41 protein-coding genes are annotated in these 55,566 nt (G+C 62.6%); 11 read left to right on the top strand and 30 right to left on the bottom strand.

Going from position 1 to position 55,566, the window contains the following annotated elements:
- Nucleotides 1-622: 622 nt before the first annotated feature.
- Together hemB and aroE are read left to right on the top strand one after the other, a co-directional pair.
- Nucleotides 623-1,612: a porphobilinogen synthase gene (hemB, locus tag DZK26_RS13910; RefSeq protein ID WP_116897719.1), complete on the top strand. Its 990-nt coding sequence runs from the start codon at nucleotides 623-625 to the stop codon at nucleotides 1,610-1,612.
- A gap of 148 nt (nucleotides 1,613-1,760) precedes the next feature.
- On the top strand, nucleotides 1,761-2,621 hold the full coding sequence (gene aroE, locus DZK26_RS13905; protein WP_116897720.1) for a shikimate dehydrogenase: 861 nt from the start codon (nucleotides 1,761-1,763) through the stop codon (nucleotides 2,619-2,621).
- Between the two features lie 14 nt (nucleotides 2,622-2,635).
- Here the strand turns inward: aroE and DZK26_RS13900 are convergent, their stop codons facing one another.
- The 6 genes from DZK26_RS13900 to DZK26_RS13875 all read right to left on the bottom strand — a co-directional run bounded on the left by DZK26_RS13900 (nucleotide 2,636) and on the right by DZK26_RS13875 (nucleotide 7,956).
- A complete protein-coding gene (locus DZK26_RS13900) occupies nucleotides 2,636-3,451 on the bottom strand; it encodes a symmetrical bis(5'-nucleosyl)-tetraphosphatase (protein WP_116897721.1) in 816 nt (271 codons plus the stop codon).
- Nucleotides 3,451-4,374: a cation diffusion facilitator family transporter gene (locus DZK26_RS13895; protein WP_116897722.1), complete on the bottom strand. Its 924-nt coding sequence runs from the start codon at nucleotides 4,372-4,374 to the stop codon at nucleotides 3,451-3,453. The genes DZK26_RS13900 and DZK26_RS13895 overlap by 1 nt, the downstream gene beginning before the upstream one ends.
- Nucleotides 4,375-4,428: 54 nt before the next feature.
- The gene (folA, locus tag DZK26_RS13890) at nucleotides 4,429-4,917 is read right to left on the bottom strand and encodes a type 3 dihydrofolate reductase (RefSeq protein ID WP_258870840.1); all 489 of its coding nucleotides are present in this window, start codon (nucleotides 4,915-4,917) and stop codon (nucleotides 4,429-4,431) included.
- A 37-nt stretch (nucleotides 4,918-4,954) separates the two neighbouring features.
- Entirely contained in the window at nucleotides 4,955-5,788 is an 834-nt protein-coding gene (locus DZK26_RS13885; RefSeq protein ID WP_116897723.1) for a thymidylate synthase, read from the bottom strand.
- Complete coding sequence (gene lgt, locus DZK26_RS13880; RefSeq protein WP_116897724.1) at nucleotides 5,785-6,639, bottom strand: prolipoprotein diacylglyceryl transferase; 855 nt, start codon at nucleotides 6,637-6,639, stop codon at nucleotides 5,785-5,787. Before lgt ends, DZK26_RS13885 begins: the two co-directional genes overlap by 4 nt.
- Nucleotides 6,640-6,711: 72 nt before the next feature.
- Nucleotides 6,712-7,956: a peroxiredoxin gene (locus DZK26_RS13875; protein WP_116897725.1), complete on the bottom strand. Its 1,245-nt coding sequence runs from the start codon at nucleotides 7,954-7,956 to the stop codon at nucleotides 6,712-6,714.
- A 277-nt stretch (nucleotides 7,957-8,233) separates the two neighbouring features.
- Here DZK26_RS13875 and DZK26_RS13870 point away from each other — a divergent pair, with 277 nt between their 5' ends.
- From DZK26_RS13870 to DZK26_RS13860, 3 genes are all read left to right on the top strand, one after another.
- Entirely contained in the window at nucleotides 8,234-10,282 is a 2,049-nt protein-coding gene (locus tag DZK26_RS13870) for a thioredoxin domain-containing protein (RefSeq protein WP_116897726.1), read from the top strand.
- Between the two features lie 37 nt (nucleotides 10,283-10,319).
- Nucleotides 10,320-12,155, top strand: a complete 1,836-nt coding sequence (locus DZK26_RS13865) for an SLC13 family permease (protein WP_116897727.1) — start codon at nucleotides 10,320-10,322, stop codon at nucleotides 12,153-12,155.
- A 115-nt stretch (nucleotides 12,156-12,270) separates the two neighbouring features.
- Nucleotides 12,271-13,038: a cobalamin-binding protein gene (locus tag DZK26_RS13860; protein WP_181935629.1), complete on the top strand. Its 768-nt coding sequence runs from the start codon at nucleotides 12,271-12,273 to the stop codon at nucleotides 13,036-13,038.
- A gap of 135 nt (nucleotides 13,039-13,173) precedes the next feature.
- Here the strand turns inward: DZK26_RS13860 and DZK26_RS13855 are convergent, their stop codons facing one another.
- The 6 genes from DZK26_RS13855 to DZK26_RS13825 form a co-directional block, all read right to left on the bottom strand.
- A complete protein-coding gene (locus DZK26_RS13855) occupies nucleotides 13,174-13,848 on the bottom strand; it encodes an ATP-binding protein (RefSeq protein WP_116897729.1) in 675 nt (224 codons plus the stop codon).
- Between the two features lie 67 nt (nucleotides 13,849-13,915).
- Nucleotides 13,916-16,381 (bottom strand): RND family transporter, encoded by a 2,466-nt coding sequence (locus DZK26_RS13850; RefSeq protein ID WP_258870837.1) that lies wholly within the window; start codon nucleotides 16,379-16,381, stop codon nucleotides 13,916-13,918.
- Nucleotides 16,374-17,459 carry a hypothetical protein gene (locus tag DZK26_RS13845; protein WP_147306620.1) on the bottom strand — a complete coding sequence of 362 codons (1,086 nt, stop codon included), beginning with the start codon at nucleotides 17,457-17,459 and terminating at the stop codon, nucleotides 16,374-16,376. The genes DZK26_RS13850 and DZK26_RS13845 overlap by 8 nt, the downstream gene beginning before the upstream one ends.
- A 71-nt stretch (nucleotides 17,460-17,530) precedes the next feature.
- Nucleotides 17,531-19,537, bottom strand: a complete 2,007-nt coding sequence (locus DZK26_RS13840; protein ID WP_220337073.1) for a DUF1329 domain-containing protein — start codon at nucleotides 19,535-19,537, stop codon at nucleotides 17,531-17,533.
- A 13-nt stretch (nucleotides 19,538-19,550) separates the two neighbouring features.
- Nucleotides 19,551-21,434 carry a DUF1302 domain-containing protein gene (locus DZK26_RS13830; protein ID WP_116897733.1) on the bottom strand — a complete coding sequence of 628 codons (1,884 nt, stop codon included), beginning with the start codon at nucleotides 21,432-21,434 and terminating at the stop codon, nucleotides 19,551-19,553.
- A gap of 16 nt (nucleotides 21,435-21,450) precedes the next feature.
- The gene (locus DZK26_RS13825; protein ID WP_116897734.1) at nucleotides 21,451-23,607 is read right to left on the bottom strand and encodes a lipase; all 2,157 of its coding nucleotides are present in this window, start codon (nucleotides 23,605-23,607) and stop codon (nucleotides 21,451-21,453) included.
- Between the two features lie 93 nt (nucleotides 23,608-23,700).
- On the opposite strand from DZK26_RS13825, the gene DZK26_RS13820 reads away from it, so the two are divergent.
- The gene (locus DZK26_RS13820) at nucleotides 23,701-24,987 is read left to right on the top strand and encodes an Nramp family divalent metal transporter (protein ID WP_258870838.1); all 1,287 of its coding nucleotides are present in this window, start codon (nucleotides 23,701-23,703) and stop codon (nucleotides 24,985-24,987) included.
- A 3-nt stretch (nucleotides 24,988-24,990) separates the two neighbouring features.
- Here DZK26_RS13820 and DZK26_RS13815 read toward each other — a convergent pair whose 3' ends face one another.
- Entirely contained in the window at nucleotides 24,991-25,179 is a 189-nt protein-coding gene (locus DZK26_RS13815) for a hypothetical protein (RefSeq protein ID WP_116897735.1), read from the bottom strand.
- A 43-nt stretch (nucleotides 25,180-25,222) separates the two neighbouring features.
- Here DZK26_RS13815 and DZK26_RS13810 point away from each other — a divergent pair, with 43 nt between their 5' ends.
- Nucleotides 25,223-26,494, top strand: coding sequence for an OmpA family protein (locus DZK26_RS13810; RefSeq protein ID WP_181918328.1), 1,272 nt, complete (start codon nucleotides 25,223-25,225; stop codon nucleotides 26,492-26,494).
- Nucleotides 26,495-26,535: 41 nt separating this feature from the next.
- Here the strand turns inward: DZK26_RS13810 and lpdA are convergent, their stop codons facing one another.
- From lpdA to DZK26_RS13780, 6 genes are all read right to left on the bottom strand, one after another.
- Nucleotides 26,536-28,386 carry a dihydrolipoyl dehydrogenase gene (gene lpdA, locus DZK26_RS13805; protein WP_116897737.1) on the bottom strand — a complete coding sequence of 617 codons (1,851 nt, stop codon included), beginning with the start codon at nucleotides 28,384-28,386 and terminating at the stop codon, nucleotides 26,536-26,538.
- A gap of 182 nt (nucleotides 28,387-28,568) precedes the next feature.
- Nucleotides 28,569-29,078 carry a TIGR02281 family clan AA aspartic protease gene (locus DZK26_RS13800; RefSeq protein ID WP_220337075.1) on the bottom strand — a complete coding sequence of 170 codons (510 nt, stop codon included), beginning with the start codon at nucleotides 29,076-29,078 and terminating at the stop codon, nucleotides 28,569-28,571.
- A complete protein-coding gene (locus DZK26_RS13795; protein WP_116897739.1) occupies nucleotides 29,075-30,469 on the bottom strand; it encodes a dihydrolipoyllysine-residue acetyltransferase in 1,395 nt (464 codons plus the stop codon). The genes DZK26_RS13800 and DZK26_RS13795 overlap by 4 nt, the downstream gene beginning before the upstream one ends.
- 154 nt (nucleotides 30,470-30,623) lie before the next feature.
- The gene (aceE, locus tag DZK26_RS13790) at nucleotides 30,624-33,299 is read right to left on the bottom strand and encodes a pyruvate dehydrogenase (acetyl-transferring), homodimeric type (protein ID WP_116897740.1); all 2,676 of its coding nucleotides are present in this window, start codon (nucleotides 33,297-33,299) and stop codon (nucleotides 30,624-30,626) included.
- A 119-nt stretch (nucleotides 33,300-33,418) separates the two neighbouring features.
- Nucleotides 33,419-34,675, bottom strand: a complete 1,257-nt coding sequence (locus DZK26_RS13785; protein WP_116897741.1) for a dipeptidase — start codon at nucleotides 34,673-34,675, stop codon at nucleotides 33,419-33,421.
- A gap of 60 nt (nucleotides 34,676-34,735) precedes the next feature.
- Nucleotides 34,736-35,959: a P1 family peptidase gene (locus tag DZK26_RS13780; protein ID WP_220337077.1), complete on the bottom strand. Its 1,224-nt coding sequence runs from the start codon at nucleotides 35,957-35,959 to the stop codon at nucleotides 34,736-34,738.
- Between the two features lie 188 nt (nucleotides 35,960-36,147).
- Between DZK26_RS13780 and DZK26_RS13775 the strand changes: the two genes are divergently transcribed.
- Nucleotides 36,148-36,822 (top strand): cytochrome c, encoded by a 675-nt coding sequence (locus tag DZK26_RS13775; RefSeq protein ID WP_116897743.1) that lies wholly within the window; start codon nucleotides 36,148-36,150, stop codon nucleotides 36,820-36,822.
- A 9-nt stretch (nucleotides 36,823-36,831) separates the two neighbouring features.
- Here DZK26_RS13775 and DZK26_RS13770 read toward each other — a convergent pair whose 3' ends face one another.
- The 7 genes from DZK26_RS13770 to DZK26_RS13740 form a co-directional block, all read right to left on the bottom strand.
- Complete coding sequence (locus DZK26_RS13770; RefSeq protein ID WP_116897744.1) at nucleotides 36,832-38,040, bottom strand: hypothetical protein; 1,209 nt, start codon at nucleotides 38,038-38,040, stop codon at nucleotides 36,832-36,834.
- On the bottom strand, nucleotides 38,040-38,885 hold the full coding sequence (locus tag DZK26_RS13765; protein ID WP_116897745.1) for a hypothetical protein: 846 nt from the start codon (nucleotides 38,883-38,885) through the stop codon (nucleotides 38,040-38,042). Before DZK26_RS13765 ends, DZK26_RS13770 begins: the two co-directional genes overlap by 1 nt.
- A 156-nt stretch (nucleotides 38,886-39,041) precedes the next feature.
- Nucleotides 39,042-40,157: a histone deacetylase gene (locus tag DZK26_RS13760; protein ID WP_220337078.1), complete on the bottom strand. Its 1,116-nt coding sequence runs from the start codon at nucleotides 40,155-40,157 to the stop codon at nucleotides 39,042-39,044.
- Nucleotides 40,157-42,157 (bottom strand): hypothetical protein, encoded by a 2,001-nt coding sequence (locus tag DZK26_RS13755; RefSeq protein WP_147306621.1) that lies wholly within the window; start codon nucleotides 42,155-42,157, stop codon nucleotides 40,157-40,159. Before DZK26_RS13755 ends, DZK26_RS13760 begins: the two co-directional genes overlap by 1 nt.
- A gap of 147 nt (nucleotides 42,158-42,304) precedes the next feature.
- Complete coding sequence (locus DZK26_RS13750) at nucleotides 42,305-43,591, bottom strand: acetyl-CoA carboxylase biotin carboxylase subunit family protein (RefSeq protein ID WP_258870839.1); 1,287 nt, start codon at nucleotides 43,589-43,591, stop codon at nucleotides 42,305-42,307.
- Between the two features lie 171 nt (nucleotides 43,592-43,762).
- Complete coding sequence (locus DZK26_RS13745) at nucleotides 43,763-46,879, bottom strand: efflux RND transporter permease subunit (RefSeq protein WP_116897747.1); 3,117 nt, start codon at nucleotides 46,877-46,879, stop codon at nucleotides 43,763-43,765.
- Nucleotides 46,876-48,102: an efflux RND transporter periplasmic adaptor subunit gene (locus DZK26_RS13740; RefSeq protein WP_220337080.1), complete on the bottom strand. Its 1,227-nt coding sequence runs from the start codon at nucleotides 48,100-48,102 to the stop codon at nucleotides 46,876-46,878. The genes DZK26_RS13745 and DZK26_RS13740 overlap by 4 nt, the downstream gene beginning before the upstream one ends.
- Nucleotides 48,103-48,345: 243 nt before the next feature.
- On the opposite strand from DZK26_RS13740, the gene DZK26_RS13735 reads away from it, so the two are divergent.
- Nucleotides 48,346-49,059, top strand: coding sequence for a Crp/Fnr family transcriptional regulator (locus DZK26_RS13735; RefSeq protein ID WP_116897748.1), 714 nt, complete (start codon nucleotides 48,346-48,348; stop codon nucleotides 49,057-49,059).
- A 135-nt stretch (nucleotides 49,060-49,194) separates the two neighbouring features.
- A complete protein-coding gene (locus DZK26_RS13730) occupies nucleotides 49,195-49,908 on the top strand; it encodes a Crp/Fnr family transcriptional regulator (protein WP_116897749.1) in 714 nt (237 codons plus the stop codon).
- A 35-nt stretch (nucleotides 49,909-49,943) separates the two neighbouring features.
- Here the strand turns inward: DZK26_RS13730 and DZK26_RS13725 are convergent, their stop codons facing one another.
- From DZK26_RS13725 to DZK26_RS13715, 3 genes are all read right to left on the bottom strand, one after another.
- Nucleotides 49,944-50,570, bottom strand: a complete 627-nt coding sequence (locus DZK26_RS13725; protein WP_116897750.1) for a hypothetical protein — start codon at nucleotides 50,568-50,570, stop codon at nucleotides 49,944-49,946.
- 243 nt (nucleotides 50,571-50,813) lie between these two features.
- The gene (locus DZK26_RS13720; RefSeq protein WP_181918329.1) at nucleotides 50,814-52,193 is read right to left on the bottom strand and encodes an ice-binding family protein; all 1,380 of its coding nucleotides are present in this window, start codon (nucleotides 52,191-52,193) and stop codon (nucleotides 50,814-50,816) included.
- Between the two features lie 1,077 nt (nucleotides 52,194-53,270).
- Complete coding sequence (locus DZK26_RS13715) at nucleotides 53,271-53,420, bottom strand: lmo0937 family membrane protein (RefSeq protein ID WP_116897752.1); 150 nt, start codon at nucleotides 53,418-53,420, stop codon at nucleotides 53,271-53,273.
- 560 nt (nucleotides 53,421-53,980) lie between these two features.
- On the opposite strand from DZK26_RS13715, the gene DZK26_RS14365 reads away from it, so the two are divergent.
- On the top strand, nucleotides 53,981-54,511 hold the full coding sequence (locus DZK26_RS14365; protein WP_181918330.1) for a YSC84-related protein: 531 nt from the start codon (nucleotides 53,981-53,983) through the stop codon (nucleotides 54,509-54,511).
- Nucleotides 54,512-54,614: 103 nt separating this feature from the next.
- Here the strand turns inward: DZK26_RS14365 and DZK26_RS14360 are convergent.
- Nucleotides 54,615-55,566 (bottom strand): hypothetical protein (locus tag DZK26_RS14360; RefSeq protein ID WP_220337083.1); only part of this gene is annotated, 952 nt, incomplete at its 5' end.

The following is a 55,566-nucleotide window of genomic DNA, read 5'->3' as shown; positions in this document are numbered from 1 at the left end:
CAGGCTGATGGCGGGTAACTTTTCTCTCGCGCGAGAAAAGTCACCAAAAGCGCGCTTAAAAGAAGGCGACTGACCTGGCGGCCATCCCGCCACGGAGTGGCTTCAGTATTTTGACTCGGGCTTCGTTTGAAATCTCTGAGACGCAGGCGGGCTTTCGACGTCCGTTTGGACAGGCCCGCACCCAGCGTCTCGACTTTGAGGACGAGCGTTCGAAGGCCCTGCCACGAATCTCGATCCAGAACTCATTCACCTGAAGCGATCTGCAATGGCGTGGCTGAAGCCGGGGTGATCGAGGTCGGGCCGTCAGAATGCAGATTACGCCCCAGCGACGCTGAGGACGCCCTGTGTCTAGACGGAGCTAGAGCGAAGACGGGGGCAAAATACTGAAGCCCGCACACCAGCTTGGTCCTGCGGCGTATCCGCAATCTTTTCAGCGCGCTTTTGGCTACTTTTTTCGCGCGAGAAAAAAGTAGCTCGCCGAAAGAGCTTGCGAAGCAAGCCGGGCGAAACCGCCTTTGACTTGTCGAGGATCGCACCGCGTCTGTTGCCACCAAACCTTCAAGTGGGTAGCACCGACGCCAGCGTCTTATAATGACCCGATTACAAATCGCAAGATAAAGCAATGACTTTTCCCTCAACCCGTATGCGCCGCACGCGCGCCAGCCGATTCGCCCGTGAGCTGGCTCGCGAGACACGGCTTTCGCCGTGCGACCTGATCCTGCCTGCCTTCGTACTCGAGGACGAAAACGGCCGCGAGGCGGTGGAATCGATGCCCGGTATCGAGCGTGTCGGGCACAACGGCCTGTTCGAACTGGCCGAACGCTGCCTGGAACTCGGCATACCGGCCATGGCCCTGTTTCCCGTGGTGCCGGCCGAACGCAAGAGCGAGGATGCCGCCGAGGCCTGGCGCGAGGACGCCCTGGTGCCCCAGACCGTACGCGCCCTGAAGGCGCGTTTTCCCGAGCTGGGTGTGATCACGGACGTCGCCCTCGACCCCTACACCAGCCACGGCCTGGACGGCATCGTCGACGAAGACGGCTACGTCCTGAACGACCGCACGGTCGATGCCCTGGTCCGGCAGGCGACGAGTCACGCTGTCGCCGGCGCCGACGTGGTTGCGCCCTCGGACATGATGGACGGCCGCATCGGTGCCATCCGTGAGCAGCTCGAATCCAACGGCCACGTCAATACGCTGATCCTCAGCTACGCGGCCAAGTACGCCTCGAGCTACTACGGCCCCTTCCGCGACGCCGTCGGTTCGGCGACCAACCTGGGCAAGGCCGGCAAGGAAAGCTTCCAGATGGACCCGGGCAACAGCGACGAAGCGCTCCGGGAAGTCGAACTCGATCTCGACGAAGGCGCCGACTGGGTCATGATCAAGCCCGCCCTGCCGTACCTGGACATCATCCGGCGCGTCCACGAGACTTTTGGCGTACCGACCTTCGCTTATCACGTCTCCGGCGAATACGCCATGCTCAAGGCCGCGGCCGGGAAGGGCTGGCTGGATAACGACAAGGTGCTGCTCGAAACCCTGCTGTCCATCCGCCGCGCGGGCGCCAGCGGCATCCTCACCTACGCCGCCCTCGAAGCCGCGGAGTTGTTGAAGGACTGAAAAGAAAAGATAAAGAATAATTGTCCACAGATGAACACAGATAAACACAGATTTTGAAAACAAGAACTTTTGCAGTCGAGATAAAGGCACTCGCACAAGGAGTTGAGCAGGCTCTTCTCGTTTTTATTTCTTTTATCCGTGTTCATCTGTGTTCATCTGTGGACATATTTCTTTTTTCCCAGTCCCGGTGAACGCGCAGAGTTACAAGCTTGCTGTATTCGGGCAACCGGTGGCGCACAGTCTGTCGCCGCGGATTCATCGCCTGTTCGGCGAGCAGTTGGGCATCGACGTCGATTACAGCGCCATCGAGGCCGACATTGACGAGCTGGCCGAAAAGCTTGCGGCATTTCGCGCCGACGGCGGGACCGGCGCCAACCTGACCGTTCCGCTCAAGCAAGCCGGTCTGAGACTGTGTACGCGCGTCGACCGGCCAGCCCGGCAGGCGCATGCCGTCAACACGCTTCACCTGGAAGACGACGGCTGGCACGGCTACAACACCGATGGCGCCGGGCTGCTGCTGGATCTCGATCGCCTGGGCATCGATCCGGCGGGACGCCGCATCCTGATCGTCGGGGCCGGGGGGGCGGTCGCCGGCATTCTCGGACCGCTCCTCGATCGTCAACCGGCCTGCGTGACCGTGGTCAATCGCACCGCCGAACGCGCCGAGCGCCTGGCCGACAAGTTCGCTCACCTGGGCGATATCCGCGGTGGCGAAATCGATTCTGCTTCAGAAGGATCGCCCCACGATTTATTGATCCAGTCCACCAGCGCCGGCCACGAGGGCAAAGCCGTGCCGATCGAGCGCGCCTGCCTGACCGACGATGCGAGCGGCTACGACCTCAATTACGGCACGGCCCACGCGCCATTTGCCGAATGGTGCAGACAACACGGGATGATGACGCACGACGGACTGGGCATGCTGGTCGGACAGGCCGCGCTGGCTTTCAATATCTGGACGGGGAAGCGCCCAGATATCGCCCCTACCCTTGCGGCCCTGTCCAGGGACTAAACCGCAGGTTCTATTCAGCGCCTACCGCAGTCGACGGTTTCGATATACCGCTCTTCGCCCTCGATCACAAGGGCCGTCAGCAAACCGCCCCAGACGCAGCCGCTGTCGAGGCAGATGGCATGGCTGCCCTCGTAGAGCCCCAGCTGCGACCAGTGACCGAAGACCAGCGTCCATGCGCGCCAATCCTCGTGCAGGTGATGAAACCAGGGCGCAAAGCCCGGCGGCGCGCTCTCGAGTCCACCCTTGGCGGCGAAGTCCAGGCGGCCATCGACACTGCAGAAACGCATACGGGTCATCACATTGGTGATGGTGCGCAGGCGCTCGGCTTCCGGCAGGTCGGGTTCCCAGCGATCGGGCTCGTCGCCGTACATGTTGGCGAAGAATTCGTCCGGCGACTCGGCCAGTGCCCGCTCGACCTCCGCGGCGCATTCCCGCGCCTGCACTGGCCCCCAGCGCGGATCGACACCGGCGTGCACCATCGCCAGGCCGGCCGACTCGTCGAACCACATCAGCGGTCGGTGCTGTAACCAGTTCAGCAATTCCCCGGCGCGGTCATCGGCCAGGATTTCATCGAATTCAGCGTTGGGTTTTCCGAGCAACCCGCGTGCATAGGCCAGCAGGTGCAGGTCGTGATTGCCGAGCACGGTCGTCGTGACCTCGCGCAGGGAGTGCACCAACCGCAAGGCGGCCAACGACTCACCGCCGCGATTGACCAGGTCGCCGGCCAGCAAGAGCCGGTCGCAAGCCGGATCGAAGCGCAGTCTCTCCAGAAGCCGCTCCAGCGGCGTACAGCAACCCTGGAGGTCGCCGATGAAGATCCTGCGCTCCATCAGGCCGGGCGGCGCATCCGCGGGGCGCGTAGCGGCGCAACACTGACGACCGCATCGAAGACTTCGGTCGATTCGCTCAGCAGTCGGGTGCGGACCATGGCGGCAACGCGATTGGCTTCATCGAGGGTCAGTTGCGGATCGAGCAGGATGCATACGTCCATGACGATCTGTCCGCCCATCAGCCGCGTTCTCAGGTCGCGGAAATCGTGAACGCCGTCAACCGAAAGAATGATCTTGCCCAGCTGATCCTGTTCGCGCGGCGGCACCCCCGTGTCGACCAGTTCGACCAGGGAATCGAAGGCGAAGCGCCCGCCCATGACGGCAACGGTACCGGCAACCAGAATGGCGGCCACGGCATCGAGCCAGAGCAATCCGCCCATGGCACCGACCACACCGGCGATGACCACGATCGACGACAGCGCATCCGAGCGATGGTGCCAGGCGTTGGCCATGATCAGGTTCGAACGCGACTGCAGGGCCACGCGGCGCGTGTACCAGAACAGGATTTCCTTGATGCCGACCGAGATCGCGGCCGCCCAAAGTGCCAGCCACCCCGGCTGCATCAGCCGTTCGGGCTCGAGCAGACGGAGTACGGCGTCGACGATGAACCCGATGGCCACGGCCAGCAGCAGCACGCCGACGATCGCCGTGGCGACGGTCTCGATGCGGCCGTGGCCGTAGGGATGGTTGTGATCGGCCTCGATGGCGCTCCAGCGGGCGGCCACCAGCACGACCGCGTCGCTGACCATGTCCGACAGCGAATGGATGCCGTCGACGATCAGCGCCTGCGAATGACCGACGATGCCGGCGGCGATCTTGCCGATGGCCAGAAAGAGGTTCCAGACGGCGCCGACGATCGTGACGCGGCGCTTGTCCGGCCAGTACTGGTCCAGGTTGGCGTTGGTGCGAAAAGCGGCAGCCATGGGGGATAAGGTACTAATGCCTTCGCGGGGCAGCTATTGTAACTGCCGAAGGCATCAGGCGCGCGAAGGGCCCCGCTCGAAAGTGGCGAACACGAGATTGTAGGGATTGGCGTCGTCAGCGGGGCGCGAAGCCATCTTCGTCAAGCGCCAATCGCTCGCCGACCATTCCGGGAACACGGTGTCGCCGCTCACTACCGCATCGATCAAGGTCAGTTCGAGGCGGTCGGCGCGATCAAGTGCCTGGCGGTAAACCTGCCCCCCGCCGATGACCATCACCCGCTCGGCACCGGCAGCTTCAACGGCTTCATCGAGACTGCCGACCAGTTCGACACCGTCGGGCAGCTCGGGCCGAGATCGGCTGATCACGACGTTGGTGCGGCCGGGCAGCGGCCGACCGATCGACTCGAAGGTCTTGCGCCCCATGATGATCGGGCAGCCCATCGTGACCGCCTTGAAGTGCTTGAGATCGGCCGGCAGATGCCAGGGCATACCGCCTTCCTGGCCGATCACGCGGTTTCTCGCCATCGCGGCGACCAGGACCACTTCCGTCAAGGCCTGCGCCTCCGTAAGTCGTTCGTCGTCATACGGCGATCGGCGCCCGGATGGCCGGGTGACACTGATAGCCCTCGAGCCGGAAATCCTCGTAGACGAAGTCCCGCAGCCGCGCTCTACGGTTGACCAGGTGCATGCGCGGGGCCGGATAGGGTTCGCGCGAGAGTTGCTCATCGACCTGCTCGAGGTGATTGAGGTAGATGTGGGCATCGCCGAAGGTGTGAATGAACTCGCCGGGCTCCAGATCCGTGACTTGCGCGACCATCAGTGTCAGCAGCGCATAACTGGCGATATTGAACGGCACGCCCAGGAAGCAGTCGGCCGAGCGCTGGTAGAGCTGGCAGCTCAAGCGCCCGTCGGCGACGTGGAACTGGAACAGGCAGTGGCAGGGCGCCAGCGCCATCCGACCGGCGTGAACGTTGTCCTGCGGCGACAGGGACTCGTCGGGCAGATCGGCGGGATTCCAGGCCGACACGACGTGCCGGCGCGAGTCGGGCCGCTGGCGAATCTGTTCGATAACCTGTTCGAGCTGGTCGATATGCCGGCCGTCCGGCGTGGGCCAGGCGCGCCACTGCGCCCCGTAGATCGGGCCCAGGCTGCCGCTCTCGTCGACCCACTGGTCCCAGATTTTCACCCCGTGTTCGGTGAGATAGGCGATGTTGGTCTCGCCGCGCAGAAACCACAGCAGTTCGTGGATGATCGACTTCAGGTGCAGTTTCTTGGTGGTGACCAGCGGAAAGGAATCCGACAGGTCGAAACGCAGTTGGTGCCCGAACACGCTCAGCGTGCCGGTACCGGTGCGATCGGCCTTGCGCATACCGTTCTCTCGAACGTGGCGCAGCAAATCGAGGTAATTGTTCATGTACGGCTCCTGTAGGCCCAGACCATCAGCACCACGCCGGCGAGAAACATCGGCAGGGAGAGAATCTGTCCCATGGTCATCCAGTCCAGCGCGACGAAGCCGATATGCGCATCAGGCTCGCGGAAGAACTCGGCGATGAAGCGGAAAACGCCATAGCCGGCGAGAAAAGCGCCGCCCACCGCCCCGGTCGGCCGCGGCCGTGCCGAATACAGCCACAGGACCACGAACAACGCCAGCCCCTCGAGCGCGGCCTGGTAGAGCTGGGAGGGATGGCGCGCGAATTCGTCCAGCGCGCCGGTCAGGTACTGCTCGTAGAGCGTCTGGGAAGTCTGCCCCGCGCTCCGGATGGACTGTGGAAAAATCATTGCCCAGGGCACGTCCGAAGTCCGCCCCCACAATTCACCGCCGATGAAATTGCCGATCCGGCCGGCGGCCAGGCCGATGGGCACGAGCGGCGCGGTGAAGTCGCCCAGGCGGATGAATCCGCAGCCCAGGTGGCGGCCGTAGGCCCAGAGCACCACCAACACGCCGACCAGCCCGCCGTGAAAACTCATGCCGCCGTCGCGGATCATGAACAGGAACAGCGGATCGGCCATGAGCTGGTCGAAACCGTAGAAGAGCACGTAGCCGAGCCGGCCGCCGACGATCACGCCGATCACGCCCCAGAACAGGAAGTCCCCGACCTGGTGCGGCTCCATCGGCGCATCCTCGCGCCGGGCCCGGACACGGCCGAGCAGCCAGAACGCCCCGAAGGCCACCAGGTACATCAGGCTGTACCAGTAGATCGCGAAACCGCCGATCTCGAAGGCCACCGGATCGATGCTGTGGAAGTAGAACTCCGACTGATTCATGGTCGGAGATTATCGCAGATGAATGCCGGGAGATTGAGCCGCGGGTTGCTTCTAGTCAGTTGTCAGCTCAATTCAATCACTCGCTGATTCCAGTTTCTCCAGGGCCCGCGGCCAGCAGTCCTCCCAGAATGAGGCTCCGGGACCGCCGCAAAGGAGATCGCCGTCGCGATCGATCAGGTACTTGGTGGGATAGGCGGCAACCCGGTAGGCGCGATGCATCGGACCCTCGAAGGCTTCGGCGACCTGCGGGAAGGAATGATCGAACTCGGTGGTGAACTGATCGATTTCACTTTCTGAGTCGTTCGTGATTCCGACCAGCTGGAGGCCACGCTCACCCCATCTCTGATGAACATCGGCCAGTCTGGGTGCCTCGCGCCGGCACGGACCACACCACTGCGCCCAGAAGTTCAGCAGGACGATATCGCCCCGGTAGTCGGCAAGATCGACCGAATCGCCGTCGACCGCACTCGCCTGGAAGGCCGGCGCCGGGGCGCCGTCGCTCAGGGACGGCCGTTCGGCCTTCGCCTCGTCCTCGCGAATCAGCGTCAGGTCGCGGCCGAAGGGATCGACGTGAAAGGCATAGCTGTGTTCCCCGATATTGACGTACTCGTCGAGCACCCGGAAGCGCTCCGGTGATTCGCGCGACTCGCCGCCGCGCCCGTCAGCATTGAGGTCGAACCAGATCGTCCGGTTGGGGTAATCGTATCGGCCGGAATGGCCATACAGTTCGAAGGGCACCTTCTGCCCGTCAATGCGAATCTCGCCGCGTCGAACCGTGTTGGAATTCCACACCCCGCGCGGTCGATCATCGTCTTCGCCGGCCGCGGAAAAGATCACGAACCGGGACTTGACCGGAAACTCGACGGGCTTGCCGTCCGCCTGCCCCGTATCCTGGGTTTCGAAAGCCACCGAGTAGCGACCGTCGGCCCCTTCGAGCCGCCATCCTTCCTCGTCGGCGAGGCTGCCGTCTCCGTCCACGTCGGCATAGAGCCGATAGCCGGCCTGCGGCGTGCCGAACACGGCAAAGCCGCGATTGAGCTCACCGAACACGAAGTTGATGCCGTAGCCGACCAACGGGGCATCGGTCTGCGGCAGTTCGTCGACGGCCACCGTATCGTCCGCGCCGCCCACAGCCTGCGCAAATTCCGAATACTGCTCTTCTGAAAGCAGATAGGGTGCCCAGTCGGGCTGTGGAATCAATTCCGGCTTTGAAGTCTCGAACACCTGGCGCTCACCGTCTTCGCCAACTGCCGCAATAGACATGGACCCCATCAACGCCGCGCCCAGGATCGTCCCGAATCTCGCTACTGCCTTCATTCCAAGTCTCTTCTTGCCACCAACCCCGCAAAAACCTATCACAGTCTCCCGGAAATCGCGACCTAGCGGGTTTCCCGGCACACTCCCGGCCCCGAACCGACGCCAGGCGTCGTCCCGGACACCGATCCGGGACCTCGCACTTTTGCTCCGGCACCGCCAGACTCACTGCCCCCTGAACGGTGGGAGGCCCCGGATAATCGCGATGCGATTTCCGGGCCGACAATTTTCCTGAACCCTGAACACTGAAACCTGATACCCGAACGCTTACCATGACCCGATGAGCCAGCAAAAACCGGAAAACCGCCTGGGCGACGCCCTCAGCCCCTACCTCCTGCAGCACGCCGGCAATCCCGTGGCCTGGCAGCCCTGGGACCGCGAGGCGCTGGCCATGGCGCGCACGCTGGATCGGCCGATCCTGCTGTCGATCGGCTACAGCGCCTGTCACTGGTGCCATGTAATGGCCCACGAGAGCTTCGAGAATGACGAGATCGCCGAGCGCATGAACGCGTATTTCGTCAACATCAAGGTCGACCGCGAGGAGCGCCCGGACCTCGACCGGATCTACCAGCTTGCCCACCAGCTTCTGACCGGCCGCGGCGGCGGCTGGCCGCTGACGGTGTTTCTCGACCCGGCCAGCCAGGCCCCGTTTTTCGCGGGCACCTATTTCCCGCCCGAGCCGCGCCACGGCATGATCGCTTTCGGCGACCTGCTCGCGCGCATCCACCAGGTCTGGTCGACCCGGCGCGAGGAGCTGCGCGCCCAGCATCTCCAGGTGCAGGAAGCCCTTCAGGCCATCGCCACGCCCACTCCGGCGGGCGAGGCCGACCTGGCTTCGAGCCTGGACTCCCTGACCGCCGAGGCCGGCGCACGCTTCGACCGCGACAACGGCGGTTTCGGCGGCGGACCGAAATTTCCGCAGGCACCGCTGCTCGCCGCCCTGGCCGAGACCGAAGGTGAGCACCCGGCACAGATACTCGGCGACACGCTCACCGCCATGGCGCGCCACGGGCTGCACGATCATCTCGGCGGCGGCTTCTTCCGCTACTGCGTCGACGCGGTCTGGGAGATTCCGCATTTCGAAAAGATGCTCTCCGACAACGCCCTGCTGCTGGGGCTCTACGCCCGTGCGGCCACGCGCTGGAACCGGGCGGACTTCCGTGCCGTGTGCGAGCGACTGGTCGAATGGCTCGAACGGGAAATGTCGCTGGACACCGGCGGCTTTGCCGCCAGCCTGGATGCCGACAGCGAGGAAGGCGAAGGTGCCTTCTATGTCTGGACGCGCAAGGAGGTGGCTGAAAAGCTGTCTTCGGCCGAACACGACCTGTTCTGTGCCCGATTCGGGCTGGACGGACCGCCCAATTTCGAAAGCGAGTACTGGCACCTGGTCGTCGCCCGCTCGCGCGGCGAGCTGGTGGAAGAAAATCTCGACGAAGACGAAATCGACGAGCGTCTCGAATCCGCGCGCCAGCGGCTGCTGGCCGCCCGTCAGGAGCGCCCGACCCCCGGTCTTGACGACAAGATGCTGGCCAGCTGGAACGGCCTGGCGATCGAGAACCTGGCCGTGGCCGGACGCCTGCTCGGGCGCGAAGACTGGCTCGAGCGCGCCGCCGGCGCGCTCGACGCCGTGGCGGTGAACCTGTTCGGCCAGGAACCGCCGCGGGCGGTCTGGCGCGAAGGGCGCAGCGCGCAGACCGCCCTGCTCGACGAACACGCCAATGTGCTACTCGCCTGCCTGGAACTGCTCGGCTGGCGCTTCGAAACGCGCTGGCTCAACCTCGCTCGACGCATCGCCCGCCGGATCGTCGAGCACTTCGCCGACGACGCCAGCGGCGCCCTCCATCTCACGCCCGACGATTACGAGACCCTGCTGACCCGACCGCTGGCTCATGCCGACGACGCCACGCCGGCCGGCGCCGGCCAGGCCGTACTCGGACTGGCGCGGCTCGGTCACCTGGTCGGGGAATCCGACCTGATCGATGCGGCACACCGGGCCGTGGATGCCGCCCGGGGCGACATCGAACGTTCGGCACTCGCTCACGCCACGCTGGTGCACGCCTGGCAAGCGCTGGAACATCCCGGGCCGCAGATTCTGCTCGCCGGCCCCGAAGACCCTGTTGCCGACTGGCAACGCGAGCTTTCCGGAGCGGACGACTGCACCGTCTACCGCCTGCCGGCGGATTTGGAGAGCGAGGATCTGCCCGAACTGCTCCGTCCATTGATCCACAGCGAATGCCCGGTGGCCATGACCTGTATCGGCCAGCGCTGCCTTGCTCCGGTCCATTCACTCGAGGAACTGAGCACGCAGCTGGCGGAATCCCGAGACTGACGCCCTCAACGGCGTTTGTGCGTAAAATCGGCAACCTATGAGTCTCGCGCTGCCCAACTATCACGCGCTCGGCGTCCTGCTGCTGGTGCTTCTGGCACTGGTGCTGTTCTCGCGCGACCGGATTCCGCTCGAGACCAGTTCGCTGGTGGTGCTGGCCATTCTCACCATCGGCTTTCAGGTCTTTCCTTACGTCGCCCCGGACGGGCGTGAGCTCACCCCCACCGATTTCTACGCCGGTTTCGGCCACCAGGCCTTGATCGCGGTTTGTTCGCTGATGATTCTCGGCCACGGCCTGATCCGCTCCGGTGCGCTGGAACCGGTCGGCCGCGGCCTGGCGATTTCCTGGCGCAGGGCGCCCAAGCTTTCGATGCTGGCCACGCTGCTGGTGTGCGCCGTGCTCAGCGCGTTCATCAACAACACGCCGATCGTGGTCATGCTTCTGCCCATCCTCATCGGTGTCGCGCTGCGCACCGGCCAGTCACCATCGGGCATGCTCCTGCCGGTGGGCCTGATCAGCATCGTTGGCGGCATGTCGACGACCATCGGCACCTCGACCAACCTGCTGGTCGTGTCCGTGGCGGCCGACATGGGGGTGGCGCCCTTTCGCATGTTCGACTTCATCGTTCCCGCGGCGATCGCGGGTGCGGTCTCGGTGATCTACCTGTGGTTGATCGCCCCCAGGCTCATCCCCGAGCGACAGGTGCCCATGCAGTCCACGGTCAAGCGCCTCTACACGGCACAGATCCGCCTGGGCAAGTCCAGCGACGCGGTCGGCCGGAAGCTGGCCGAGGCCATCGAACGCTGCAGCGGCAACCTGAAGGTCGAAAAGATCCAGCGCGGCCCCGGCGTGTTCGTCACGCCGCTGCCGGATGTGACACTCAAGGCCGGCGACCGCATCACGACCACGGATACGCGCGACAACCTGCGCGAGTTCGCCCACCTCCTCGGCGGCCGGCTGTTCTCCGGCGACGTCGAGGTCGACGACACTCATCCGCTCGGGCCCGGCGATCAGAAGATTGCCGAGGTGGCCGTCACCCCCCAGTCGCGACTGGTCGGCTCGCGCATCAGTGAAGCCCGGCTGCTCTCGCGCTACGGGCTGCGCCTGCTGGCCCTGCATCGCTACAACCGCGAAGACCAGACCCAGACCCGATCGACCGGCCTGGACAATACCGTGCTGCGTTCCGGCGACGTCCTGCTGGTGCAGTCATCCGACGCGCGGCTGGCCCATGTGAAGGACGGGGGCGATCTGCTCGTACTCGACGGGTCGGTGAACCTGCCCAAGACCTCCAAGGCCCCGATCGCGCTCGCCATCATGGCCGCGGTGGTCGTCGTCGCCGCCTTCGGCATCCTGCCGATCGCCATCAGTGCGTTGTCCGGCGTACTCGCCATGCTGCTCAGCCGCTGCCTGGACTGGAAGGAGGCGATGAACGCGCTGTCCATTCAGGTCGTGATGATCATCGTCGCCTCGTTGGCGCTGGGTGCGGCGCTGATGCGCACGGGCGGTGCCGACTGGCTCGCGCAGATCTTCGTGGCGCTGAGCTTCGGCATTCCTGCATGGGGCATCCTGGGCCTGCTGATGCTGGCCATGGCCGCCCTGACCAACGTCGTTTCCAACAACGCCGCAGCCGTTATCGGGACACCAATCGCCATCAGCCTGGCGCAGCAGATGATGCTTCCGGCCGAGCCCTTCGTGCTGGCCGTGCTGTTCGGCTCGAACCTGAGCTTCGCCACCCCCATGGCCTACCAGACGAATCTCCTGGTGATGAACGCCGGCGGCTACAAGTTCAACGACTTCGTGCGCGTCGGGGCCCCGCTGATGCTGCTGCTGTGGGTGGTGCTCACACTCACCCTGACGTATGCGTACCAGATCTAGGATTCAGGATTCGGGTGTCAGGTTTCGGGCGGGGGCACTCCGGCTGGTGCGGGTGTTTGCCTGGGCGTTGCTATTGGGTAGCGCCGCGGTTTCCGCAGATGAAAAACCCCGGGTAGTGAGCCTGGCGCCACATTTAACAGAGTTGGCCTTTGCCGCCGGAGCAGGCGACACCCTGGTCGGCGTCGTGGCCTACAGCGACTGGCCCGAGGCGGCACGGAAGCTGCCGCGGATCGGCGATGCCTTCCGCTTCGATCTCGAGACGATTCTGGGCCTGGATGCCGACCTGGCACTGGCCTGGCGCGGGGGTACGCCCAAGGCGGTTGCCGATCGGCTGAAGGAACTGGGGATCGAAATCCTCTGGATCGAAACGAGCACGCTATCCGACATCGCCGCGGCCCTGGAGCAGATCGGCACACGGCTGGGTACGCCCGAGCACGGTCGGGAGGCGGCCGAAGCCTATCGACAGGATCTGGCGTCCCTGCGTGCTTCCGGGCCCGATGAAGTCGACGTTACCGTCTTCTACCAGGTCTCGGCGCGTCCGCTTTTTACGCTCGGTGGGCGACACGTCATCACGGAAGTGTTCGAATCCTGCGGTGCGAGGAACGTCTTCGCCGATCTCGACACCGAAGCCACCGCGATTGACCGGGAGGCCGTCATCACCCGTTCCCCGGAACTCATCATTGCCGGCATCAACGAACCGGCCGATGATCCCCTCTCCGTCTGGCGCGACACGCGCATGGTCGAGGACGGACACACTCGCCTCGAAGCCGTTGATCCCGAACGGCTGGTCCGGCCAACGCCCCGCATCGTCGAAGGCATCGAGCACGTGTGCGAACTCGTCCGGGACGTGACCACCGCAAGCCACGGTGACGCCGACGAATAGCGCACGTCGTTTAGAGCATTCGAATTTCGATCATTCGAATTTGTTTGGTACTTGGTGCTTAGAATTTGGAATTTTGAAAGCCGAGCCCATTGCGAAAGGCGTAGGACTTCCAGATCCCACATCGGGCACTAGAAATCAGCGCACCTCCAATTCGACCATCAGGTAGCGCTCGTGCGCCAATACCCGCTCCCCCGGCACGACGTCGATCGGAACGTCGAAACCCGGACCGTCACAGACGAAGGTATGAAATTCGCCGTTTTCCCCGCAGGGGTCGATACCGGCGGGAAGCCTGTTCAGCAAATCGGCGTCGATGTCTTTTCCCAATAGCGATTCGGGCAGCACTTCCGTGTCGATGCAGGTGATCACGATACGCCACTGATCGTCGAGCAACTGCTGCGCCAGTCGATCCGGTGCCGTCTGCCAGATCGGAAAGACCGGCCGCCATCCCATGCGCTGGAAGCTTTGCTCACGCCAGCGGCGGATATCGTCCAGGAAAAGGTCGCCACAGGCGATGTGATCAACGCCCGCTTCGCGATGGGCTGCAAGACCTCGTGCGAGACGCCGTTCATATTCACGGTTGTCGCAGGCCTCGGGCAGCCCGATCACCGTCAGGGGAAGGCCGAGTGACATGGCCTGGGCTTCGAGAAGCGCCTCCGAGGTGCCGTGCATCGCCACCCGACGATTGGTCTCGTTGACGGTGGTGACCAGCGCCTCGACTCGCCAGGCCGGATCACGCCGCAGCGTCTCGAGCATGTAGAGACTGTCCTTGCCGCCGGAGGACAGCACGACAATGGGTATGGCTTCGCTCATTTACTGCGCGGATCAGTGGTCAGAAACCATAGATTACAGTCTACTGACCACTGACCACTGACAACCATTAGGGCGCCTTGCGGCCCTCCCGCCAACCCAGCAGCACGCGGGCCAGCGCAGGCAGCAGCATCATGGCACCGAACATGTTGAAGATAAACATGAAGGCCAGCAACAGCCCCATATCGGCCTGGAACTGCAGTTCCGAGAACAGCCAGGTTCCGACACCCACGGCCAGCGTCACCGCCGTGTAGAACACCGCGCGGCCGGTCAGGCGCAGGGTGCGGTAGTAGGCGTCGTCGAGTCCGACCCCTTCGTCGATGAAACTCTTCATGCGACTGAAGATATAGATGCCGTAGTCCACACCGATACCGACGCCCAGGGCCACCACGGGTAGAGTGTTGACCTTCAGGCCGATCCCCATGAAGGCCATCAGCGAGTAGGCCAGGTAGCTGACCAGCACCAGCGGCAGTACGATGCACAGGGTGCCGAGCACGGTCCGGAAGGTGATCAGGCACAACACCACGATGGCGCTGTAGACGTACAACAGCATGGGTGTCTGAGCCTTGGCGACTTCCTGGTTGGTTGCGGCCATGACGCCGACGTTGCCTGTCGCCAGCCGGAAGAGCAGTGGTGGATGGTCGCCATCCTCGGGCCAGTTGCCGTGGGCAGGCTCGCCGCTGGGCGTGTAATCCAGCGAGTCGATCTGGATCTCTTCCTGCAGCTCATGGGCCCGGTCGACGACACGATCGATCGTTTCGGCCTTGTGGTCTTCTGTAAAGACCATCACCGGCATGGCGCTGCAGTCTCTATTCAGCAGGCCGCTGTCGGTCGGGATGTTCTGCGTGGTCAAAGCCAGCGCGTAACGGTCGCGCGGGAGAATCTGCCAGCGCAGATTGCCCTCGTTCCAGCCGGCATTGACCTGCTTGGCGATATGCGGCAGCGTGATGACGCGCTGGACGCCTTCGACATTGCGCATGTGCCAGGCGAAGCGATCGATGGATTCCATGATGGGATGCGACTCGGTACAGGCGCTGGCTTCCGTCTGGGCAATGATGCTGATCACATCCGTGCCCAGCGAAAAGCGTTCCTGGATGGCGCGCGCATCCCGGTTGTAGCGAGCGTCTTCCCGAAGTTCCGGTACGCCGGCCTCGGAGTCGCCGATCTGCATATCCTGCGACTTCATCCAGCCGCCCACGAACAGGGCGATACCCATCAGGACAGCCACCACGGCCACGCCGCGATGCGTGAACTTCGCCATGAAATCCCAGATGATGCTCGGTTTCTGGCTGTGCTCGTACTGCTTCCGGCGCTTCTTCTCTTCGTTGCGCAGCGTCACATACGACAGCAATATCGGAAGCAGGACCAGATTGGTCAGGATGATGACGGCCACACCGATGCTGGCGGTAATCGCCAGCTCCTGGATGATCTGGATGCTGATCAGCAGGATGGTCAGGAAGCCGATGGTGTCACTGAGAAGGGCGATGGCGCCCGGTGCAAGAAGGCGGGTGAAGACCGCCTTGGAAGCCTCGAGACTGGAAACCGGCTTGGCGTCCTCGAGCGGGACCCCTTCCTGAACCAGTCCAATCGGAGAGTGCCCGCCGAACAACTTCTCCGCATTCCAGCCACTGATCATCTGCACCCCGTGACTGACGCCGATGGCAAAAATCAGGAATGGCGTCAGGATGTTCATTGGGTCGATGCCGAAGCCCAGCAGGCTCAGGAGACCCAGCTGCCACACGACGGCCGTCACCGAACAGATCAGCGGCAGCACCGTCAACCAGACAGAGTGGGAGTATAGAAACAGCAGGAAGGCCGTGATCAGGAAGGCGACACCGAAATACATGACCACGCCGCGGGCACCGTCGGCAACGTCCCCGACAATCTTGGCGAAGCCGATGATGCGTACGACATGATCCTCGTTTTCAAAAGTCGACCGGATGTCCTCCAGTTCGGCCGCGACCTGCTGATAGTCGAGTTTCTCCCCCGTATCGGGGTCTTCCTCGAGCAAGTTGACCCAGACCATGGCACCGGAAAAGTCTTCCGCCACGAGTCGCCCGACCTCGCCGGACTTGATGATGTTGGAACGAACCGTTTCCAGCATCTCCGGTGTGGGCGAGAAATCCGCGGGAATGACGTTGCCCCCGGCAAAGCCGTCTTCCACCACTTCGACAAAACGAACGTTGGGTGTGAAGATCGATCGTCCGGTTGAGCGATCAACGCCGCTGACGTACAGAACATCCTCACTGAGTTCTTCGAAGTTCCGGAAAAACTCCGGATCGAACATCTCACCGTCACGCGCAATCATTGCGACCATCACACGATTGGCGCCGCCGAAATTTTCCTCGTAATCGAGGAAAGTCTGCATGTACTCGTGTTCGAGCGGCAGCTGTTTCTTGAACCCGGCGTCGACGCGGAGCTGGAGGCTGTAATAGACCATCGCCGCAGTGCCCAGCACGAACAGCAGGAGAATCAGTGGCCGGATGCTGAAGACGGCGTTCGCGATGCGGCGGGTCATGGTTGTCGACTCACTCATTTTTCAATCCACCCTCTCCGGCCAGAATCATGCTGCCGTCCTCGGCGAACTCAACAGCCGCGTAATCGCTGCCCAGGCGATCCTGGGACGCATGAAACGTACTTGTATGGGGGTTGAACCTCAATATCGTGGCGCCCGTGCCGACCAGCACCGGGTAGCCGTCCGGATCAACGGCGCCGCCGAGCAGCGTGGATTCAACACCCGAAATAAGTTGCTCCCAACTGTCACCGAAGTCACGGCTTATCTGCACATTGCCGCGCAGACCAAAGGCCATCACGCCGCGCGCGGCCTGAACCAGCCCGAACATCGAGCCCGGATAGGGGAACCGGAAACTTTCCCAGGTTTCACCACCGTCCCGACTGCGAAAGCCGTATCCACCTTCGGAAGCGAGCATCACTCGCTGATCGTCGAGCGCTAGGATTGCGTTCAGGTGGCATTCCATGAATTCATAGCAGCCGCGATCAAAATCCTGGGAGGCATCGTAGTATTCATCGTCCGGATCACTTCCCGCACTATCGTCGGCGGCTTCGTCCGTCGGTTCGGGCTGCTGCCACTCGATCGCTTCTGAAGTCAGAACGTCTTCCATATGCGTAGCCGTCCAGGTTCGACCGGCATCATCGGTACGCATGATCAACCCGTAGGCACCCACGGCCAAGCCATGACTGGCATCGAAAAAGTGCACGTCGAGCAGGGGCTGTTCGGAGATCGGGCCATCCCACAGCGGCTGGAAGTGCTGCAGGGTCCAGGTCCGGCCCAGGTCGCTACTGTAAATGATCGTAGTGTCGTGACCAACCGCCCAGAGCCGACCGCCGGCAAATGCCACGCGCGTCAGCGTGGCACGGACGGGAACCGACTCCGCCTGCTCCCACTCATTGCCGTCATCGGAGAGCAACACATGACCGCGAGCCCCGACGGCCACGAACCGCTCACCCGCCCTTGTAACATCGAGAATCAGTGATTCATCGGCCAGGGGGGCGCGCTCGGCCTCCTGGGGCTGGATCTCACCGGGCTGGTCCTGAGCTTGAAGCAGCACAGGCAGAAACAACAACATCAGCGCTAGATGCTTGGGTTGACTCATGTAACTGAACTCCGAGACGCAAGGGCCGGCCAAGTGGCCGGCCCTGCGAGTGTACCGTTTTCTTTCTCGACTCAGCGTCGTCCCCGAACCCTCAGCGCCTGCGGCGTGTAATTGCTCGGGCTGAGCTCGACGTCGAAGGTCGGGACCGGATCGTCATTATCCAGCCCGTTCGCCACGTAGCGGCCGGACTGCAGGTCCATGTGCGACAGCATGGTGGACCAGTAGGTCGGAAGCTCATAGTAGTTAATGGTATGGGCCTCCGAAACGCGCCAGAGATTGCCCTGCTGGTCATAGTGGTCGGTCAGCGCGATCTGGTAGCTGTCTTCGTCCAGGTAGAAGGTACGACGGGGATGAATATGACGCGTGCCTTCCTTCAGGGTGGCGTCCACAATCCAGACACGATGCAGTTCATAACGCATGTGCTCCGGATTCAGGTGGCCCGGACGAACCAGGTCGTCCGGTGAGAGATCGTTACTGTGAGCCTGGTAAGAGTTGTACGGGATGTACATTTCCTTCTTGCCCACGATTTCCCAGTTATAACGATCCATGGCCCCGTTGAACATGTCGGTCATGTCGTTGGTGCGCAGTCCATCGGAAGCCGTACCGGGGTTGTCGTAGGCCACGTTGGGCGCCCGTCGTACGCGACGCTGCCCTGGGTTGTAGATCCAGGCCTGGCGCGGCTGCTTGACCTGATTGAGCGTCTCGTGCACCAGAAGGATATTGCCCGCAAGGCGCGCCGGCGACTCCACTTCCTGGAAGAAATAGAGCAGGATATTGTCGGTATCCTCGATCGTCATGCCTTCCTTGTAGTACAGACCAAGCAGCTCTTCACGCAACTTGACGAGCTGGTAGGCACCGGAAGAGGTCGGCACGACCTGGTTGTTATACCGCGCGCCGCCGATACCCTTGAACTTGAGCTTGTGGTTCCAGATCAGGTGAAAGGCGTTCTGAGGCAGCGGGAAGGGAAAGCCTTCGTAGACGTCCTCGACGCCCTCGCCGTTGGCTACCAGCCTTCCGGTCGCAGCATTGTCGATCGTCGCATCGTAGATGCGCTCGGGGAAGGAAGCGCTTCGATGCGTTGGATAGACCTTCATGTAGTAGGTATCCGGATAGCGCTCGAACAGCGCCTTCTGGCCCACCGACAAGCGGTCGGCGTATTCCTGGTAGTTCTCGGCCGTGATGGTGAACTGCGGCTCCTCGTCGGCATACGGGTCGGGGTGACGGTCGCCGGGCTGATAACCTTGCGGCCAGTCTTCCTGGGTCAGGCCGCCGTCCCAGGCCGGAATCGTGCCTTCGTCATTGCCGGCCCGAATCGAGCCCATGGGCGTCAGATCCTCGCCAAGGCGCGCGATGTTCTCTTCGGTACGCGGGATGATCACGTCCAGGTCGGCCCGACCCATCATCACTTCGGTGGCATCCACTAATTCATCCGAGTCTACAGCGGCCATCTCGGTTTCCGCCTCGTCGGCCGGTGCCGGTTCGTCCTCTTCGGGCATTGCTTCCGAAGCGGCCTCTTCCTCAGCCGCCATGCGTTCGGCCTCCGCTGCAGCCTCGGCCTCTGCCTCTGCTTCGGCCTGACTACGTGCCTCTTCCTCGGCAGCCATGCCCTCGGCTTGCTCTTCGGCAGCCGCTTCTTCTTCGGCCGCCCTGCGCTCGGCTTCGGCGGCCGCTTCAGCCTCGGCCTGGCGGCGCGCTTCTTCCTCGGCTGCCCTGCGTTCGGCCTCGGCGGCGGCGGCTTCTGCCTCCGCCTGGCGACGTGCTTCCTCTTCGGCCGCCATCCGTTCCGCCTCCGCGGCGGCTTCCGCTTCAGCCTGACGGCGCTCCTCTTCTTCGGCAGCCATACGTTCGGCTTCGGCCTCGGCTTCCGCTTCCTCGGCGGCCTGCCTTTCGGCTTCGGCTTCGGCAGCAGCGGCCTCTTCAGCCTCCTGCTCCGTTTCGAAGCGATCGGACATCGAGGCTTCTTCCGCTTGAGCCGGCTCTTCCTCGGCCACGGGGGCCGTTCCACAACCGACGAGAACAACGCCCGCCAGCATGGCGGCGAAGATCGTCAGTCCGGGTTTGATGATTGTGTCTGTCATTGTGACCTCCGCTCTAGAATGAGTAGCTCAGGGAAGCCGCGACGAAGTCGCGATCACCCAGCAGATTATTGTCTCCGGCACCAAAGAAGTCCGTATACGAGATACCAGCCTGCCAGCGCGACAGGTAGCTGAAGTTCAGGCCAACAGTGATCTGCTTGCGGCCCTCGATGAAGTTACCGCCGGGTCCGGGGGTAACACCATCGACGTCGTGGTTGAACGCCAGTCGCGGCGTCATGTTCCAGGGCGTACCGAACACGTTGTTATAGGTCGGCGCAAACAGCAGTCGATAACCCCAGCTGGTATCAGTTGCATAGCCGTCGGTCGTCGTGACCGGGCTGCGGGAATTGCCGCCGGTCTGCCGCGACGGGCCGCCGAAGGTATCGGTGCCCGGTCCCTCGAATCGCAGTTCGCTTTCACTGGGCAGGTCCCAGATACGGGTCACACCGAACTCGCCGACGACAGCCACCTGGTTGGCATTCAGAAAATTGCCCGGCCCGAACAGCTTGGTCAGGGTGAACTGGGCCTGCGACACCTCACGGCGCTCGTAACCCTGAATGTACTCGCCGGGCTCGAAGTCGCCGAGCTGGCTGATGAAACGATTGTAGGGCTCCGGAATCGCCGCGTTCAGCGGTGAAAGACCCGCGTAAAGCAACTCGACATCATCGATCTGCAGGGGCAGGTTTTCACGGTAGCTGACTTCACCACCCAGCGACCAGCCGCTGACAGTGGTATTGAAGCTCACGCCCCACATGTCGATATCTTCGGGATACTCCACGATCACCGAGCCGGAGGAAGGGGCCGCATTGCTGACCGCACGCCCGGACAGCAGCGGCAATCGGCTGTGATAGCGCAGGTGGTAGAAACCGAACTCGGTGTTCAGTTGCGGCGCGAAGTAGCGGAATGACAGTCCGTACTGACCGTGCTCATCCGGCTCGTTATCGGCCGCCCGCGGGAAAGAAGCGGCACAACCGGCGCCAATGAGCTGCAGCGGCAACTCACGATCGCTCGCGCCGAAATTACCGTTGCGACAGACGGTTTCATACAGGTCCGGATTGTTGACCGGCTGCGGCACCAGGCCGAAATTGAGCATGGCGTAACGGCCGCCAGCCGTGGCGAAATCGTTGGTGGCAAAGAAGGTGCCCGAGGGCTCCGCTTCCGTTTCGTCCCATTCGCCCAGCACAATCGCTTCCACCGAAAGGTTCGGCGTGATATCCAGGCTGCCCCACAGCATGTTCTGCGGCAGGAAGGCGTCCTTCAATTCGGCGCCGGCCGTGCGCAGGGCGGTGACATCCACGGGGTTGATTGCGTTGATGCCGCCGGCGAGGAACGTACTCTCGCCCCAGCTGACCACCTGTCGGCCGAGCCGCAACGACAGAATCTGATCGCCGAGCGGGAAGTCGCCGTAGACGTAGGCGTCAAGCAGGCGTGCGCGCTCGGCCGCCTGGTCCTTGGCGCCCTCGGGCAACTCGTCCATGTCGGTAAGCGTGACATCGTAGAAGTAGTTGCCTCGCACGAAGGCGCCGAAATTGCCGAAGTCGATCGACAGCTCGGACGTGATCCGGGCCTGGTTGAAGATCGGATCCCACTGATCGAAGTTGAGATTACCGTCGTCCGAGTTGGCCGAAAAACGGCCCGGCGTGGCGATCTGCTGTTCCAGCGGGCGCTGGACGACCAGCGGATCGAACTGCGACTTGGCGATCAGGCTGTCATCGCGGTCGGACACTCGCATGCCGACGCCGTAGCTGATGGTGGAATCGAGCGAAATGTCGACCCCGTCGGTACTCAGGTCGATGGCCTGCACCTGCTGGGCTACCAGGGCCAGACCGATGGCGCCGGCCAGGATGCCGGGGCGAAGCCCGAGACCGCGCCGACTCGTGTTTGGTTGTTGGCGTTTCATGTTCGGATTCTCCCTATCAATCGTCGGTCTGGATGAGTGATGGATCGCCGATGACGACTGCCCCGCCACCGGAAGCGATCATGCTGGCTGCCTGACCCTGCATTTCGGCCGTGACCTCGGGGCCGGCACTGGGGTCGAGCAACGAACCGTGTCCGCCCTGAAGCAACCGAACGGCACCGCGAATGCCCATCGGATCCTGTGTCGTCTCCGTAATCGCATCCAGACCCATGATTCGAATCAGCGGTTCAGTGCCGGACAGGGGCGCGCCCTCGACAGCATTGGGAACGACCGAATCGCCGGCGACCTGCTGCAGAAGCACCGAGTTCTGTGCGGTGGTGACCGCACCCCAGTTGATCGGGTCGGCCGAGTCGATGACCGTCTGGGCCGCGCCGAGGAACTGGAAATACTCCGGCGAAAAGGGTTCGATTCCGGCCTGTTCCAGCCCGGCACGGATGACCGGCCCGAAGGTGTCGGATCCGGACAACAGGTTGGCGATGCCGCCACCGGGTACCGACAGTACGCCGTTGCCCACCGTCGGTTCGACGGCCAGGAAGGGCGTACCCGCCATGGAACCGAGCGAGAGGCCGACGAAGTTGATATTGGAACCGTCGAGATCGGAGACACCGTCGCCGTCGATATCCATCTGCGGCACGTTCAGTGCCAGCGTCGAGAGGTCGATCTGTGCCTGGCGCAGGTTGTCGCGCGAGGTCAGCAGGCTCTGCAGATTGATGAACCACGCGCCGGAGCTGTCGATCATGCCGTCGGGACCCGATGCCCCCGTTTCGTTGTCTCGCAGGTCGAGGTCGAAGGTGCGCTCGGTCGACATCGACGCGAAAGGCGTATTCTCGACATAAAGTGGGCTGGTCTGGTCGGTAATGCCATGCAGGGGCATGTCAATCGAGACCACCGCAATGCCCTGCGAGGCCATGGTGTCGGCCAAGGCCAGCATTTGCGAGCGATCACCCGTGATGCCGTGCTGGAAGATCACCACCGGCCAGCCGGAGGCCGGACGAGGCTGTCCCGACGTTTCGTTGGGCACCGTCAGCAGCATGGGAGCCATCGGGCGCGCGTTCTCGACCGGGATCGGATTGGCAACCGTGACGTGGGTCGATTCCGGGTTGAGGCCGAATTGATCGAAAGGCGGCACATAGTTGCCCGGTGCGGCCTGCCAGAATTCGGTCAGTGGCGCCGTCGGGTTCTGCTCTGTCGGAACGCCGAGGAAGTAGGGCAACTCGACCACACCCATGTAAATATCGGCGATGCCCGGCGAGGCGCCCGGGGGCAGGACATCGGCCGTGGTCAGGCAACTTTCCGGCCCGGTGCAGGCCTGGGCCACCTGGGAGCTGGTCGGGCCGATGGCCGAGCGTAGTTTGGAAAGCACCGGCGTGACGGACTGCGTCGTCGCCGTCGATGAAACGACCATGCTCTCACTGGCAACACCCTGCGAACCGGCCGCGGCCACGTGGGTATTGATGATCTGGCGCAGTGGCTCCAGGGCCTGGGCGGTCTGATCGTCAAGTAACGGATCGGTGCTGTTGCCTTCATCGTCGACCAGCGGATCGGGGCGCTTGGCCAGGAAGTAAGCTTGCGCCGGCGTGGCCGGGTTGCCGCTGGTGTCCTGGATACCCTCGGTCAGCACCGCCATGTAGCCGGTCATTTCCTGGAGCGGCTTGAGCGGCACCACAGCGATCGTCTGACCGCTCGGGTCGGAACCGGCGACCGCAGCCACGTAGTCCTCGCCCGGAACCAGTTCACGATTTACGCCGTTCACCGCGGCCGTGCCCTGCTCGAACGTCACCTCGTAGAAGCGCACGCTGCTTCCCGGCACCACACTGTCCGGATCGATCTCGGCCGTGAAGCTGAAAGTCCAGGGTGCGACCGTGCTGAAACCGTCGAGTGCGTTGAGCGCAACCGTCGGATCGCCGAAATCGGTTGGATCCTCAACCGGGATGTTCAGCGTCAGATCGTCGGTCCCCGAGAGCAGCAAACTGTTGGGGAACGGGATATCGCCTCCGGCGGGATCGAATACCGCGGTGATGACGCCATCAACGGGCTCACCATCCGGTTTTTCGGCGGGATCTTGGTCTACGGTGCGGTCTACGCTGGAACTGCCGCCGCAGCCGACCAGCCACAACAGCGCGAATGCGAGCGCCAGAAATCGGCATGCCTTCATCAGAGTTCTCCCCAAAGCAGAGATGTTTTATGTGTTGAGCAATACTGCACAGTATGGCGCAGTATCGACTGGCTCCGCCTGTATGATATGAACATGTTCTTTACTTTTGCAAGCAGCCGCTTCCGGCAACTGCTTTTTGCGCTGGGTCCGGGCTTGCTGATGGCCGGAGCGGCGGTCGGTGTATCCCACCTGGTTCAGTCGACGCGTGCCGGTGCCGAGTACGGCACCAGCCTGTTGCTGCTTGTACTACTCGCCTGCGTATTCAAGTACCCCTTCCTGGAATTCGGACCGCGCTACGCGGCCGCCACGGGTGAGAATCTGCTCGTGGGTTATCGCCGGCTGGGCCGCTGGGCGCTGGGCCTGTTCGTGATCGTCACCCTGGGCACGATGCTGATCATCCAGGCCGGGGTCACCGTGGTGGCAGCCGGGCTGGCCGGGCTCGTTTTCGACCTCGACGCGTCGATCACGCAACTGTCGGCCGGCGTGCTGACCGGCTGCCTTGCGGTTCTGGCCATAGGACGCTATCGGGGTCTGGACCTGCTGATGAAGATCATCATGGCGGCCCTGGCGGTATCAACGCTGGCGGCCGTCGCCCTGGCGTTCGGCTCCGGCCCGGACTGGAGTGCGCTCAATCCGGCAGCCAATCTCGATGCCGTCTGGACGGCAACGGGGTTTGCTTTCGTGCTCGCCCTGCTTGGCTGGATGCCGATCCCGCTGGACGTGGCCGCCTGGCACTCGCTGTGGACGCTCGAACGCGCCGAGCAGACCGGACACCCGCCCAGTGTGCGCGACTCGATCACCGACTTCCAGATCGGCTATGCCGGCGCGACCCTACTCGCCGTGCTGTTCCTGCTGCTCGGCGCCTTGATGCTGCACGGTAGCCAGGAAGCGATGCCCGAATCGAGCGTGGCCTTTTCCGGCCGTCTGGTGGATCTTTATGCACTGACGCTGGGCGAATGGTCGCGGCCGGTCATTGCCGTGGCGGCGCTGACCACCATGTTCTCGACCACCCTGGCGGTCACCGATGCCTACCCGCGGGTGTTGCGCGCACTCATCGAACTCAGCGGCATCGCCACGGACGAAGGCTCGAGCGAGCACAAGCACCGCGCCCGCTACGTCGGCGCCCTGCTGCTGGTCACCATCGGCGCGCTGCTGGTCATCCATTACTTCGGTCAGCGATTCACGACCCTGATCGATTTCGCCACGACGGTATCGTTTCTTGCCGCGCCGGTGATCGCCTGGCTCAACATCAAGCTGCTCACCAGCGAACACGTGCCCACCGAGCACCGCCCGCGCGGCGGCCTGCTCGTTCTGGCCTGGGCGGGCCTGGGATTCCTGGTACTGTTTTGCGTGATCTGGATCGGCTGGCGCCTGACCTGAGGATTAAGGAACCTCTGAACAACTCTGCGCGGGCCCGAAGGACCGCTGCGCCGGTTGCTGTTCGCGATGGCGTTCCATCTCTTCGCGCAGGTCCGGGTGACCCTCGAGATCACCGTAGCGCTTGAGCGCTTCGAACACGGCCAGCGTCCAAAAACCCACGGCCTCGTCAAAACTGTCAGAATGACACAGCATTGTCGTCGATAAGACGGCAAGAAACTCCCAAATGGATGGGCCCATGCACCAGCCAACCCGAATTCTGACTGCATTCCTGTTACTTACCCTATCCGCCGAAGCTGCATCACAGCCGGCGGCCGACGCCGGTCGACACTACCCCGACGGCCACGGTGGGGAAGTCTTCTTCCCGATGGGGGATCGCTCGTTTGCCGACGAGGTGGTGTCCTTCAATGCGGGCGATCCCGACGGCGGCGATGCCTCGGCACGTCCCGAGGCCGTCCTCAATGTTCCCGACTATGCCGATGTCGGTGATCCCGGCTTCCTGACCCTGGGCTGCACCGGGGACCTGGTCGTGGCGATGACGGACAACAATCTGATCGACATCGCCGGCCCCGACCTGTACGTATTCGAAGTCGGGCCGGACACCGAAGCGACAGCCCTGGCGATTTCCAAAGACGGCGAGGACTGGATTCGGGTCGGGCGCATCGCCGGTGGCAAGGCCGAGGTCGATATCGCACCTTATGTCGAGCCCGGCGGCTCCTACCGCTACGTCCGCCTGGTGGACCTCAAGCAGGCCTGCAACAGCCGCACTCCGGGCGCGGACGTCGACGCCATCGGCGCCATCGGTTCAGCCACGAAAATCGCCCTCGACAGCGAAGTACTGTTCGACTCCGGCGAGCACCGCCTCAAGCCCGGTGCCCACGAGGCACTCGAGGAAATCATCGCATCCATCACGAATCCGGCCGGCACGCATATCGAGGTCGCCGGCCATACCGACAGCGTCGGCTCCGAAGACAGCAACCTCGCACTTTCTGAAAACCGTGCCCGATCGGTAGCCGGGTTCCTCATCGAATCCGGCCACTTCGGCGACGACGCCATCACGACGCAGGCCTTCGGTGAGTCCCGCCCGATCGCGAGCAACGACACGGCCGAGGGCCGGGCGCGGAACCGTCGCGTGGAGTTGACCGTGCGTAGCAAGCCCGAAGCAGACAACGAAGAACGCGCGACCGTCGACATTCTGGGCGTGTGGGATGCCGGCGAACATGGTGTGATGGAATTGCGCCGTGTCGACGGCGCCATCGAGGGCGACTACACGCTCGACAACGGTGCCGTGCTGGGCGAGTTCGTCAGCGACACCGTGTTCGAAGGCCACTGGATCGAGGACGACTCGAGACGGGCCTGCGACAGCGAGAAGGACGGCCGCGACCACTGGGGTCACCTCCGCATCGAGTTCGAGACGGCCGAACGCGACCGCTTCGAGGCCTACTGGCGCTACTGCGGGGAAGAAGAGGACCGCGGCGCCTGGCGCGGCCGGCTCGAACGCCTGCTCTGAAGAATGGCCCCGGCGAATCCTCAATTCGCCGGGGCCAAGCGCTATTTCTTTTTCGGCATGTACAGGTCGGTGATCGTGCCCTCGTAGGCCTCGGCAGCCATCATCACCGACTCCGACAGGGTCGGGTGCGGATGGATGGTCAGGCCGATATCGGCCGCGTCGCAGCCCATCTCGATGGCCAGGGTGAGTTCGGCGATCAGGTCGCCGGCATGCAGGCCCACGACACCGGCACCGATCAGCCGGTCGCTTTCCTTTTCGAAGATCAGTTTGGTGAAGCCCTCCGAACGGTCCATACCGAGTGCCCGGCCCGACGCCGCCCAGGGGAACTTGCCGACGCCGTAGTCGATGCCCTTGTCTTTCGCCTGCGCTTCGGTCAGGCCGACCCAGGCGACTTCGGGATCGGTGTAGGCCACCGAAGGAATCACGCGGGCGTCGGCGGCCCGCTTCTCGCCGGCGGCCACTTCGGCGGCCACCTTGCCCTCGTAGGAACCCTTGTGCGCCAGCATGGGCTGGCCGACGATATCGCCGACGGCGAAGATATGGCTCACGTCGGTCCGCATCTGGCCATCAACCTTGATGAACCCCTTGTCATCGACATCCACGCCGGCGGCCTCGGCATTGAGCTGGTCGCCGTTGGGACGCCGCCCGACGCACACCAGCACGCGGTCGAAATCGGCCGAGTCGGGTGCTTTCTTGCCGTCGAACTGCGCGGTGAGCGCCTTGTCGCCGGCTTCGACTTTTTCCACCTTGGTTTCCAGGTGGAAGGTCACGCCCTGCTGCTTCAGATGCTGCTGCAGCGGCTTGACAAGGTCGGCGTCGGCGCCCGGCATGAGCTGGTTCATCATTTCAACCACCGTCACTTCCGAGCCCAGTGCGCGGTAGACACAGGCCATCTCCAGGCCGATGATGCCCCCACCGATGACCAGCAGGCGCTCGGGCACGTCGGCCAGTTCGAGCGCGCCGGTCGAGTCCATGATGCGGTCGTCGTCCCAGGGTACGTTGGGGATCTCGGTCACGCGCGAGCCGGCAGCGATGATGCACTGATTGAAGCTGACGGTGCGTTCCTTGCTTTCGTGCTCGACGACCAGTTCGTGCTCACCACTGAACTGGCCCATGCCCTGGATGATCTCGACCTTGCGCTTCCCGGCCATACCAGCCAGGCCGCCGGTAAGCTTGTCCACTACCGAGTCCTTGAACTCGCGCAGCTTGTCGATATCGATATCGGGCTCGCCGAAAGACACGCCATGATCGGCGAGATGCGCCGCCGAGTCGATCACCTGGCCGACATGCAGCAACGCCTTGGATGGAATGCAGCCGACATTCAGGCACACGCCGCCGATCGAATCGTAGCGCTCGATCAGTGCCACCTTCAGTCCCAGGTCGGCGGCACGGAATGCGGCGGTGTAACCGGCCGGCCCGGAGCCGAGCACGGCCAGGTCGAAATTGTGATCGTGATCGGTCGGATCGACCGAGGTTTCAGGTTTCAGGTTTAAGGTTTCAGGGCGGGCTTCTTCACCTTCGTCGGCGCCACCGGATTCATCGGCATCATCAGAGCCTCCTGAAGACTCCCCTGAACCCTGAACACTGAACCCTGAACCCTTTTCACCTTCATCCCCGGAGCCACCTTCGTCGGAGCCTTCACCAGACTCTTCCGAAACCTCCAGAACCCCGATGACATCGCCTTCCCCGACCTCATCGCCTTCCGAGACCTTCAACTCGACCAACTTGCCGGCCGACGACGCGGGCACTTCCATGGTCGCCTTGTCCGACTCGAGCGTAATCAGTGACTGTTCCTTCTCGACCTCGTCGCCTTCAGCGACCAGCACCTCGATGATCGGTACCTTGTCGAAATCGCCGATGTCGGGGACTTTGATTTCTTTTGTGTTGCTCATGGCAAGCTCTCAGGTGTTCGTCTCGATCGGGTGGTTTCTCCCGACACTTCGTGAATCGTAAATGGTAAATCGTTAATCGAGTAAACCGAATTGAGCGCCGCGCCGTGGTTCTTCTATTTACTATTTACTATTTACTATTTACTTTTTACTCGTCTCGATTTACGAACGCTCTCAGCCTTCTCCTACGTTCCTTGTGCCGCCACGAGGCGCAGTTGTCCATTCGATTGAGTTATATCCAAGTCCCGCAGAAAACTCATGCCCAGCAGGATCGTGTCACTGCGCCCCGGGCTGATGGCGGCGCGGACATCGCGCTGGACGATGTCGCCCAGACGCACTTCGTCGATGCGCGTCATCCAGCCGGTGACCGGGCCGGTCGCCGTCTCCAGGCCGATTGGCGCCATGCGCTCGAGACCCAGTTCGTCGGCCCGGCCCTCGGGCACGGACACCAGCGTGGCACCGGTGTCGACCAGAAAAGTCACCTCGCGGCCATTGATCGCGCCGGTGGCAATGAAATGCCCCTGGCGATCGGACTCCAGCACGACCTCGATGCCGCCATTGACACGCTGGCTCTGCACCTGCTTGTTCGGGTTACGGCGATCCTCGACCAGGCCCGAAAACACGAAGGTCAGCAAAAGCAAAACACCGACCGCGGCGGCCACCATCATGCCAAAGCCGGTGCGTTGCGGGTTCAAAGCAGCAGCCGCCTGAGATCCTCGAGCTGCTTGGCCAGGTAGCGGGTGAAGCGCGCCGCATCCGCGCCGTCGATGACGCGGTGGTCATACGACAATGACAGCGGAAGCATCAATCTGGGCTGGAACTGTTCGCCGTCCCAGACCGGCTTCGTCTCCGAGCGCGAAACGCCCAGGATCGCCAGTTCGGGTGCATTGATGATGGGCGTGAAGGCTGTGCCGCCGATACCGCCCAGGCTCGAGATCGAGAAGCAACCGCCCTTCATCTCGTCGCCCTTGAGCTTGCCGTCGCGCGCACGCGTCGACAAGTCGGTCAGCTCCTGCGCCAGTTCGATCAGGCCCTTCTGGTCGGCATCCCTGATCACCGGGACGACCAGGCCGTTGGGCGTGTCCACGGCCACGCCGATGTGGAAGTACTTCTTCTTGATCAGCTTCTTGCCGTCGTTCGACAGCGAGGCATTGAAGTGCGGGAAGGCCTTCAAGCCCGCAACCACGGCCTTGATCAGGAACACCAGCGGCGTCATCTTCGTACCCGCCTCTTCGGCCTGCTTCTTGGATGCCTTGCGGAAGGCTTCCATCTCGGTGATGTCGGCTTCGTCGAACTGGGTGACATGCGGAATCGACACCCAGTTGCGATGCAGGGCAGGTCCGGAGATCTGCTTGATGCGCGAGAGCTTTTCTTCCTCGATTTCACCGAACTTCGAGAAGTCGACCTGCGGCGGTTCGGCGATGTTCAGCGCCGTTCCCGCTGCAGCGCCACCGCCGGACTCCATCGCCTGCTTGACGCGACCCTTGAGGTCTTCCTCGGTGATACGACCCTTTCGGCCCGAACCTTCAACCCCGGTCAGGTCGACACCGAGTTCACGCGCGAGCTTACGCACCGCCGGCGAGGCGTGCGGCAATTTCGACAGATCCTGGTCCATGGCATCGAAGGGCACCGGGGGCGCAGGAAGATCATTGGCTTCCTTGGAGCTTTCGGTCTCCGGTTTCCGATTTCCGGTTTCCGGCTCGGCTTCTTCAGCATCTTCGGAGTCGTCGGCCTCCTCAACATCGTCAGATTCATCCGAAGACGCCCCTGAATCCTTTTCCTTCTCGTCCCCGGCGTCACCTTCGTCTTCGGATTCGTCACTTTCCGACGCCTCCCCGGCGTCTTCGGAAACCTCGATGACACCGATCACATCCCCTTCCCCGACCTCGTCGCCTTCGGAGACCTTCAGCTCGACCAGCTTACCGGCCGCCGACGCGGGTACTTCCATGGTGGCCTTGTCCGACTCGAGGGTGACGAGCGACTGCTCTTTCTCGATGTCGTCGCCTTCGGACACCAGCACCTCGATGATCGGCACCTTGTCGAAGTCGCCGATGTCGGGGACTTTGATCTCTTTTATATTGCTCATCGCAGGCTCTCTACTTGTCGTCCGGTTCGGGTGGCGGTTACGAGACTTTTAGAAAATAGTAAATAGTGAATAGAAAATAGAAAAACAGGCGTACTCGCCCTTCTTCTATTTACTTTTCACAATTTTCTATTTTCTTCTTACCATTCACGTCCTTTCAAACCGCCGTCGGCAGCGGCTTGTCGGGATCGATATTCAACGCGCTCCTCGCCTTGACCAGCTTGTCGTCGTCGAACTTGTCCTGGCGGTTGAGACCGACCAGCGCGGCCCAGGCGACGTTGTAGCGGTCGACTTCGAAGAAGCGACGCAGGTTCTCACGCGTGTCCGAACGGCCGAAACCGTCGGTGCCCAGCACGATGTAGTCATCCTGCGGCACGAATTCGCGCACCTGGTCGGCGAAGGCACGGACATAATCCGTGGCTGCCACCGCCGGGCCCTTGCGGTCCTTGAGCAGGCCGGTGATCCATGGCGTCCTGGGTGATTCGTCGGGTTTGAGGCGATTACGCCGGCTGACCTCGTAGCCTTCCTTGCGCACCTCGTTGAAGCTGGTCACCGACCAGATATCGGACTCGACGCCATAGTCATCCTTCAGGATATCGGCGGCAGCAATCACTTCGCGCAGGATCGAGCCCGATCCCATCAACTGAACGCGGGGCTTGTCCTTGCCGCCCTCACCCTCACGGAACAGATACATGCCCTTTCGGATACCCTCCTCGGCGCCTTCTGGCATCTCCGGATGCTGGTAGTTCTCGTTGAGTACGGTGATGTAGTAGTAGACATCCTCGCCGTCGGCGTACATTCGCCTGAGACCATCCTGCAGGATCACCGCCAACTCGTAGCCAAACGTCGGGTCGTAAGACACGCAGTTGGGAATCAGTCCGGCCTGCACCTGGCTGTGGCCGTCCTCGTGCTGCAGGCCCTCGCCGTTGAGCGTGGTCCGACCCGAGGTGCCGCCGATGAGAAAGCCGCGAGCGCGCATATCGCCGGCCGCCCAGGCCAGGTCACCGATGCGCTGGAAGCCGAACATCGAGTAAAAGGTGTAGAAGGGAATCATCGGCATGCCGGTCGAGGCGTAGCTGGTCGCCGCGGCGATCCAGGAACTCATCGAGCCGGCCTCGGTGATGCCTTCCTGCAGCACCTGGCCCTTCTGCTCTTCCTTGTAATAAGCAAGCTGGTCGGAGTCGACCGGCTCGTAGAGCTGACCGAACGGCGCGTAGATACCGATCTGGCGGAACAGGCCTTCCATGCCGAAGGTTCGCGCTTCGTCGCAGATGATCGGTACCACGCGGTCCTTGATCTTTTTGTCGCGCAATAGCACCGTCAGGCAACGCACGAAGGCCATGGTCGTGGAAATCTCGCGTTCGCCGGTCGACTCGAGCATCTTGGAGAAGGCGTCGAGCTCGGGTACTTCGAGCGCCTCGTAATCGACCTTACGCTGCGGCAGGAAGCCGCCGAGTTCTTCCCGGCGCTTCTTCATGTATTTCACTTCCTCGGAGTCATCGCCCGGGTGGTAGTAGGGCACCTCGGAAAGCTTGTCGTCCGAGACGGGGACATTGAAACGGTCGCGGAAATACTTAACGCCCTCGTCGTCGAGCTTCTTCTGCTGGTGCGAGATGTTCTGCCCCTCGCCGGACTGGCCCAGGCCGTAGCCCTTGATGGTCTTGGCCAGGATGACCGTGGGCCGGCCCTCGTGATGAGTGGCGGCGTGATAGGCGGCGTGAATCTTGTGCGGATCGTGGCCGCCACGGTTGAGTCGCCAGATGTCCTCGTCGGACATATCGGCGACCATTTCCTTGAGCTCGTCGTAGGCGCCGAAGAAATGCTCGCGCACGTAGGCACCATCATTGGCCTTGTATTTCTGGTAGTCGCCGTCGAGTGCCTCTTCCATGCGCCGGCGGAGCAGGCCCTTGGTGTCTCGCGCCAGCAGCGGGTCCCAGTAGGAACCCCAGATGACCTTGACGACGTTCCAACCGGCACCGCGGAAGAAGCCTTCCAGTTCCTGGATGATCTTGCCGTTGCCCCTGACCGGTCCGTCGAGGCGCTGCAGGTTGCAGTTGACCACGAACACCAGGTTGTCGAGCTTTTCGCGGCCGGCCAGCGAAATCGCCCCGAGCGATTCGGGCTCGTCCATCTCGCCGTCGCCGAGGAAGCTCCAGACCTTGCGCTTGCTGGCATCGGTGATACCGCGGTTGGTCAGGTACTTGAGGAAGCGCGCCTGGTAGATCGACATGATGGGGCCCAGGCCCATCGACACCGTCGGAAACTGCCAGAACTCCGGCATCAGCCAGGGATGCGGATAGGAACTGATGCCCTCGCCGTCGACCTCCTGGCGGAAGCCGTCGAGCTGTTCCTCGGTCATCCGCCCTTCGAGGAAGGCACGCGCATAGATGCCCGGCGAGGAATGGCCCTGGATGTAGACGAGGTCGCCGCCGTCTTCGTGATCGGGGCCCTTGAAGAAATGATTGAAGCCGACGTCATAGAGCGTGGCCGCCGAGGCGAAGCTGGCGATATGGCCGCCCAGTTCGCCGCCGCGGCGCGCAGCGCGCACCACCATGGCCATCGCGTTCCAGCGAATGATCGAACGGATGCGCCGTTCCAGCGACCCGTCACCCGGCATATTCGGCTCACGGTGCGGCGGAATGGTGTTGATGTAGGCCGTCGTCAGGTCGAACGGCAGGTGCGCGCCCGAGCGCCGCGCCAACTCGACGCAGCGCTCCAGGAGGAAGTGGGCCCGCTCCGGGCCGTCACGGTCGACGACCGCGGCCAGCGACTCGAGCCATTCCTGAGTCTCCTGCGAATCGATGTCGTCGGGGTGGGGATACTGTTGCACCATGCCTCGCCTCTCCTGGGCCGAATTCATTATCGAGAACGGCTATTGTAACGAGACTGCGTTAACAAAGCCGGCTTCGAAACAACGCTATCCCATACCCCGGCGTATTGCGGGGCAGACCGTCACTCGTATTGGACTTGAGACGGACCGCGTTCAGAGCGCAGGCGACCGGAAACCGCTTCGGCCTCGCGCAACACCCGCAACATGTTGCCGCCGGCAATCGCGACCAGCTCTTCGTCGCTGTAGCCGCGGCGGATCAACTCGGCGAACAACGCCGGATAGGTGGCGGTGTCCTCAAGCCCCTCCGGCGTGGATGAAATGCCGTCGAAGTCGCCGCCGATTCCGATGTGCTCGACCCCGATGCGATCGCGGATGTAGTCAATGTGGTCGGCCACGTCGGCGATCGTCGCGCGGGGCGCCGGGTTGTTCGCCTCCCAGGCCTCCATGCCGGCCTCGACCGCTTCGGCATCGCCCGGATGCAGCCGTTCCAGTCGCGCCTGTTCGCCTTCCTTGCGCGCGTCCCACTGGCGCACGGTCTCGTTGATGAAACCGGGAACGAAAGTGACCATGACGATACCGCCGTTGTCGGGCAGGCGCTCCAGTGCATCGTCGGGCACATTGCGCGGATGATCGGTCACGCCGCGGGCCGATGAATGCGAAAAGATGACCGGCGCCTCGCTCACGTCGAGTGAATCGTGCATGACCGCCTCGCTGACGTGCGACAGGTCAACCAGCATGCCCAGCCGATTCATCTCGCGCACGACTTCCTTGCCGAATTCGCTCAACCCCTCGTGACGGGCGGCATCGGTGGACGCATCGGCCCAGTCGTGGCTCTGCCAGTGCGTCAGCGTCAGATAGCGGGCACCGAGCCGGTGATACATGCGCAGCACGGCCAGTGAATTGTTCAGCGTATGGCCGCCTTCGAGGCCGAGCAGCGAGGCGATGCGTCCCTGCTCGAAAGCACGCTCGATGTCATCGGCGGTCGTTGCGAACTCGAGCGCATCGTGGCGATCGATCAGGCGATGGGCGACATCGAGCTGCTCGAGCTGGATACGCACCGCCTCGTCGCCGGAGAATTCCGGATCGACATACACGGACCAGAACTGTGCTCCCACGCGCCCGTCGCGCAGACGCGACAGGTCAGTGTGCATCGGCGACTCCAGCGTCGCGGTGTCGCCGGCGAAGTCCAGTTCGCCAACCCGGCGCTCGAAGCGCTCGCGCACCTGCCACGGCACGTCGTTGTGCCCATCGATCAGGGCATGGCGATCGAGCAGCTGCCGCGCTTGCTCGAGTGGGGGTGATTCGGCATCCGGGGATTCGGCGCGGACCGTATTGAAGGCTGCAGTCAACAGCAATACGGCAATCAGTGCTCGTGACATGATGGATCGGTACTCGGGTTAAGGACGATGCAAGAGCTTGCCGTGAGCCCGGTCCATTCGTCAATCCGGCTTGTCGATCACCCCGCCACGTTCCAGCAGCGGGACAACCCGGTCGGTGGGCAGGGCCGGCACGCTGCGGCCCTTGTGCCCGCTCAGGGTCTCGGCGGCGAAAAGCGAATTGAGAATCGCTTCCTCGACGGCCTCGACCACGGCCAGGAACAACGGCGACATGGCCGGGTTAGCCAGCCGTCGCGTTCCGCGAACATCACTTTCCCGGGTTTCGATGCGCACGTCGGGATGCGTCGAGAAGGCGATCACATAGTCGCCGCTGCCGTTGGAGGAGAATCCGCCGGTCCGTGCCACACCCAGCATGGCGCGGCGGGCCAGGCGCTCCAGGTTGCGCGAACCCAACGGCGCATCGGTGGCCACGACGATCATGATCGACCCGTCGGCATCGGGATCATAGCCGGCCGGTTCGTCGCTGGAGGCACCATCGGGGCCGTCGGGCCGTTCGTAGGGCACCTCATCGGCCATGTAGTGCGTGTCGAGCCGTTCGCCGACCGGCACGCCGTCGATGGTCAGGATTCCGCCAAAGTTCGACTGCACCAGCACACCCACCGTGTAGCCGCCGCGACCGGCCGGCAACACCCGCGAGGCCGTACCGATACCGCCCTTGAAGCCGAGCGCCCGCGTGCCCGTACCGGCACCGACATTGCCCTCGCGCACCGGTCCGCTGTCGGCCGCCTCGATGGCCCGATGCACGTGGTCGGGCTCGATCACCCGGGCACGGATATCGTTGAGCCAGCCGTCGTTGGTCTCGCCGGCGACGGCATTGACCGATCGGACATCCTCGTTGCCCGGCAAGTCCAGCACCCAGTCGGCCACGCCGTGGGCAGCCTGGTAGACGGCGAGCGTATTGGTCAGCGCAATCGGTGTCTCCAATTCACCGAGCTCGCTGATCTGGGTGAAGCCCACCGCCTTGCCGAAGCCGTTGCCCACGTGCACCGCTGCCGGGACCCGCTGGCGATAGGGATTGCCGTCGTGGGGCAGGATCACCGTCACGCCGGTACGAATGCCCTTACCCTCGATCAGGGTGAAATGCCCCACCTGCACACCCCCCACGTCGGTGATGGCATTCCATTTACCGGCCGAGAGGACGCCGGGCGACAAGCCCAGGTCGCGGGTACGCCCGGATGGACCCTCGCCCGCCACCAATCCGGAGACGGACATCGACAACAACAGGCAAAGACCGGGGCCAATCAATCCATCAGCAAAATTTCTCACGACGACATCTCCCTGGTGATTGAATGACGATGGTTGTGCATGAGCATCCCCATTCTGGGCGACACGGCTTCGCTTTCCCAGTCGAATGGCGAAGCCTGGTTGACGACTCCCGATCCCGCCGCCGAGGCACCCGGCGGCAGGCTTGCTATGATGAGGGTTCTTGCGCTTTTGATTAAGGGAGACGAGCGATGAAGACAATCGGGCGATTTATCCGTACCGTGCTGATCCTGGTGGTAATCGTCGTGGGAGCGGCGATCGCCTATGCCTACAGCGGACATTACGACATATCCGTCGGCACCGGCCACACGCCATGGACGGCCTGGTACCTGGGAACCTTGCGCGAGCGCGCCATCGAGACCCGCGCGGGCGACATCGACGTCCCGGACCTCGACGATTCGGACATGGCGGAAGCCGGTGCGGTTGCCTATGACGAGAGTTGTTCAGGCTGTCACGGCCGACCGGGACGGTCACCGAGCGACAGCTTCGATCCACGCCCGCCGGCCCTGACCCGTGGCCAACCCGATCCGGCCGAGATGTACTGGGTAGCGCGCAACGGCATCAAGATGTCGGCCATGCCGCGCATCGGCGAGGAGCGCGTCTCCGACGAGCAACTCTGGCAGATTGCGGCCTTCCTGCAGACCGCCTCCAGCCTGACCGAGGGTGAGTACCGCAATCTCGTCGAGCCACCCGAGCCTGAGCCCGAGCAGGAACCGGAAGCCACCGAGGAAGAATCGGAAACCGGGGAACCGTCGACGGATGACGAGCGGGCGGCCGATTCCGGGGACTCGGCGGAAGACGAAGACGGGTCCGACGAAGCCGAAAACGGCAACAACGGTTCCGGCGGCGAAGGCGAGACAGCCTGAGCGTTTCCGCTATTGCGCTTCCCGGCGCCCGTAAAAATCCCGGGTGCGCTCGAACAGCGAATCGAGCCGAAGGATGTAGCGGTCACCACCCGCTGTCTGCAGGTCGAACGGTTGCACATCGCCGGCTGAAAGACTTGCCCAGTATTCGGGGATATTCAGGTCGGAGAGGTCCATGGCCGGATGTCTCGCGTCGACCGGCTGGAACCGTCCCGGCGCTTCGACGATGTAATCGGCCGGCTCCGCGGGTGGGCCGGTCAGCGCTTGCCAGCGCACCGACAGGGGGTGGAACAGCAATCCGCTCATCAAACCGAGCAGCAACGCGATGATGGTCCGCTCCCGAACGGGAGCGGCGCTCGCCAGCAACGCCCCGGCCACCAAGACCAGGCTCGCGAGCAGAACCGACAAGCCGTAGTTCGGCGACCACAGCGCGCGAATCGGTGGCAACACCATGAAGTGCAGTGCGGCGGCCACGCCGATGGCGCCCATCAGTGAAAGCATGAGCACCAGCGACTTGAATTGCATCAGGTCGACCGGCGCATCGTCGTTTTTCGCGTTGGGCCGGTCGGCAGCGGGCTTGCCCATACCCCAGCGCCCGCGAAGACCGAGTGATTCGAATTCGACTTCGATATCGCGCTGCTCCAGGTGCCGAACCAGCGGATGCGTTTCGGCCAACGCATGCAGTTGCTTGCCCGGCCGCATGGCCATCAAATCGGGGCGGTCAAGCGGGTCGTCGACGGGATCCCAGTGCAACAGACCCAGATCGTGGCGACCCTGCGCGCTTTCGAGGGTCAGCGTGGTGTTGATCCAGTTTTGCACATGGTGCGCCTTCGGGCCGGGGTGCCGGACGACCGCCCGCTCGATGGCCGACCACGGCAACTGCCAGTTGTGTCGCAGCCAGGTTCTCGGCCCGTGGTACTTGTGCGGTGAACAGCGTATGCCCTCGGTATCGACCACCAGCCAGGCATCCTTCGCCATGGACACGATGCGTGCGATCAGGACGATCAATGCCAGGCTGGCCACTGACCCCAGCGCGAGCGCCCACGCGGGCTGATTCAGCAGGTCTTCCAGGATTTCGGAGAAAAGATCGCCGGAAACCAACTCGCCAACGAGGAGCAGCACGGCGAACGAACCCAGCACCACCCAGAGACCGCGACGCATGTTGACCGGGCTGAGCCGATAACGGAATCGGGTCGGGAGGACGGAAGTGGAGCTCGACATCACGCGTCCCCCAGGTCCCAGGCATCCAGCCATTCGATGTTCTGCAATTCGAACCCGAATTCATCATCCAGGCGACGGTGAAAGTCGGGCAGGTGCCCGGCGCCGTAGAACAGTGCGACGTTGCTTGCGCCATCATCGAGTTCGTCCCCGAGTACCGTCAGGGCCTTGCGATTGCGCTCGGTAATCAGCACCGATCCGTCCTCGTCGGCAAGTACTTCCATGACGCGAGCCTGATCGATCATCGATTCAGCCATCATGCGCTTGAGTGCCAACTGGCGATCGCTGGCAAAGAGCACCCGAAGCACCTGGGCCTGCTGCTTCGCAGCGTCCTGGGATACCGTCGATGCCGCCCACATCTGCATGAACGTGCCCATCCAGGATTCATTGCGACTGGTCATGCTGTCGCTGAATTCCGTGGCCGTCATGTCCGCATGCACGAAATTGGGCCGGTCGTAGTCGATCTCCTCGAGCTGGAAAGCCAGACCCAGCGCATCCTTCATCCCGCCCTGCAGCAATCCGACCAGGTTCAGCCCCGTACCGGCCGGACGCTCTCCCTTGCCGTCGGGGTCACCCACCATTTCGTAAAGCACGACCTCGTAATCATCGAACCGCCGCTGCAGATCCTTGAAGTAGGATCGATCCGCTACGTGGATGGCGCCGACCAGGTGAAGCGTCCTGCCCTGCTGGTCACGGTAATGCGCCAGCGCAACTTGCAGGGATTGCGGGTCACCTTCAGCATCCTCGGCCAGGCGCATGAAACTGTCGGGAACCTGGGCGTGCACAGTGGCCGCCACGAAGCAGGCGGCCCCCAGCAACAACGCCAGGAATGACTTCAAAAGGTACATTTTCTTGCCTCGACGGATCGGGCCAACACTATAGCGGGCGCGAACATCGAGGCCAAGCTGGACCAGGCCCTTGTCCTCGACGCATGTTCAACGCCACGACCGCCACCTCGGCCGAAATCCTCATCACGCCCACGGCAATGACGATAGGGCCGAACGTCAGTCTTGAAGCAGGTAAGACTGCCCGGCCAGGAAATCCGCCGCTTCGCGCACGGCCGGCAGGCCGATCCGGCTGCGCCGTATCGGTGGCAGTTCGCTGCCGGGTTCACTGAGCGTACGCATGCAGTGTGCCAGCGCCTCGCGCATGGGATCGAGGTGATAGCCCCCCTCGAGCGCCAGGACCAGCCGACCGTGACACAGCTCATCGGCCAATCTCTGCATACGATCGGTCAGATGCGCATATAGCTCCCTGCTGAACCGGCAGGCAAGGTGTTCGCTCGTACCGTCGAAACCCGCCGAGACCAGGATCAAACCGGGCCGGAACCGGCGTGCCGCCGGGACGAGAATGCGATCGATGGCCTCGAGGACCGCCAGGTCGCTGGTTTCCGCCGGTAGCGGTACGTTCAAATTCGTGCCGCGCGCGCGTCCCTGCCCGACATCCTCCAGCGCGCCACTGCCGGGATAGTAGGGTGCGGCACGGTGGAGATCGAAGAAAAGCACATCCGGGTCGGCTGCGAAGATCGAGGCCGTACCGTTGCCGTGGTGAATGTCCCAGTCGACGATCAGCACGCGCTCGACGCCGTGCACGGCCTTCGCATGCTCCGCCGCGACGGCGACGTTGTTGATCAGGCAGAAACCGCGATAATGCGCCGCACTGGCATGGTGGCCTGGGGGGCGCACCAGGGCAAAGGCACTCGCCGCCCGGCCATCGAACACGGCATCGACCCCCGTACAGACCGCACCCGCGGCACGAAACGCCGCATCGACACTGCCCGGCGACACCGCCGTGGAATCGATCGCGAGCATGCGCTTGCGCCCCCTGAGCTTGTCGAGACGCTGCATATGACCGCCGGTGTGAGCCCGACGGACGGTCGGCTCATCGGCTCGCTCAGGCGCCAGCCACAGCAGTCTGCCGTCGTCGAGTTCACGCGCGCGCTCGACCAGCGATGACAGCCGTTCGGGCCGTTCGGGATGGCGCCAGAGCCCGCTGGCGACCAGTTCGCCGAGCCGGGCACGCAGCTGGCGCGCGTGGTAGTCGCGCATCCCCGGTTCCAACCCCGGCGGCTGGTGCTGGAGCATTTCTTCGTGGTAGACCACTGCCAGCGGAGCAGTCATCAGCTCGAAACCACTTCCTGCCAAGCCTTCTCGGCGGCCCAGCTCGTTCGCACCTGGCCTGCGATGGCATCGACCGTGTCTTCGGGCACTGTATCGGGATCACCGAGCTCGCGTTCGTTGAAATGGAACACATAGAGACGGGCACAGAATTGCTCGAATGGCAGCGAGGATTCCCCCGGTACCTCACCATGCCCCCGGGTCGACGTCACGATACCCTGCCCCCAGTCCTGCCGACCCTCGTTGTTGGGGTTGTAGAAGTAGACACGCATCACGCCCTCGGGGCCGAGTGCGACGCGCTGAATGGCGATGGCGTGCAACCCGATGAAGTTACCGAATGGGTCGGTGGCAACAATGCCCGCCGGCTGCGGATAGATCAGGTCGGCGCCGCCGTTGTAGCGGGGATGATACGCCGCGTGAAACTGCCGGATGAAACCGGAGAAATCGTTGACCGCGCCGCTGGCGTAATCGAAGGTAGTGGCGAAACCGCGGTGCACCCACCAGCCGTGGAATTCGGGATTGATCCAGCGGTGCCCGTCTTCACCGCGGCCGACGATGCGCCGCCCCATCTCCCAGTAGATCTTGTCGAGATGCGGCACGAGCACGAGGGAAACGGTATCGAGCTCGGTATGGAAGTCCTCGATCAGCCCTTCACTCAGCTCACTCGAGCGGATCAGGTCGCCCTCGAAGTGCAGGTCGATCTCGTCGTCGCGTGCGGCCCACATCACCAGCTCGAGCAGGAAGCCGGGATCGATCTGGGCCCACAGACTGATTGCGCGTGCAGACTGGCAGGTGGGATTGTTGCCCTGGCTCACGCCCAATGGCAGGCCGAGCACACCGATGACACCGGCTAAAAGCAGGCTGCGGCCGGAAGGTGGATCCTCATGCCCGAATTCCTTGCGCAGGTGCGCCGCAACCTCCGGCAGCGGATCGAGTCGCGTCAAGCGCCACAAGGCCGGCGGGACCGGCGGGAAAAACAGCGTACCGTGATCGAGCAGATTGCTCAGCGCAACGATGCACTGGGCCGTCGCTGGATGGACCCCCTCGACGATCAGGGCCCGCACCAGGGCATTGAACGCATCCAGACTGTCGGCACCGACCGGGTCGAGCCCCATCGCCAACACCAATTGCTCGTCACTGCCGGATTCGGCCAGAAACCTGAGGATCGCGCCGTGGGCGGGGCAAACCAGACCGGTTTCGTTCATCGAGTGCCCGAGGGCGGCCAGCTCTCCGTCCTGCTGCGCCCCGGGCAGTTCCTGAAAAAGCGCCACACTGGCCTCCGGCGAGGTACTGCTCAACTCCGTGGGGCCCCGGCTCGCATCGAGCAGCAGCCGGCCGCGCTCGAGGGCGGCTGTCTCTTCGGACAAGTCCGTTCGCCGAAGCAGGCGTTCGATGTGTTCGAGCAACTGGCGTACGCCGGAAACATCGATCGGGCGCTGCTCGAGAATGTGATCGGCTTCGGTAACCAGCGCCTCGACGAGGTTGGTCCCGCCCAGGCGGTCGAGCTCGAATGAAAGCAGGTTCTGAACAGCCTCGTGATGGCCGCCGCCCGACCGACCGGCCTCGGAATGATCGCCCAGCAACAAGTCGAGGTTCAGCACCAGGCTGCGCTGGAGAAAATGACGCGCCGCCTCGGCACTGACCAGCGGATGCCGGTAGTCACCTTCGGCGATGGCAAGCATGCGCAGACGGCTGAGCGCTTCGACAGACAGCGCATCGGCTGCTCCCGTCAGGGAACCGCGCGACAGTTCCGGCTGCAGGCGTTCGGGGTGGTTCCAGTCGCTGCCCTCGAAAACACCCGCCTCGTCCAGCCGGCCGGCATGGGCATACAGCGTGGCCGCACCACCCGGACGCCTGAGCAGCCGCAGCGTGGCGTTGAAAAGACGCGGAAGTTGGCCGGCTTTGGCAATCGGGGTAACGCGGGCGACGCTTTCAAGCGCATGCTCGAAATTCTCGCCCAACCGGCTCAGGTCCGGGTCATCGTTGTGAGATGGCTCCTGCAAGCGCTGGTACTCCATGCGTAAAAAAGGTGACGAGCGAATCGGGTGAGCACGCGGCTTCGGTGTCGATGAAGCCGCGGCTGACTTTCCCGATCATAGCGGATCGCCTCGCTGTGCACGCGATGTGCACGCGAAGCGTTTCCGGCGTTGTCAGATATAGAAGTCCAGCTCTTCCTGGTGCTTGAGCAGATCGCGCATCTTGTGCGGATCGTCACCGAAGAAGTAGACCAGGCCCCAGTGTGTGCCGAAGGCTTCGCGTTCGGCCACCACCTCTTCCTGCAAGGGATAGAGCTCGTGGCTCTCGAAGTATGGATGTTCGGCCGTCTCTTCCGGGAAAGCCAGTTGGCTGACCACGCGCCGGCGCGGGAAAACGCCGAAACAACCCGCATGGCCCTTGGCGCCCTTGACCGGCTCGGGGAAGAAGGCGTCGACTTCTTCCTTCGTCGACTTGGGATCGAACACCAGTGCCGTTGCCTGGTAGGCGTTGAAGCCGTAGGCGCGCTCGATCAACTCGAACGCCTTGAAACCCGGCGGTCGATAGGCGACTTCACCGAAGTACATGGTGCCGTCGGCGGTGACGAAGTACTCGGGGTGAATCAGCCCGAACTTGATATCGAAGGCCTTGACCAGCTTCTCCACCTCACGCGTGATCGCTTCACGCCAGCTTTCGAGTTCTGGTGTTGCCGGCACGAAAACCGAGTAGCCGAGCGTGACGTACTCGGAAATGTTGAGAAACTTGATCTCGCCATCGTGAATCCAGGCTTCGACGGCAAATTCCCAGCCGTCGAGATGGGATTCCATCAGCAGCGGAAAATCGGTGTCCGGGATTGTATCGATTTCCTGGGGCCTTCGGATTACCCGGTGTCCCAGGCAGCCTGCCTGATCGAAGGCCTTGAGGTGAATCGGATCGTTGGGGTCGCCGTCGAGCTTGAGCAGCGTCTGGTTGACGCGGCGCAGGAAACGGTAGACATCGTCGCGGTCATGCGCTTCCTCGAACACGCCGACCCGGATACCGCCGAGGTGAGCACGGCGCTTCATCAACGCCTTGTCGCGGAACAGGACGGACTGTCCGTGCAGGCGCGGCTGGTCCATCAGCACCGAATTGATCGCGCCGGCCCATTCGACGGTCTCTTCGAATAGCGGGATCGAGACGTCCACGCCTTCCTTCTTGAGTGTCTCGGCGATTTCCAGGGAGCGCTCGTTGAGTCGCTCGAAGTCCCACTGGATGAACGGAATGTCGTGTTCACGGGCGTAGTCGGCCGCCCACGCCGGGGCGACCACGACGTAGCGCCGGTCGAAGCGCGCCATGGCATCGATGGCGTTGAGACTCCAGCCAAGAAGCGCGATGTAGCCCTTGTCGGGGTTCTTGTCTCTCGTTCCAGACCCACCTCCCCGGGCGCCGGTTTCGGATGGTGCGGTCGGATTCTGCTGAACCATGCGGATGTCTCCTTGGAGAAGCGAATGAGCGAATTCTCGGATACTTCAAACCTAACACGGGCACATGAATTTTTTGAAAAATGCAGGGCTTTTGGCGATCAATCGCGAAAAATGCCGACATTTTCCTGCAATGTGCTGCACGCCCGGATTCGGACATGCTTCGCGGGACCGTCAGGCCGATACCGACCGACGGCGTTGCACGCCTTCGTGAATGTCCTCGAGGATCATGTAGAAGCAAGGCACCACCACCAGCATGATCGAGGTGGCAAAGAGGATGCCGAAGCCCAGCGAGATGGCCATGGGAACGAGGTGCACGGCCTGGATGGAAGTCTCGAGAATGATCGGTGCCAAACCGCCAAAGGTGGTCACGGTGGTCAGCACGATGGGACGGAATCGTCGCGTGCCGGCGGCGAGAATGGCGTCATGCGCCGACATCTCGGTGCGCTTGCGGTTGGCGAAATGCACCATGATCAGCGCCCCGTTGACGACCACCCCGGAGACGGCCACGACCCCGAGCATGCTCACCAGTGACAGATCGTAGCCGAGCAGGACATGCCCGATGATGCCGCCGACGATGCCGAAGGGAATCGCCAGCATCACGATCAGCGGCTGGATGTAACTGCTGAAGGCAATGGCCAGCAACGCGTAGACAGCGAACAGCGCCAATCCGAAACCGCCCCACAGCGCCGCAGTGGATTCGCGCAGTTCGGCCTGGCTGCCCTCATAGGTCCAGGTGATGCCCGGAAAGTCCGCCCGTAACTGCGGCAGCACATCCTCGTTGACGGCGGCCAGAACGCGGCTGACCGCACTCTTGGGTTCGACGTCGGTTCCGACATTGATCACCCGGCGGCCGTCGCGTCGGTTGATCGAGGTGAATGCCTTGCCGGGTTCGACACGGGCCACATCCGAGAGCGGCACTTCCACGCCGTCGGGCGTGCGGACCATGAAGTTCTCCAGCGTGCGGATATCCTCGCGCGCTTCCTCGGGCAACTTCACCCGGACCTCGATCTCGTTGGTCCCGCGCAGGTAGCGCATGGCGATGTCGCCGTAGAAAGCGCCGCGCAGCTGGCGGCCGACCTCGACCGGCGTCAGGCCCAGCGCACGCCCCTCGGGTAGAAGGGTGAAATCGAGCTGCGCCTTTCCGCGTTCATAGTTGTCGTTGACGTCGCGGGTGTTGCCGAAGGCTTCCAGACGCTCGACCAGTTCGGCGGCGGCGTGCTCGAGCACGCCGATGTCGGAATGGCTCAGGTCGATGCTGATGTCGTCGCGCCAGCTGCCAGGCCCCCGCTCGGCCTCGAAGGTGATCTGGTCGACACCCTTGATATCGCCGATCTGATTGCGCCAGAGTTCGATCACTTCCTGGGTGGAGATATCACGCTCGGCCGGCGGCAGCATGACGATCTCGACGTCGATGAAATTGCTGCCGCGTACGTTTGTCTTGATGCCCTCGGCCGCCTCGTAGAGATCGTTGTCCTCGAACATCTGGTGCGTGGCGTTGGTGATCTGGGCGGCCATGTCGGCGGCGACATCCCGCGTCGTTCCCACCGGCAGGCGCACCCCGGCCTCGATCTCGTCGGCCGGCTGCTCGGGCATCATGATCATGCCCAGATGGTCACTGAGCGCGTAGCCCCCCGTGACTGCCAGCAGGGTGATGGCGCCGGTCAGCGTAACGTAGCGATGCCGCAGGCACATCTCCAGAAAAGGCTTGTAGCGCGTGTCGATCCAGTACGCGAACCCGCGCGAGAAGCGACGCTGCACGGTATGCAGGGTCTCGCCCACGGTCGCGTGCGAGCGCTCGCGGATATGGGCCAGGTGCGAGGGCAGGATGAACAGTGCCTCGAGCAGCGACAGGGCGAGCACCGTCACGACCACCACCGGCATTGGCCACCAGTACTGGCCCATGATGCCGGGGATGAACATCACCGGCAGGAAGGCGACGATGTTGGTCAGGATGCTGAAGGTGACCGGCCAGGCGATCTCGCGCGCGCCGGTGACGGCCGCGTCCATCATGCCCAGGCCGCGCTCACGGTGCTCGTAGATGTTCTCGCCCACCACGATGGCGTCGTCGACGACAATCCCCAGCGCGACCAGGAAGCCGAACATCGAGATCATGTTGATGCTGATGCCGAAGCCCGGCAGGAAGTTGATGGCCCCGACAAAGGAAATGGTCATACCCATCATGATCCAGAAGGCCAGGCGCGCTTCGAGAAACAGGGCCAGAATGAGGAGGATGATGATGATCGCCAGCGCGCCGTTCTTGAGCAGGAGATTGAGGCGGTCGGAAAACTCCTCGGCGCGGTTGGAATCGATTCGCCAGGTCACGCCCTCGGGGAGCGCGTTTTCCAGATCGTCGAGCACGGTCTGCACCGATTCGGCGACCTCCAGCGGCGACTGGGTGCCGACCCGGAATATCTCGATCTCGATCGAGGGCTGGCGGTTGAACTGCGAGTGAAAACCGGCCTCCTCGAAGCCGTCGCGCACCTCGGCAATATCGCCCAGGCGTAGCGGCGCCCCGGTCTCGGAACTGACCAGGACGATATCGGCCATTTCACGGGCCCATTCACGGCGCTCCTTCATCCGCAGCAGAATCTCGCCGCGGCTGGTGTCGATGGCACCGGCCGGCACGTCGCGGCTGGACTGTTCGATCAGGTCGGCGACCTGCGCGAGCGTCAGGTTGTATTCGCGCAGCACGTCCTGGGAAATCTCGACATGCGTGACATAGGACGGCACGTTGCCGATCTCGACCTGCGTGATGTTCGGCTGCGTGAGCAACTGGTCGCGCACGCGCTCACCGAGCTGGCGCAGCGTCCAGGTATCGACGTCGCCGTAGAGACCGATCTCCATGACGTCGCGCTGCCAGGAACGCAGCCGGACTTCCGGTTCCTCGGCATCGACGGGAAAAGTTCGGATCTGGGCGACGGCCTGATCGATGTCCTGGTAAACCCGCATGCGATTGACCCCGGCGACCAGCTCCAGGCTGATCGAACCCGAGCCCTCGCGGGCCGTCGAGGTGAGTTCCTTGATGCCCTGGACGCCGCGCACCGACTCTTCGACCGGCAGCAGGATGCCCTGCTCGACCTCTTCGGGCGCCGCCCCCGGGTAGGACACACTGACGTCGACGTAGTCCAGCTCGTAGCGCGGCTGGACTTCCTTCTGCATGCTGATCGCCGTCCACACGCCGCCGGCCAGGAGGATGATCATGGCCAGGTTGGCGGCGATCGGGTTGCGGACCATCCAGGCGATCGGCCCCCGGGCGTGGAGACCGTCGCCAGTCGGGGAATCGCTCATGCGTCGATGTCCTCCCCGGAATCGGTGTCGTCGTCCAGCCGCAGGCGCAGGCCCTCCTGGACGGTGGCCAGGCGAGTCGTCACGACACGATCGTCCGCACTCAAGCCTTCATCGATATAGGCGTAGCGCTCGTCCTGGAACACGATCGAGACGGGCTGGATGACCAGGCGGCCGTCGACCATCAGCCAGACGGTGTCGTCGGCACGAATATAGTCGCGGTCGAGCCGCAGCACGTCGCCAATCTCGCGCCCCTCGATGCGGACCTCGACGTACTCGCCCAGCATCAGGCGCGGCAGGTTCTCGTCGCTCTCGCGCGCCAGTGGATCCTCGACCGAAATCAGCACACGAGCCAGGCGCGTGCTGCCCTCGAGTTCACCGATGAGGCGAAACACCTCGCCTTCGCGAACCGCTTCCTGCGGCCAGGCACTGCGGTTCCGAACTACAACGCTCGAACCGGGCCCGTCGCCGTCGGGCACTCGCAGCCACTGCAGGCGAGAGACCGGCACGGTGGCTTCGACCCAGAAGGTATCCAGACCGACCAGCCGCCCGAGTGCCGCGCCTGGGCTGACCTGGGATCCGAGATTGATTTCCCGGCTGAGCACATGAGCATCGAAGGGCGCCTCGACGGTCGTACGCTCCAGGTTCAACTCGGCCTGTTCGACATCGGCGCGGGCCGATTCGACGTTGGCCTCGGCGGAGCGCAATTGAGGTTCGCGCAGCACCAGCGCCCGGCGCTCGGGCGGCAGGTCCCGGTCGAAGGATTCATAGTCGGAGCGCGCCGCCTGCTGCTCGCCGCGCTCGATCTCCAGCTCGGCGATGGCCTGTTCGAGCGCGCTACCGCGCTGTTCGAGGGCAATCCGGTAGTCGGCATCGTCGATACGCACGAGCATTTCACCGGCGTCGACGAAACCGCCCGGCACGAAGGATTCATGCAGTCCGACGATTTCCCCTTCTACGCGGGCGCTCAGGGAAATCTCGCGCGCCGGACGCACCGTGCCCATGGCTTCGATCATCGGCCGGAAGCTGCCGAATTCACCCTGGGTGACGTCCACCAGCGAGGCCGACTGGCGCACGGCCCCGTCACGGCTGGCCGTCGGCTCGGTGCTGAAGATGAAATAAAGCAGGATGGCAGCGCCCAGGACCAGCACTGCGCAAATAAACAGCGTGGTCGCGATGCGTCGTTTGCTGCGGTCGTTTCTCACGGCTGGCGTGTCAGTACTCACCGGGTATGTATCCCTCGTCAATCCGTTGTTCGGCGTCGATTACTCGGCCGGCTACTTGTGAGCGGACAACGTCGCGCCCCGAAGGTTTCGCCTGAAACTAACAGATACCGCAAGATCCTGCCGTCAATGCGCCCGGTCCTCGTCGAGGGAGACAGCCGTTATGCTAGTCTGTTCGCTATCGAACATACGTGCCGATGCCACCCCGCCATAATGGCGTGTTGAGTTACGGCAACGGAGTTGGCGATGGAAACCGGACCCGAAAGAAATGAATTGCTCGCTCTCTTGCCTGATCCGATAAAGGAGCGGGTTTTCCCGTTGTTGCGCGAGATCGAGCTGCCCCTGGGCAAGGAAATCTACGCTGCGGGCCAGGATGTCCAGTATGTGTATTTCCCGGCCGACTGCATTATTTCCCTGCTCTACGTCATGCTCGACGGCCACTCGGCCGAGATCTCGGTCGTGGGCCGCGAAGGTATCGTCGGCATCGCGGTATTCATGGGCGGGGACAGCACCCCCAGCCGGGCGGTGGTCCAAAGCGCCGGTACGGCCTACCGCATGCCGGCTGGCGAGCTCAAGCACGAATTCCACAACGATGCCGCCATGCGCATGCTGATGCTGCGCTACACCCAGTCCCTGATCACCCAGATGGCCCAGACCGCAGTGTGCAACCGGCATCACTCCATCGACCAACAGCTGGCCCGCTGGCTGCTGCTCTCCCTCGACCGGCTGCCGACCAACGAGCTGACCATGACCCAGGAACTGATCGCCAATATGCTGGGTGTACGCCGGGAGGGCGTAACCGAAGCGGCCGGCAAGCTGCAGAAGCTGGGTGTGATCAATTACCAACGCGGCCACATCACCGTGCTGGACCGCCCGAAACTGGAAGAACTCAGCTGCGAGTGCTACGCCGTGGTCAAGAGCGAAACCGACCGCCTGGCAACCTACGCGAAGCACCTCTAGAGCTGATCCGGCCTGAATGGCGAGTGTGCCCTGGCGAACAGACGGACAGCGCCATAGCGACGAGCATGGGTCACGCAAGGATTGCTGCAACACCCGCCCATCCGGCAGGTGGCGGCTTCCTGGCAGGAAAGGCCCATGTCCAAATCAACCGAACAACCTGCCACCAATCAACTGATCGATCAGCTGCCAGCCGCCACGGCCCGATATCTCATGGCCGCCTGTCATCCGGTCGATGTCGAGTTCGATCAAGTACTCGCCGAAGCCGGTGCGCCCGTTTACAATGTGCTGTTTCCTACCACGGCCATTATTTCGATCACGGCCGAGGTCGGCGGGCACAGGCCGCTGGAGATGGGCATGATCGGTTTCGAAGGGATGCTGGGCGCCTCGCTGGCCCTGGGCGTCGAGCGCCACCCGATGCGAGCCATCACCCAGGGAACCGGCACTGTTTTGGAGATTCCGGCACCCGATTTCCGGCAACAGCTCGAGAATAGTCCGGCCCTTAAGCGCGCGGTCCATGGTTATCTATTCGTGCTGGCCGAGCAACTGGGCCAGACCGCGGCCTGCAATGCCTTCCACGAAGTTTCCGCCCGCCTGGCCCGTTGGCTGTTGATGATGGACGACCGCGCCGGGGGGCAACCCCTGGTGCTGACCCACTTGTTTCTGGGTGACATGCTGGGCGTGCGGCGCAGCGCCGTCACCATCGCCGCCGGTCAAATGCAGGACAAGCAATTGATTCGCTACAGTCGCGGGCATATCCAGGTACTCTCGCGCCCCGGCCTGGAGTCGGTCGCCTGCGAATGTTATCCGGCGGCCATTGCGGCTTACCAACGCCAATTCGGTTGCGCTTGAATCGGTCCGATTAACGGCGTGACGAACCGGCCCGATCAGTTGCCCACCGGGGCAAGTGGCGGAACCACCGGAACGTCGGATGGCGCTTGTTGCACTAACCCGGGATTGGGTGAGCCATGGCGGCAGTACGGGGAATGCGTACAGACCGGGGCGCCGAAGGTATGCGCCACGGCATCCGCCCAGTGATCATCGGCCCAGCGCGGGTCACCGTAGTAGTGACCGATCGCATGCGCCATTTCATGCGCCATGACGTAGTAGTAGCGGCCGTGCAGCCAGGACTCGGGCCACTGCCCCGAGTAGATACGGTCATGATTGATGCTGATATACGGCCCCTCCCCTTCCGGACAGGACCGGTAGGGACAGGTAATGCCCCAGTGGCGCGAGTCCATGGTGCGCAGCCCTTCGCCATCGCAAAGCTTGCGCCATTGGCCACCGCGCCACCAAGGCATGCGCCAGGCCCGGACATGATCCGGCCCGAATCGATCGCGGGCGTACTGCCAGACTGAATTGGCCGCCGCCCAGCACCGCTGCCGGGGCACATCGCCGGGAAACGCCTGAGCCGCCCGAACCAGATTCTGCTCCAGGTACGGACTGGCCGGAAAACCTTCACTGGCATGGGCCGTTGATACCACCCAGCCCAGCACCAACAACAGGCCAACCAAGTACGCGCATACGCTCCTGATACCTTTTCTCCCGATCCGAGAAAAACCATCCCGAGCCAATCACCAGGCTGCATCGTCCATCTCATCGGGTGCCGGCGTCAAGGTTTCTGGGTGACAGAAGGACGGAAAACAGGAGGTGGGTCACGGTTTCAACACGCAGAGCGTGATCAGTGCCCAACCGCCGGTTCCACAAAAAAACCCCGGCCGCGCGAACGGCCAGGGTTTTTCCTGGAATTGAAACTGCTATCTTCGATTCAGATCGATATGCCGCATGGAGAAGACAGCAATCATCAACATCATCAAGACAATCAGCGCAATCCCGCCCTGTGAAAAGATCGGTATGCTGAGCGGTCCGCGTGAATTGGAGAATGTGCAGGTCACGCTCTCGCCTGCCTCGAGGGCAATGGCATCGGGCGATGAGCCATTGTCGCAGGTGGCACTGTCGAGCTGCCAATCAGCCGGTACTGTTTCACTCACGGCGTAGGTACCAGGTGGTCGCGTTTCCACGATGAATTCGCCGTGCATCAGGCTGAAGCTGCCGAGATCCCCGCTGAAGTCGAATGACTCGCCCGTATCGGACGGGTCGGCCTGTTTGAGTATGGTAATCGTGCCGTCGGTCGCAGTGAGTTCCGTGTTGACAAATGCACAAGTGACGGTCTCACCGGCGTCGAGCACGAAGTCTGCGGTTGCGGTTCCGAGATCGCCACTACTGTCGGTATCGTTACAGACAATATCGGTCAGCTCCCAGTCTTCCGGGACTGCCTCGGTCGCGCTGTAATTACCCGCCGCCAGATTGTCGACGACAATCTGCTCGCCGTCGGCGATGACACCGAGAGCGTCGCCTGTGAAGCTGAAGCCCTGGGTACTGCCCTGCGGGTTGGTCTGCTTTTCGACGATAATGGTTCCGGTGCCGGTTTGCTGTTGATCGCATGCACTTGGAACGGCAATTGCGTTGTTGGCCGTCGTGACGGTCGAACCGAACGCCAGTGCCCTGCCTTCAAGCGATGCCGAGTCCCCCAACGTAATACTGAGACCATCAGCCGTGCCACGAAACACGGTGCCGACAAAAGCGGAATTGGCGCCAATAGTGGTGCCACCGGTGGGCGTCCAGAAAACATTGTCCGTGCAGGCCCCGTCGGCCGTTACGACGCTGGAATCGGCTGCGGCGTCAAGCGCGCCGTCCGGCCGGAATATGTAGACCCCGTCGCCGCTCAGCGTAACCGTCGTGCCGGTGGTGATGCTCATGGCCCCCGTGCTCGAGTAGCAGCCGGGTGGAAACTCGCCCGGCGGGCCACCGTCGATACTCACCTCGTCCAGGGCTACGGCGGCACCGATCGAAGTACATGATTGCGAGTCCAGGTCAGATCGGGCGGCGTTCTGGTCAGTCCCGGTTTGCGCCGGGCAGGGTGTCTGAACTGTCCCGTTAACGGTGGGATCAACAGCGGGCCCGGTGGTGAAACAGACATCACCGTCGATTGCCGTCCCGGCCGTGGTATTGCTGTAAGTCTCGGAAACGATCGCGAATGAGCTGGTCGATCCGAGGTCGGGTGCGGTCTGGGAAAACGCCGGGACCGAAAGCAACAACAACGCCGCACCCGCACTGGCCTGAAAAATACGCGCCATCCGTGGCGGGAATACGCCCACGCCCGGAGAAACTGGCCTGAGGCACCGCGTATTGGGGGCTCGTAAACTCATGATTCTCAAGTAATTCTCCCTAGTAGCCATTTGCTATGTATATATGACATTTCAAGGCTAATTTGGGGCTCGCTGGATTTCTGTGCGGTACCGCACACAGAAACGACAGCATCATTTATGGAACCACTCTTTCCATCCCGTCGTATCCGCACAGCGCTGATATCCCTGCCCGCAACCTTCGCCAGGTTCGGCGGAGTTTCAGATATGACTTCTCCGAAGCACGTCCGGAGCCGTCCATAACTTCTCCAGCGATCTCAGCAAGCCTTGTTCGCTCCCGAACAGACACGCAATCCGGCGAGAGTCATTTTAAGAACAGTCGGCAAACCTCGCGTCGACCGCGGAACGATACCTGTCCTGCGGCATCGGCATGGGGATGCGTCGCCATGGCGCCAGGCCGGCACGCTAAAACCGAGCATTTTTCCGGGCAATCGAAAAGTCATTGCCGCGGATTTTATGTTTCGTAAGACATAGCGGGAACAGGACCGGATTATTCCGCTTCTTCGGTTCACTGCCAATAGGGATTTCGATATGACTACATACACAATGAATGGCCACGAACACTCGACCATGCGGATTCAGCCCGGGATTATTAAGGGAATCGTGGAAAACCAGGTCGCGCAGTTTATGCGAGCGCGGTGGCGATTAGGTGCGCGTCCGGAGCAGTTTAGCTGTCTCCAGAGTGCGGACCCGCAAATTCAACTTCAGGAAGCTCTCACGCAAATCGAGAAGCTCCTGCAGGAAAACACACAGCTTCTGCAAAACGTGCTTCTACTCAGCCAGGCGTTGAATGATGCCCATTCATTGCACCACACGAATGAACCTACCGACCGGCCGGATGGATATAGATTGCGACTGGAACATGAACATCATGGTTGGAACACGCAAGCACACATGCAGGTACGATCAAATACGCTAGAGCGACAAAGGAGGCCGGCATATTTGACGGCAAGGTCACCAGGGAGCCCCTGAAGGTTCATTCAGAGGCTCCCGATCAACAACCTAACCCTATCCGACACGGCGTCCGCTAATTAGCTGGAACAGTACCATGATGACGGCAAGTACTATTAGGAGGTGAATCAAACCACCCATGGTGGTGCCAGAGACGAAGCCGAGCACCCAAAGTACAGCGAGAACAACAGCAATTGTAAATAACATAATCAGTCTTCCTTGGATTTTGTGATAAGCCAGAGACTCCTTTAAAGCATACCGCTGTGACCGGAATTCATCTGTGCGCTCTCGCACCCATGTGCACCGCTGTCTCCGGCAAGAGATGACCCCCTGATCGGACGGGCAAACCGACGCGGCGGAATAGGGGTTCTTGGTCCAGTAACCTTACCGGGGCGCCTTCCAGCAATACTGGCTTTGGCCAGGACATGACCCAGATCCAGCGCCAACGTAAAAAGAAACAACGCATTCGACACTACTGCCCTTTCCGAGCCAGCGCATGGCTTCGGAGGTTGCTTGCAAACCGGGCACGCCTCTTTGACTGGTCTATGCATCCATTCACCGACCACAAACCAGGCACAGCCGGCAACCCACAAAGCTTCCATTGCGGATTCGTATTTAAACATGCAACAGCTGCGTCAACGTACAGACGCGGACCAGACACCTTGCTATCCTTTTTATCGCGTGCTCAACTCGAGCACCGTAACAGGACGTCAAATATGTTTACTATAAGCAAACAATTCCCCGGATCGAGGCTTATCTCTGGCTTGTTGATTACAGCCCTGGGCATCACATTCTTGGCCGCATGCTCGACGGCAGCCAAGAGCGCATATGATCGAAGCGATCTCAAGCAGGATGCAAATACCGCGCTGAGCCTGGCGAGAGCCAGCAACAATGGGTTTGATGCCATCATCCAAAGCGCACCCGGCTACGCCGTATTCCCGAGCGGCGGCAAGGGTGGTGCAGTTGTCGGTGGTGCCTACGGGCGAGGTATCGTTTACAAGAATGGCACGCAGGTCGGTTATACCGACTTGAGCCAGGCCACCCTCGGCCTGCAACTCGGCGGCCAAGCATATACCGAGATTCTGGTATTTGAAACGACTAATGCGCTGGATAAATTCCTCCAGGGGAACTATGAATTCAGTTCCCAGGCCACGGCCGTCGCATTGCAATCCGGCGAAGGCACAAACGCTAAATTCGAAGATGGCGTCGCCGTATTCACCATGGATGAAGCTGGCTTGATGTTCGAAGCCGGAGTTGGCGGACAGAAGTTCTCCTACCAAGCATTCGCGGCCAGATAAGCTCTGCTTTAGGGTCGTAGATTCGACCACGGCACTTCCATAAATGAAGTGCCGTTTTTTTTATACTCTGGACGCAACGCAGAGATATTCAGAAACCCTGACACTAAACCCGCTGCCTTGTTTTCAACCCGGAATGCTTTTGAAACACGCCAGCAATTATCAATATCGTCAATAAAAGGATTATAAGGCCACCGCGGGAAAATAGCGGGACGCTGACCATGTGTACCGCCAGAAGCGAATTCGTGAATGTACAGGTCACATTCTCACCGGCCTGAAGGTCGATGGCGGTGACTGGTGACCCGTCGCTGCAGTTGGCGCTGTCGAGCTGCCAGCCGGCCGGCAGTGTTTCGCTTACGCCATAAGTGCCGGGTGCTCGCGTTTCCACGATTAACTCCCCATGCATCAAGCTGAATTCACCCAGATCCCCGGTGAAGGCAAACAACTGGCTCGTATCGGCAGGATTGGCCTGTTTTAGGATGGTGATCGTGCCTTCATTCGCAGTCGCCTCCGTGTTGATAAACACGCAGGTTACGGTCTCGCCCGGATCGAGCACAAAGTTCGCGGTTGCCCTTGCGATATCGCCGGTACTGTCGGCATCATTGCAGATGATGTCGGTTAGTTCCCAGCCTTCCGTAATCGATTCGGTCGAGCTGTAGGCTCCCGGCGCCAGGTTGCCGATGACGAGCTGCTCGTCGTCAGTCAAAGTGCCTGCCGCATCGCCGGTGAAGCCAAAGCCTTGCAGGCTGCCCTCCGGGTTGGTCTGCTTCTCGACGATGATGGTGCCGCGCTCGGTGTTGGTGAAAACGCAGCGTACTGCTTCGTCGGGCTCGACGTTGAAGGTTGCGGTCGCCGTGCCGATATCGCCGGTGCTATTCGCATCGTCGCAAACGATCGAAGTCAGGTCCCAGTCGGCGGGCAGGGTCTCGGTCGAGGTGTAGGTGCCCGGATCCACCAGGACCGTGATGCTGTTACCGTCGGTAAGCGAGCCGGCGACATCGCCGGTGAAGTCGAACGCCTGGAGGCTGCCGTCAGGCAGGGTCTGCTTCTCGACGGTG

This window comes from Wenzhouxiangella sp. 15190 (genome assembly GCF_003417465.1).
Classification (GTDB): Bacteria; Pseudomonadota; Gammaproteobacteria; order Xanthomonadales; family Wenzhouxiangellaceae; genus Wenzhouxiangella.
Note: the sequence above shows the minus strand (reverse complement) of the source record. Positions and strands in the feature narration are given on the sequence as shown.

Excerpts from the sequence above, each read along its gene's own strand:
- hemB (WP_116897719.1), top strand. The coding sequence starts at position 623 with ATGACTTTTCCCTCAACCCGTATGCGCCGCACGCGCGCCAGCCGATTC.
- DZK26_RS13795 (WP_116897739.1), bottom strand. The coding sequence starts at position 30,469 with ATGAGCAATATAAAAGAGATCAAAGTCCCCGACATCGGCGACTTCGAC.
- DZK26_RS13750 (WP_258870839.1), bottom strand. The coding sequence starts at position 43,591 with ATGGTTCAGCAGAATCCGACCGCACCATCCGAAACCGGCGCCCGGGGA.
- DZK26_RS13715 (WP_116897752.1), bottom strand. The coding sequence starts at position 53,420 with ATGTTATTTACAATTGCTGTTGTTCTCGCTGTACTTTGGGTGCTCGGC.
- DZK26_RS13855 (WP_116897729.1), bottom strand. The coding sequence starts at position 13,848 with ATGAGCGAAGCCATACCCATTGTCGTGCTGTCCTCCGGCGGCAAGGAC.
- DZK26_RS13770 (WP_116897744.1), bottom strand. The coding sequence starts at position 38,040 with ATGTCGAGCTCCACTTCCGTCCTCCCGACCCGATTCCGTTATCGGCTC.
- lpdA (WP_116897737.1), bottom strand. The coding sequence starts at position 28,386 with ATGAGCAACACAAAAGAAATCAAAGTCCCCGACATCGGCGATTTCGAC.
- DZK26_RS13830 (WP_116897733.1), bottom strand. The coding sequence starts at position 21,434 with ATGAAACGCCAACAACCAAACACGAGTCGGCGCGGTCTCGGGCTTCGC.
- DZK26_RS13840 (WP_220337073.1), bottom strand. The coding sequence starts at position 19,537 with ATGACAGACACAATCATCAAACCCGGACTGACGATCTTCGCCGCCATG.
- DZK26_RS13825 (WP_116897734.1), bottom strand. The coding sequence starts at position 23,607 with ATGAAGGCATGCCGATTTCTGGCGCTCGCATTCGCGCTGTTGTGGCTG.
- DZK26_RS13785 (WP_116897741.1), bottom strand. The coding sequence starts at position 34,675 with ATGTCACGAGCACTGATTGCCGTATTGCTGTTGACTGCAGCCTTCAAT.
- DZK26_RS13815 (WP_116897735.1), bottom strand. The coding sequence starts at position 25,179 with ATGCTGTGTCATTCTGACAGTTTTGACGAGGCCGTGGGTTTTTGGACG.
- DZK26_RS13765 (WP_116897745.1), bottom strand. The coding sequence starts at position 38,885 with ATGTACCTTTTGAAGTCATTCCTGGCGTTGTTGCTGGGGGCCGCCTGC.
- DZK26_RS13850 (WP_258870837.1), bottom strand. The coding sequence starts at position 16,381 with ATGAGTGAGTCGACAACCATGACCCGCCGCATCGCGAACGCCGTCTTC.
- aceE (WP_116897740.1), bottom strand. The coding sequence starts at position 33,299 with ATGGTGCAACAGTATCCCCACCCCGACGACATCGATTCGCAGGAGACT.
- DZK26_RS13735 (WP_116897748.1), top strand. The coding sequence starts at position 48,346 with ATGGAAACCGGACCCGAAAGAAATGAATTGCTCGCTCTCTTGCCTGAT.
- DZK26_RS13745 (WP_116897747.1), bottom strand. The coding sequence starts at position 46,879 with ATGAGCGATTCCCCGACTGGCGACGGTCTCCACGCCCGGGGGCCGATC.
- DZK26_RS13885 (WP_116897723.1), bottom strand. The coding sequence starts at position 5,788 with ATGAACAATTACCTCGATTTGCTGCGCCACGTTCGAGAGAACGGTATG.
- DZK26_RS13865 (WP_116897727.1), top strand. The coding sequence starts at position 10,320 with ATGAGTCTCGCGCTGCCCAACTATCACGCGCTCGGCGTCCTGCTGCTG.
- DZK26_RS13730 (WP_116897749.1), top strand. The coding sequence starts at position 49,195 with ATGTCCAAATCAACCGAACAACCTGCCACCAATCAACTGATCGATCAG.
- DZK26_RS13720 (WP_181918329.1), bottom strand. The coding sequence starts at position 52,193 with ATGGCGCGTATTTTTCAGGCCAGTGCGGGTGCGGCGTTGTTGTTGCTT.
- DZK26_RS13845 (WP_147306620.1), bottom strand. The coding sequence starts at position 17,459 with ATGAGTCAACCCAAGCATCTAGCGCTGATGTTGTTGTTTCTGCCTGTG.
- DZK26_RS13775 (WP_116897743.1), top strand. The coding sequence starts at position 36,148 with ATGAAGACAATCGGGCGATTTATCCGTACCGTGCTGATCCTGGTGGTA.
- DZK26_RS13820 (WP_258870838.1), top strand. The coding sequence starts at position 23,701 with ATGTTCTTTACTTTTGCAAGCAGCCGCTTCCGGCAACTGCTTTTTGCG.
- DZK26_RS13760 (WP_220337078.1), bottom strand. The coding sequence starts at position 40,157 with ATGACTGCTCCGCTGGCAGTGGTCTACCACGAAGAAATGCTCCAGCAC.
- DZK26_RS13900 (WP_116897721.1), bottom strand. The coding sequence starts at position 3,451 with ATGGAGCGCAGGATCTTCATCGGCGACCTCCAGGGTTGCTGTACGCCG.
- DZK26_RS13810 (WP_181918328.1), top strand. The coding sequence starts at position 25,223 with ATGCACCAGCCAACCCGAATTCTGACTGCATTCCTGTTACTTACCCTA.
- DZK26_RS13870 (WP_116897726.1), top strand. The coding sequence starts at position 8,234 with ATGAGCCAGCAAAAACCGGAAAACCGCCTGGGCGACGCCCTCAGCCCC.
- DZK26_RS13895 (WP_116897722.1), bottom strand. The coding sequence starts at position 4,374 with ATGGCTGCCGCTTTTCGCACCAACGCCAACCTGGACCAGTACTGGCCG.
- DZK26_RS13875 (WP_116897725.1), bottom strand. The coding sequence starts at position 7,956 with ATGAAGGCAGTAGCGAGATTCGGGACGATCCTGGGCGCGGCGTTGATG.
- lgt (WP_116897724.1), bottom strand. The coding sequence starts at position 6,639 with ATGAATCAGTCGGAGTTCTACTTCCACAGCATCGATCCGGTGGCCTTC.